Annotated in this window: 50 protein-coding genes and 1 tRNA gene (2 of these 51 only partly in view); 20 read left to right on the top strand and 31 right to left on the bottom strand. The window is 64.7% G+C overall.

The features are described 5' to 3' along the window. The 3 genes from IFT67_RS10375 to IFT67_RS10365 form a co-directional block, all read left to right on the top strand. On the top strand, positions 1 to 2,347 hold the 3' portion of the coding sequence (locus tag IFT67_RS10375; protein WP_446740813.1) for a M16 family metallopeptidase. 473 nt of this gene lie to the left of the window's left edge; only the last 2,347 of its 2,820 coding nucleotides appear in the window; its start codon lies beyond the left edge, outside the window; its stop codon occupies positions 2,345 to 2,347. Between the two features lie 16 nt (positions 2,348 to 2,363). Then, positions 2,364 to 2,663, top strand: coding sequence for a hypothetical protein (locus IFT67_RS10370; RefSeq protein ID WP_060525867.1), 300 nt, complete (start codon positions 2,364 to 2,366; stop codon positions 2,661 to 2,663). A 299-nt stretch (positions 2,664 to 2,962) separates the two neighbouring features. Further along, a complete protein-coding gene (locus IFT67_RS10365) occupies positions 2,963 to 5,473 on the top strand; it encodes a DegT/DnrJ/EryC1/StrS family aminotransferase (RefSeq protein ID WP_192238254.1) in 2,511 nt (836 codons plus the stop codon). A 26-nt stretch (positions 5,474 to 5,499) separates the two neighbouring features. On the opposite strand, the gene IFT67_RS10360 is transcribed toward IFT67_RS10365, so the two are convergent. Next, complete coding sequence (locus IFT67_RS10360; RefSeq protein ID WP_192238253.1) at positions 5,500 to 6,204, bottom strand: murein L,D-transpeptidase catalytic domain family protein; 705 nt, start codon at positions 6,202 to 6,204, stop codon at positions 5,500 to 5,502. A 226-nt stretch (positions 6,205 to 6,430) separates the two neighbouring features. Here IFT67_RS10360 and IFT67_RS10355 point away from each other — a divergent pair, with 226 nt between their 5' ends. Then, a complete protein-coding gene (locus tag IFT67_RS10355; RefSeq protein WP_192238252.1) occupies positions 6,431 to 7,024 on the top strand; it encodes a L,D-transpeptidase family protein in 594 nt (197 codons plus the stop codon). 107 nt (positions 7,025 to 7,131) lie between these two features. Here the strand turns inward: IFT67_RS10355 and IFT67_RS10350 are convergent, their stop codons facing one another. Further along, entirely contained in the window at positions 7,132 to 7,746 is a 615-nt protein-coding gene (locus tag IFT67_RS10350; protein ID WP_192238654.1) for an HAD-IA family hydrolase, read from the bottom strand. 4 nt (positions 7,747 to 7,750) lie between these two features. Then, positions 7,751 to 7,876: a type B 50S ribosomal protein L36 gene (ykgO, locus tag IFT67_RS10345; protein WP_003046794.1), complete on the bottom strand. Its 126-nt coding sequence runs from the start codon at positions 7,874 to 7,876 to the stop codon at positions 7,751 to 7,753. Positions 7,877 to 8,033: 157 nt separating this feature from the next. On the opposite strand from ykgO, the gene IFT67_RS10340 reads away from it, so the two are divergent. From IFT67_RS10340 to IFT67_RS10320, 5 genes are all read left to right on the top strand, one after another. Beyond that, positions 8,034 to 8,660 carry a DUF4136 domain-containing protein gene (locus tag IFT67_RS10340; RefSeq protein ID WP_192238251.1) on the top strand — a complete coding sequence of 209 codons (627 nt, stop codon included), beginning with the start codon at positions 8,034 to 8,036 and terminating at the stop codon, positions 8,658 to 8,660. A 29-nt stretch (positions 8,661 to 8,689) separates the two neighbouring features. Continuing rightward, positions 8,690 to 9,808, top strand: coding sequence for a M14 family metallopeptidase (locus IFT67_RS10335; RefSeq protein ID WP_192238250.1), 1,119 nt, complete (start codon positions 8,690 to 8,692; stop codon positions 9,806 to 9,808). 123 nt (positions 9,809 to 9,931) lie between these two features. Then, entirely contained in the window at positions 9,932 to 10,618 is a 687-nt protein-coding gene (gpmA, locus tag IFT67_RS10330) for a 2,3-diphosphoglycerate-dependent phosphoglycerate mutase (protein WP_192238249.1), read from the top strand. 185 nt (positions 10,619 to 10,803) lie between these two features. Continuing rightward, complete coding sequence (gene purE / locus IFT67_RS10325; protein WP_192238653.1) at positions 10,804 to 11,259, top strand: 5-(carboxyamino)imidazole ribonucleotide mutase; 456 nt, start codon at positions 10,804 to 10,806, stop codon at positions 11,257 to 11,259. Between the two features lie 25 nt (positions 11,260 to 11,284). Next, entirely contained in the window at positions 11,285 to 12,352 is a 1,068-nt protein-coding gene (locus IFT67_RS10320; protein ID WP_192238248.1) for a 5-(carboxyamino)imidazole ribonucleotide synthase, read from the top strand. Between the two features lie 214 nt (positions 12,353 to 12,566). On the opposite strand, the gene IFT67_RS10315 is transcribed toward IFT67_RS10320, so the two are convergent. The 5 genes from IFT67_RS10315 to IFT67_RS10295 all read right to left on the bottom strand — a co-directional run bounded on the left by IFT67_RS10315 (position 12,567) and on the right by IFT67_RS10295 (position 17,350). Then, positions 12,567 to 12,875, bottom strand: coding sequence for a hypothetical protein (locus tag IFT67_RS10315; RefSeq protein ID WP_342450602.1), 309 nt, complete (start codon positions 12,873 to 12,875; stop codon positions 12,567 to 12,569). A 986-nt stretch (positions 12,876 to 13,861) separates the two neighbouring features. Continuing rightward, entirely contained in the window at positions 13,862 to 14,491 is a 630-nt protein-coding gene (locus tag IFT67_RS10310) for a hypothetical protein (protein ID WP_192238247.1), read from the bottom strand. 1 nt (position 14,492) lies between these two features. Next, positions 14,493 to 15,293, bottom strand: a complete 801-nt coding sequence (locus IFT67_RS10305) for a hypothetical protein (RefSeq protein WP_192238246.1) — start codon at positions 15,291 to 15,293, stop codon at positions 14,493 to 14,495. 817 nt (positions 15,294 to 16,110) lie between these two features. After that, positions 16,111 to 16,266, bottom strand: a complete 156-nt coding sequence (locus tag IFT67_RS10300; protein ID WP_192238245.1) for a hypothetical protein — start codon at positions 16,264 to 16,266, stop codon at positions 16,111 to 16,113. Between the two features lie 484 nt (positions 16,267 to 16,750). Next, on the bottom strand, positions 16,751 to 17,350 hold the full coding sequence (locus tag IFT67_RS10295; RefSeq protein WP_192238244.1) for a hypothetical protein: 600 nt from the start codon (positions 17,348 to 17,350) through the stop codon (positions 16,751 to 16,753). A gap of 300 nt (positions 17,351 to 17,650) precedes the next feature. Here IFT67_RS10295 and IFT67_RS10290 point away from each other — a divergent pair, with 300 nt between their 5' ends. Next, positions 17,651 to 18,226: a recombinase family protein gene (locus IFT67_RS10290; protein ID WP_192238243.1), complete on the top strand. Its 576-nt coding sequence runs from the start codon at positions 17,651 to 17,653 to the stop codon at positions 18,224 to 18,226. 431 nt (positions 18,227 to 18,657) lie between these two features. Continuing rightward, entirely contained in the window at positions 18,658 to 20,250 is a 1,593-nt protein-coding gene (locus IFT67_RS10285) for a hypothetical protein (RefSeq protein WP_192238242.1), read from the top strand. A gap of 602 nt (positions 20,251 to 20,852) precedes the next feature. Here IFT67_RS10285 and IFT67_RS10280 read toward each other — a convergent pair. Further along, positions 20,853 to 21,824, bottom strand: a complete 972-nt coding sequence (locus IFT67_RS10280; RefSeq protein WP_192238241.1) for a hypothetical protein — start codon at positions 21,822 to 21,824, stop codon at positions 20,853 to 20,855. Between the two features lie 355 nt (positions 21,825 to 22,179). Between IFT67_RS10280 and IFT67_RS10275 the strand changes: the two genes are divergently transcribed. Next, on the top strand, positions 22,180 to 22,785 hold the full coding sequence (locus IFT67_RS10275) for a hypothetical protein (RefSeq protein ID WP_192238240.1): 606 nt from the start codon (positions 22,180 to 22,182) through the stop codon (positions 22,783 to 22,785). 694 nt (positions 22,786 to 23,479) lie between these two features. Here the strand turns inward: IFT67_RS10275 and IFT67_RS10270 are convergent. From IFT67_RS10270 to hisG, 13 genes are all read right to left on the bottom strand, one after another. Then, positions 23,480 to 24,055, bottom strand: a complete 576-nt coding sequence (locus tag IFT67_RS10270) for a hypothetical protein (protein WP_192238239.1) — start codon at positions 24,053 to 24,055, stop codon at positions 23,480 to 23,482. Between the two features lie 37 nt (positions 24,056 to 24,092). Beyond that, entirely contained in the window at positions 24,093 to 25,844 is a 1,752-nt protein-coding gene (locus IFT67_RS10265) for a site-specific integrase (protein WP_192238238.1), read from the bottom strand. Positions 25,845 to 25,949: 105 nt separating this feature from the next. After that, positions 25,950 to 26,025, bottom strand: a tRNA-Phe gene (locus IFT67_RS10260). A 53-nt stretch (positions 26,026 to 26,078) separates the two neighbouring features. Continuing rightward, on the bottom strand, positions 26,079 to 26,264 hold the full coding sequence (locus tag IFT67_RS10255; protein ID WP_060525858.1) for a DNA gyrase inhibitor YacG: 186 nt from the start codon (positions 26,262 to 26,264) through the stop codon (positions 26,079 to 26,081). Beyond that, positions 26,261 to 27,220 (bottom strand): ribonuclease, encoded by a 960-nt coding sequence (locus IFT67_RS10250; protein ID WP_192238237.1) that lies wholly within the window; start codon positions 27,218 to 27,220, stop codon positions 26,261 to 26,263. Before IFT67_RS10250 ends, IFT67_RS10255 begins: the two co-directional genes overlap by 4 nt. Continuing rightward, positions 27,213 to 27,791 (bottom strand): Maf family protein, encoded by a 579-nt coding sequence (locus IFT67_RS10245; protein WP_192238236.1) that lies wholly within the window; start codon positions 27,789 to 27,791, stop codon positions 27,213 to 27,215. Before IFT67_RS10245 ends, IFT67_RS10250 begins: the two co-directional genes overlap by 8 nt. Positions 27,792 to 27,837: 46 nt before the next feature. Continuing rightward, the gene (gene infA / locus IFT67_RS10240; protein WP_031441079.1) at positions 27,838 to 28,056 is read right to left on the bottom strand and encodes a translation initiation factor IF-1; all 219 of its coding nucleotides are present in this window, start codon (positions 28,054 to 28,056) and stop codon (positions 27,838 to 27,840) included. Positions 28,057 to 28,244: 188 nt separating this feature from the next. After that, positions 28,245 to 31,667: a class I SAM-dependent DNA methyltransferase gene (locus IFT67_RS10235; protein WP_192238235.1), complete on the bottom strand. Its 3,423-nt coding sequence runs from the start codon at positions 31,665 to 31,667 to the stop codon at positions 28,245 to 28,247. 214 nt (positions 31,668 to 31,881) lie between these two features. Further along, positions 31,882 to 34,035: a sodium-translocating pyrophosphatase gene (locus IFT67_RS10230; RefSeq protein ID WP_192238234.1), complete on the bottom strand. Its 2,154-nt coding sequence runs from the start codon at positions 34,033 to 34,035 to the stop codon at positions 31,882 to 31,884. 91 nt (positions 34,036 to 34,126) lie between these two features. Beyond that, positions 34,127 to 35,020 (bottom strand): thiamine-phosphate kinase, encoded by an 894-nt coding sequence (gene thiL / locus IFT67_RS10225; protein ID WP_192238233.1) that lies wholly within the window; start codon positions 35,018 to 35,020, stop codon positions 34,127 to 34,129. A gap of 112 nt (positions 35,021 to 35,132) precedes the next feature. Next, positions 35,133 to 35,588: a transcription antitermination factor NusB gene (nusB, locus tag IFT67_RS10220; protein WP_056488135.1), complete on the bottom strand. Its 456-nt coding sequence runs from the start codon at positions 35,586 to 35,588 to the stop codon at positions 35,133 to 35,135. A 220-nt stretch (positions 35,589 to 35,808) separates the two neighbouring features. Then, on the bottom strand, positions 35,809 to 37,104 hold the full coding sequence (gene hisD, locus IFT67_RS10215; RefSeq protein ID WP_192238232.1) for a histidinol dehydrogenase: 1,296 nt from the start codon (positions 37,102 to 37,104) through the stop codon (positions 35,809 to 35,811). A gap of 130 nt (positions 37,105 to 37,234) precedes the next feature. Next, the gene (gene hisG / locus IFT67_RS10210) at positions 37,235 to 37,912 is read right to left on the bottom strand and encodes an ATP phosphoribosyltransferase (protein ID WP_192238231.1); all 678 of its coding nucleotides are present in this window, start codon (positions 37,910 to 37,912) and stop codon (positions 37,235 to 37,237) included. A gap of 46 nt (positions 37,913 to 37,958) precedes the next feature. On the opposite strand from hisG, the gene IFT67_RS10205 reads away from it, so the two are divergent. Beyond that, positions 37,959 to 39,059, top strand: coding sequence for a DUF2332 domain-containing protein (locus IFT67_RS10205; protein WP_192238230.1), 1,101 nt, complete (start codon positions 37,959 to 37,961; stop codon positions 39,057 to 39,059). 60 nt (positions 39,060 to 39,119) lie between these two features. Here IFT67_RS10205 and IFT67_RS10200 read toward each other — a convergent pair whose 3' ends face one another. The 6 genes from IFT67_RS10200 to IFT67_RS10175 form a co-directional block, all read right to left on the bottom strand. Continuing rightward, positions 39,120 to 39,599 carry an RcnB family protein gene (locus IFT67_RS10200; protein WP_192238229.1) on the bottom strand — a complete coding sequence of 160 codons (480 nt, stop codon included), beginning with the start codon at positions 39,597 to 39,599 and terminating at the stop codon, positions 39,120 to 39,122. 170 nt (positions 39,600 to 39,769) lie between these two features. Further along, a complete protein-coding gene (locus IFT67_RS10195) occupies positions 39,770 to 40,645 on the bottom strand; it encodes an alpha/beta fold hydrolase (RefSeq protein WP_192238228.1) in 876 nt (291 codons plus the stop codon). A 230-nt stretch (positions 40,646 to 40,875) separates the two neighbouring features. Then, positions 40,876 to 41,775 (bottom strand): pirin family protein, encoded by a 900-nt coding sequence (locus IFT67_RS10190; RefSeq protein WP_192238227.1) that lies wholly within the window; start codon positions 41,773 to 41,775, stop codon positions 40,876 to 40,878. Positions 41,776 to 41,779: 4 nt separating this feature from the next. Then, entirely contained in the window at positions 41,780 to 42,229 is a 450-nt protein-coding gene (locus tag IFT67_RS10185; RefSeq protein WP_192238226.1) for an NUDIX hydrolase, read from the bottom strand. 138 nt (positions 42,230 to 42,367) lie between these two features. Next, the gene (locus IFT67_RS10180) at positions 42,368 to 43,075 is read right to left on the bottom strand and encodes a glutathione S-transferase (protein WP_192238225.1); all 708 of its coding nucleotides are present in this window, start codon (positions 43,073 to 43,075) and stop codon (positions 42,368 to 42,370) included. After that, positions 43,075 to 43,362 carry a BolA family protein gene (locus tag IFT67_RS10175; RefSeq protein WP_093398431.1) on the bottom strand — a complete coding sequence of 96 codons (288 nt, stop codon included), beginning with the start codon at positions 43,360 to 43,362 and terminating at the stop codon, positions 43,075 to 43,077. Before IFT67_RS10175 ends, IFT67_RS10180 begins: the two co-directional genes overlap by 1 nt. 137 nt (positions 43,363 to 43,499) lie before the next feature. Between IFT67_RS10175 and IFT67_RS10170 the strand changes: the two genes are divergently transcribed. After that, positions 43,500 to 44,024, top strand: coding sequence for a J domain-containing protein (locus IFT67_RS10170; RefSeq protein ID WP_120300698.1), 525 nt, complete (start codon positions 43,500 to 43,502; stop codon positions 44,022 to 44,024). Positions 44,025 to 44,080: 56 nt separating this feature from the next. Here IFT67_RS10170 and IFT67_RS10165 read toward each other — a convergent pair whose 3' ends face one another. Further along, positions 44,081 to 44,500, bottom strand: a complete 420-nt coding sequence (locus IFT67_RS10165; protein WP_197983048.1) for a VOC family protein — start codon at positions 44,498 to 44,500, stop codon at positions 44,081 to 44,083. A gap of 272 nt (positions 44,501 to 44,772) precedes the next feature. Here IFT67_RS10165 and cobS point away from each other — a divergent pair, with 272 nt between their 5' ends. The 6 genes from cobS to IFT67_RS10135 all read left to right on the top strand — a co-directional run bounded on the left by cobS (position 44,773) and on the right by IFT67_RS10135 (position 52,348). Next, positions 44,773 to 45,777 (top strand): cobaltochelatase subunit CobS, encoded by a 1,005-nt coding sequence (gene cobS / locus IFT67_RS10160; protein WP_056063837.1) that lies wholly within the window; start codon positions 44,773 to 44,775, stop codon positions 45,775 to 45,777. Between the two features lie 4 nt (positions 45,778 to 45,781). Further along, entirely contained in the window at positions 45,782 to 47,605 is a 1,824-nt protein-coding gene (gene cobT, locus IFT67_RS10155; protein ID WP_192238223.1) for a cobaltochelatase subunit CobT, read from the top strand. Between the two features lie 7 nt (positions 47,606 to 47,612). Beyond that, positions 47,613 to 47,870 carry a ribbon-helix-helix domain-containing protein gene (locus IFT67_RS10150; protein WP_192238222.1) on the top strand — a complete coding sequence of 86 codons (258 nt, stop codon included), beginning with the start codon at positions 47,613 to 47,615 and terminating at the stop codon, positions 47,868 to 47,870. 72 nt (positions 47,871 to 47,942) lie between these two features. Further along, entirely contained in the window at positions 47,943 to 50,426 is a 2,484-nt protein-coding gene (locus IFT67_RS10145) for a TonB-dependent receptor (RefSeq protein ID WP_192238221.1), read from the top strand. 58 nt (positions 50,427 to 50,484) lie between these two features. Beyond that, positions 50,485 to 51,168: a Fe2+-dependent dioxygenase gene (locus IFT67_RS10140; RefSeq protein ID WP_192146981.1), complete on the top strand. Its 684-nt coding sequence runs from the start codon at positions 50,485 to 50,487 to the stop codon at positions 51,166 to 51,168. Positions 51,169 to 51,232: 64 nt separating this feature from the next. Then, positions 51,233 to 52,348, top strand: a complete 1,116-nt coding sequence (locus IFT67_RS10135; RefSeq protein WP_192146979.1) for a PepSY-associated TM helix domain-containing protein — start codon at positions 51,233 to 51,235, stop codon at positions 52,346 to 52,348. Between the two features lie 158 nt (positions 52,349 to 52,506). On the opposite strand, the gene IFT67_RS10130 is transcribed toward IFT67_RS10135, so the two are convergent. Together IFT67_RS10130 and IFT67_RS10125 are read right to left on the bottom strand one after the other, a co-directional pair. Further along, on the bottom strand, positions 52,507 to 57,123 hold the full coding sequence (locus IFT67_RS10130; protein WP_192146977.1) for an NAD-glutamate dehydrogenase: 4,617 nt from the start codon (positions 57,121 to 57,123) through the stop codon (positions 52,507 to 52,509). A 76-nt stretch (positions 57,124 to 57,199) separates the two neighbouring features. After that, positions 57,200 to 57,671, bottom strand: partial view of a PAS domain-containing protein gene (locus IFT67_RS10125; RefSeq protein ID WP_192146975.1) — the end only. Its footprint extends 611 nt past the window's final position; the window shows 472 of its 1,083 coding nt (coding positions 612-1,083); its start codon lies off the right edge, out of view; it ends in the stop codon at positions 57,200 to 57,202.

The raw sequence follows: 57,671 nt of genomic DNA, 5'->3' as shown, positions 1-57,671 counted from the left end.
CGTGCTCGACGAGCAGCGCGGCGTCGTCCAGAACGAAAAGCGCCAGGGCGACAACCAGCCCTACGGCCTGACCGAATACAAGATCACCGAGGGGCTGTTCCCCGCCACGCACCCCTACGGCCACACCACGATCGGCTCGATGGCGGATCTCGATGCGGCGTCGCTGCAGACGGTGAAGGACTGGTTCAAGGATCATTACGGCCCGAACAACGCGGTGCTGGTGCTTGCCGGTGACGTCGATGCGGCGACCGCGAAGCGTCTCGCCGAGAAGTATTTCGGTGGCATTCCCAAGGGTGCCGAGAGCATCGTTCCCCCGGCACCGATCCCGACGCTGCCGGCGCCGGTGAGCGAGACGATCAAGGACCGTGTCGCCGCGGTGATGATCAGCCGCAACTGGGTGGTCCCCGGCCTCAACGACAAGGACGGCACCGCGCTCAGCGTCGCGGCGGGCGTGCTCGGCGGGCTCGCGAGCAGCCGGTTCGACACCGCGCTGGTCAAGAAGGAGAAGCTGGTCACGCGCATCTCCGCGTCGAACAACAGCTTCAGCCAGCTCGGCATGTTCCAGATCGAGGCGATCGTCCGCCAGGGCGTCGACCCTGCGCTGGTGTCGAAGCGGATCGACGAGATCCTCGCCGACTTCCTCAAGAACGGCCCGACTGCCGACGAGGTCAGCCGCGTCGCGACGACGACCGCGTCGCGCACGATGGAGGGGCTCGAGTCCGTCGGCGGGTTCGGCGGCAAGGCGGTGACGCTCGCCGAAGGCGCGCTCTATTCGAACGATCCCGGCTATTACAAGAAACAGCTGTTGCAGCTGGCCGCCGAGACGCCCGCGAGCGTGAAGGCCGCCGCGGCGAAGTGGCTGTCGCGTCCGGCCTATTCGCTGACCGTCGTACCGGGCGCGCGCGATGCGTACGCCAACGCGGTCGTGCCGCCCAAGGTCGACGTCGTGCCCGCACCCGAGGCGCCGCTCAAGGGGACGCGGGGGCCGTTGCCAGGCGTCGGCACGGTTGCCGGCCTGAGCTTCCCGAGCGTCGAGCGCACGCGCCTGTCGAACGGTATCGAGCTGGTCTACGCACAGCGCACCGCGGTGCCGGTGACGCAGGCGGTGCTGAGCTTCGATGCGGGCGTGGCGGCGGACGTTCCGACCAAGCTCGGTACGCAGAAGCTGACGCTGTCGATGATCGACCAAGGCACCGCGACACGCGATTCGGTCGCGCTGGCCGAAGCCAAGGAGCGGCTCGGCGCGGAGATCGGTTCGGGCGCGTCGAACGACCGGACGTTCCTGTCGTTGCAGGTGCCGAGCGCGAATCTCGCGCCCGCGGTCGACCTGTTCGCCGATATCGCGCAGAACCCGGCCTTCGCCGATGCCGAGGTCGCGCGCGTCAAGAACCAGCAGCTCGCGCAGATCGCGCAGGAACTGACCAGCCCGCAGGGATTGGCGACTCGCGTCCTGCCGAAGCTGCTCGGGCCGACCTCGCCCTATGCCAAGGCGCAGGGCAGCGGCGATCCGAAGGCGGTCGCAGGGCTGACCCGCGCCGATCTGGTCGCGTTCCAGCAGGCATGGCTGCGGCCGGACAAGGCGAAGATCTTCGTCGTCAGCGATCGTCCGCTTGCCGAAGTGAAGGCCGCGCTCGATACGCGGTTCGGGACGTGGCGGCCGACGGGGGCGCCGGGCGTCAAGGCGTTCCCGGCGACCGTCACGCCGTCCGCGCCGAAGATCGTGCTGATCGACCGGCCGGACAGCCCGCAGTCGCTGATCATCGCGGGCATCCCGACCGGATTGAAGGGCACGCAGGACCTGCTGCCGATCGCGACCGCGAACGATGCGCTCGGCGGCAGCTTCCTCGGTCGCGTCAACATGGACCTGCGCGAGAGCAAGCACTGGTCCTACGGCGTCTCGGGTCGCTTCCAGCAGTCCGAGAATGCCGCGCCGTACATCCTGTCGGCACCCGTGCAGGCGGACCAGACCGGTCCGTCGATCGCTGCACTGCGCAGCGATGTCGCTGCGTTCCTCGGCAAGGAGCCGATGACGCAGGCGGAGTTCGACCGCGCGATCAACGGCGCGATCCGCTCGCTTTCGGGTAATTTCGAGACGTCGGACGCGGTGCTCGGCGCGATGCAGCAGAACGACCTGCTCAAGCGGCCCGACAATTACTACGCGACGATCACGCAGCGATACCAGGGACTTAACCTGCCTCAACTCAACACCGCGATCCAGCAGGCGATCGATCCGAAGAAGACGATCTGGGTCGTGGTCGGCGATGCGAAGACGGTGCGACCGCAGCTTGACAGCATCGGCCTGCCGGTTGAGGTCGTGCCTGCGGCGGCGGTTGCCGGCGCCAAGTAGTTCAGGAGAGAGTGCAATGGCAAACGTCGATGGCAGCTGGGATTGCGTGGTCAAATCGCCGCTGGGCGATCAGAAGATGACGCTGACCGTCAACAGCGCTGGCAGCACCTTCACCGGTGCGGTATCGGGCGCGATGGGTGGCATGGACGTGACGGGTGACGTCGATGGCGACACGATCACCTGGAAGCAGAGCATGACCGTGCCGATGCCGATGACACTCGACTGCAAGGCGACCGTCGAGGACGACGTCCTCAAGGGCAGCGTCGCGGCCGGCGCTTTTGGCAGCTTCCCGCTGACCGGTACGCGTACGGCCTGACCGGAAGGCCAGTATCCGAGACCTGAAGGGCCCGTCTTTCCCAACAGGGAGAGGCGGGCCTTTTCATGGACATGGATACAATCCAGGATTTCGCGTCGGCGATAGAGTTGATCGTGAGTCGCGCCGCGATCCGATCGGCACCACCGGGCGATCGTTCCTAGATGAGCCTGCAGTCGATACGATCGAGATATCTGCCCGGATCGATGTCAAAACTGTACAAAACTCAAAAACACGGCGATGTAACTGGTTCTTAGGAGGCTGTACGCCAAGGTCTGCGCGAACAGCCGCCGGGACCGCCCATGAAACGTCTTCCCCTGATCGCCCCGAACCCGCCGCGCCTGAGCGAGCATCTCGATGCGCTGCGCCGCGTCGAGGAGTCGGGGGTGTTCAGCAACAATGGCCCGGAGGTGCGCGCGTTCGAGGCAGGCGTGACCGAGACGCTGTTCGGCGGCCACGGCGCCAGCCTCGCGGTCGGCAGCGCGACGCTCGGCCTGATGCTCGCGATCCGTCACGCATCGGGCATGCGGACGGGTAACCTCGATCCCAAGCCCGGCACGCTGGCGCTGATGCCCGCGATGACGTTCGCCGCGACCGCACAGGCGGCGGCATGGGCGGGTCTGACGCCGCTGATCTGCGATATCGATCCCGACGACTGGGGCGCATGCGCGCGCGACGAGGAGCGGCTGCTGCACCGCCACGGCGAGCGGATCGGCGTGGTCGTGCCCTATGCCACCTTCGGCAACGCGATCGACCTCGATCGGTACGCGCATTACCAGAAACGCTACGGCGTCGGCATCGTGATCGACGCGGCGTCTTCGCTCGGCACGCGCGACGATGCGGGCGAGGGGTTCGGCGCGCGCGCACCGTTCGCGGTGGTCCACTCGATGCACGCGACCAAGACGTTCGCGGTCGGGGAGGGCGGGCTGGTCCACAGCGGCGACGTCGACCTGATCGCGACGCTGCGCGCGATGGGCAATTTCGGGTTCGAAGGCAGCCGCAACGCGACCCTGCCCGGGATCAACGCCAAGCTGCCCGAGATCCTCGCGATCATGGCACAGGCCAAGCTCGCCGAGATCGACTCCGTCACCGCGCACCGCGCTCTCCTCGAAGCGACCTACCGCGAGACGCTCGCCACGTTCCAGCTCCAGACGGTCTCGGGCCAGCGCCGCGCGATGCAGTTCATGCCCGTGCTGTTGCCCGAGCGTCTCGCGCATCACCGCGACGCGATCGTCGAGGACATCGAGGCGCAGGGCATCGGCTGCGGCCGGTATTTCAGCCCGCATCTCGGCGAACAGCCCTGGTTCCAGGCGACCGCGGTGATCGAGGCGACACCCGTCGCGGACAGGATCGCCGGGCGCATGCTGTCGTTGCCGATCACCGATGCGATGACCGTCGCGGATGTCCAGCGCGCGGCCGGAGCAGTCGTGAATGCTTGCGCGGCGATCGTCCGGCCGCGCGATCGGCGTGCCTCGGTGCGCGGCGCTGCCGGCACGGTCGCGTCGGTGATCGTGATCGGCGGCGGTCCGGCGGGGACGGCGATGCTGACCTCCGCGACCAAGCGTGGCCTGCTGCCCGATCTCGCCGCGTCGGGGCTGATGGTGATCGAGCGTGGCGGCGCGATCGGCGGCGGGCAACTCGGGCGTTACGCGATCACCTCCGATTCGACCGCGGATACCTTCCTGAGCAGCGTGCGCGACAATATTCATCCCGAACTCGCGCGGCTGGTGGATCACCCCGCCGGGCGTGCGGTAGCCGCGCATCAGAACGCGCTCGGCGTGCCGCTGGCCGAGGTCGGCCCGTTGCTGCGCGCTACCGGCGACCGGCTGACCGATATCGTCCGCGAAAACGGAGGAACAGTGCTGGTCGGGCACGAGGCGCTCGGCGTGAAGCGGGTCGGCGACGCGCTGTGGAGCGTGCAGCTCCGACGCGTGGCCGATGGTCATGTCTTCGAACAGGTCGCATCCAGCGTCGTCGTCGCGACCGGCGGCCATCAGCCGCTCGATCGGCTCGCGACGCAGCGTGTCGCCGGCGCGCGCCTGATCGATCTCGCATCGGGCAAGTTGCTGCAATCGGACGATGTCCTGACGCTCGGTGGTTTCGACAAGGTCGTCGATCTGCTCGCCGGCAAGCGCAACCCTCGGATCGCGGTGATCGGTGGGTCGACCAGCGCGCTGACGACGATCGCACTCCTGTTGAAGAGCCAGCCCGCGTTGCCGCTCGGCGCCGGCGCCATCACCTTGCTGCACCGGCGGCCGCTACGCCCCTTCTACCATTCGGCGGAGGCCGCGCATGCCGAGGGGTTCACCGATTTCGGTCCCGACGACATCTGCCCGGTGTCGGGCTTCGTCTATCGCCTCGCCGGATTCCGCCTCGAGGCACGCGAACTCGTCGTCCGGATGCTCGGGATCGATGGCCGCGTACCCGATCCACGCGTCGCGCTTCACCGGATCGCAGGCGACGACGATGCAGCCGCCCGCGCGTACATCGAGCAAGCGGACATCGTCATCGCCGCGCTAGGCTACCGCCCGATCGCGATCCCGATCGCGGACCGTGACGGTAGTCCGATCGCCCTTGCCGCGCATGACGGCCGCCCCATGGTCGATCGGCACTGTCGGATCATGGATGCTGCCGGCATGCCGATCGCCGGGCTCTATGGCTTGGGACTCGCGGCCGGTTTCGTGCCTTGGGGCCCGCTCGGCGGCGAATGCAGCTTCACCGGGCAGGCCAACGGCCTGTGGCTCTGGCAGAACGCGGTCGGATCGATGATCGTCGACCAGGTGATGGAAGCGCAGGTTAAGGCCGCCGCCTGATCGGACGGCCCCCGTCAGACGTCGGGTTACACCTTTGCGGCGTAGATCATCCGGCCGGCACCGAGCCGTGCGAACACTTGGTCGAGATCGCGCTCGCCGACTGCGAAGCACCCCTGGCTGCGACCCAGCATGCCGTGGCTCTCGATCATGTCCTTGTTCGCATACCACGCCGAATGCACCACGATCGCACGATCGAGCGCATTGTTGTTGGTCGGGTCGAGCCCGATCAGACGCTGCGAGCGGCCATGCTTGCCGACATAATAATCGTCGGTGACGAACGCGCCCTCGGAAGAGGCGTTCGAGCCGAAGCGGTTCGAGAAGCGCTCGAGATAGCCGGTATGCGCCGGATCCGAACCGCTGCCGTGCGCGACCAGCAGCGATGTGCTGCGCCCGCTGGCGAGGTCGACGAAGTGGAACCGCGGCTTGCCCGACGGCGCCGCGAAATCGGCGATCGCGATGCGGTCGTGATGCTGGATGCGGCTGCCGTGACGGCTGAGCGACGCCATCGCCTGGCGCAGCAGGTCGGGACGGACCACCTTCGGCGACGTAACTGCGACCGTCGTCCGCGGCAGCGGTGGCTGCGTCATCGGCTTCAGATCACGTGCGGTCAGCGGACGTCCAAGACGCGTCGTCGCCGACACTGCCCCCGGCACCGCCAGAGCCCCCGCCAATACCAAACCATTCTTCAGAAGCGCGCGTCGTTCGCGCACAAGACCTTGCTCGTCGTGCATCGATTTTCCCGAAATTGCCCCGTTTCTTGGAGACCCGTATAACCGATTTTCCGTAAATATTCTGCAACCATTTCCACTGGTTGTGGGTCCGTTCCCTCGAACTACCCCGGCTTGGGGTCGGTTCGTCGACTCAATCCTCCGACGGCACGTTTTGATGAATCGCGCGTTGGGCGAAAATATCGGGGATTCGAGAACGGACGCGACGATGCGCATGATGGCGAGCAGGATGGTACGGTCGGTTACGACAATGGGGCTGGCCTTGTCGCTGTCGGCGGGCGCAACCCCCGCGTTCGCCGCGTCGACCGCGACGCTTGCCGCGATGCCGATCGAACAGGCCGCGACCGAACTGTCGCCGAACCAGTTCGTCTGGAAGGACAATGGCTCCAGCGAGCCCGTGAGCATCGTCATCAGCCTGCAGGAGCAGCGCGCGTTCGTCTATCGCGGGTCGACGATGATCGCCGCGACGACGATCTCCAGTGGCAAGGATGGCAAGGACACGCCGGTCGGCACCTATCCGATCCTGCAGAAGAACGCGGTCCATAAGTCGAGCCTGTACGACGATGCATCGATGCCGTTCATGCAGCGGCTGACCTGGGATGGGATCGCGATCCACGCGGGGCGCAACCCCGGCTTCCCCGCGTCACACGGCTGCATCCGCGTGCCGCTCGGTTTCGCGAAGCAGTTGTTCGGCGTGACGACGCTGGGGACGACCGTGACGGTGACGGACGATTTCGAGGGTGGGATGATCCCGGAAGCGCCGGTCCCGGATCAGGAGACGGCGGTGGCGAACCTGCGCCAATCGATCTCGCTCGAGCAGTGACCCGGCGATAGGCGAAGGCGGCGCCCACTTACTTGTTCTCCCGCGAAGGCGGGAGCCCAGTCTGGGTCCCCGCCTTCGCGGGGAAACAAACTTTGGCCAGGTAACGGCTAAGCCGCGAGTGGGAGCCCAAGCTCGACCAACCGCGCATGAAAATCCGCCGCATCGGTAAACAGCACCGATTCGATCCCCAACGCCCGCGCCGCCGCCACGTTCGCCGCATTGTCGTCGACGAACACCGCATCTTCCGCCGCCAGCCCGAATCGCTCCAGCGCCAGCCGATAGATCGCCGCATCCGGCTTCACCATCTTCTCCTCGCCCGACACGACCACGTCGCGGAACCGGTCGAACAGCTGTGCTTCACGCGCGCGAAAGGGTGGCCAGAACTCGTGGCTGAAGTTCGTGATCGCGAACAGCGGTACGCCGGCCGCGTCCAGCTCCTCGACGATCTCGTGCATGCCCGCGATTCGCGCACCGATGCTGTCGTTGAATCGCGGCCCCCAGGCGGCGATCAGGTCGGCATGCTGCGGATGCAACGCGGCAAGCTCCGCCGAGGTGTCGGCGAAGTCGCGGCCAGCGTCGTGCTGGAAGTGCCAATCGATCGTCACGACGTCGCGCAGGAACGCGTCGAGCGCCCGATCGTCGTCGATCAGGCGCTCGTACAGGATCCGGGGATCCCAGTCGTAAAGGACACGACCGACGTCGAAAATGACGGCGGTTATCAGGGCTTTAGCCCTGGCGTGCCTTGAAGCGACGGTTGGTCTTGTTGATGACGTAGGTACGGCCACGACGACGGATCACGCGGTTATCGCGGTGACGATCCTTGAGCGACTTCAGGGAATTGCGGATCTTCATGATCGATTCGCTTCTTTTCAAATCTAGGTGTGCGGAAAGACGGGATCGCCTAATGGCGGGGTGTGTCCAAGTCAAGCAACGGACACGCTCATACCATCCGGGAACCCACTCGGCTGGTCCGAGCGTTACTATAGCGCAACATTCTAAGGAAGTCCCGATGGCGGTTCGTTCGATCCTGGTCCTGGCGCTGGCAAGCGCATCCCTCACCGCGTGCGCGACCGGCCCGTCGCTGCCACCGACCGAGGTGCTGCGCTATCATCTCGGCGAGCCGATCGACCGCGGCACCATCGCCGTCCAGCCGCTGACCGCCGGCGGCCCGGCCAGCATCGAGTTCAAGACCTATGCCGCCGCCGTGCAGGGCCAGTTGCTCCAGGCCGGTTACAGCGTCCCCGCACCCGGCACGAAGCCGCTGCTGGTCGCGACCGTAGGCTTCACCCGCACCACGCAGGCAGGGCCACCCAAGCAGTCGCCGTTCAGCATCGGCATCGGTGGCGGCGGCTTCAGCGGTGGCGGTGGTCGTCGCGGCGGCGGTGGTGGCGTCGGGCTCGGCGGCGGGGTTGGCTTCCCGATCGGCGGCGGCGGCAGCACCGCGATCCTCGTCTCCGAACTGTCGGTGACGATCAAGCGCAGCGCCGACCAGTCGCCCGTCTGGGAAGGCCGCGCGCAGTCGTTCGCCGACGCCCGCAAGGCCGACGCGACGACCGATATCCAGGCCGGAAAGCTCGCACGCGCGCTCTTCGCAGGCTTCCCCGGCGAGTCCGGTCGCACTATCCAGGTGAAATGAACGCCCCAAGAGAAACGAACGCAAACGCCATGAGCCCGACCATCAACGCAGCCTTCGATGGCGGCAACATCCGTGTTGTCGCCATCGAGGGAGACCGAATCGACCTGGAGATCGTCACCGATTTCCAGTCCGATTTCTTCCAGTGGTTCTATTTCCGCGTGGCGGGCGCTGCCGGACGGACGCTGACCTACCGTATCCTGAATGCGGGCAAGTCGGCCTATCCGTTCGGTTGGCCGGGCTACAAGACGCGCGCCAGCACCGATCGCCAGGCGTGGCGGATGATCGAGACGCGCTATGACAATGGCGTGCTCGAATTCGACTTCACCGCCGATACCGATCTCGCCTGGTTCGCCTATTTCGCGCCGTACACGATGGAAATGCACGAGGCGCTGGTGGCGCGTACCGCGTTGCTGCCGGGCGTCGCGCACCGCGAGCTTGGCCAGTCGCTTGACGGTCAGGCGATCGATTGCTTCACGATAGGCTCGGGCCCCAAGCAGGTCTGGATCTACGGCCGCCAGCACCCCGGCGAATCGATGACCGAGTGGTGGATGGAAGGCGCGCTGGAGCGGCTGACCGATTCGGCCGACCCGATCACCGCGGACCTGTTGGCGAAGGCGACCTTCAACGTCGTCCCCAACATGAACCCGGACGGCACGCGCCGCGGTCATCTGCGCACCAATGCCGTGGGCGTGAACCTCAACCGCGAATGGCACACGCCGACGCCGGAGAAGAGCCCGGAAGTCCTGTGCGTCCGCAACGCGATGGACCTGACCGGCGTCGACGTCGCGATGGACATCCACGGCGACGAGGCAATCCCCGCGAACTTCATCGCAGGTTTCGAGGGCATCCCGTCCTGGACCGACGCGCACGGCGAGAAGTTCTACGATTACGGCCGGCGGCTCGCGGCGCACACGCCCGATTTCCAGACCGAGAAGGGCTATCCCAAGTCCGCACCGGGGTCGGCCAACCTGTCGATGTCGACCAACCAGCTCGCCGAGCGCTTCGGTGCGGTGTCGATGACGCTGGAGATGCCGTTCAAGGATCACGACGCCAACGCCGATCCTGAATTCGGCTGGTCGCCCGAGCGCTCGAAACAGCTCGCGCATGCGATGCTCGAGACACTTGCCGGCATGATCGACGAAATCTGACCTGATAACAATGGCTTGGTACGGTCTGGAGGCTTGGGTCCAAGCGCTGCGGACCGTGCCTAGGCCTAACCTTATCCTAACCTTTGAACCCTTCCGTTCAGTCCCGCCATCCCAGGAGCCCGAATGCCCACTCTCGTCCTGATCCGCCACGGCCAGTCCACCTGGAACCTCGAGAACCGCTTCACTGGCTGGTGGGACGTCGACATGACCGCCAAGGGTGAGGCCGAAGCCAAAGCCGCGGGCGAGCTGATGGCCGCCAAGGGTCTCGACTTCGACCAGACCTTCGTCAGCCTCCAAACGCGGGCTATCAAGACGCTCAATATCGCGCTCGAAGCGATGGGCCGGCTCTGGCTCCCGGTGGAGAAGGACTGGCGTCTCAACGAGCGTCACTATGGCGGCCTGACCGGGCTCGACAAGGCCGAGACCGCCGCCAAGCACGGAGACGCGCAGGTCCATATCTGGCGCCGCAGCTTCGACGTCCCGCCGCCCGTACTCGACGACGGTAGCGAGTTCGACCTGTCCAAGGACCGCCGCTACGCCGGCATCGCCATCCCCAAGACGGAAAGCCTCAAGGATACCATCGCCCGCGTCCTCCCCTATTGGGACGAGCGGATCGCGCCCGCGCTCAAGGACGGCCAGCGCATCCTGATCTCCGCCCACGGCAACTCCCTCCGCGCGCTGGTCAAGCACCTGTCCAACATCCCCGACGACGAGATCACCAGCCTCGAGATCCCGACCGGCCAGCCGATCGTCTACGAACTCGACGCCGACCTGAACGCCACCGACCGCTACTACCTGAGCGAACGCTGAGCTACGCGCGCCGTCATCCTGACGAAAGTCAGGATCCAGAGCCAAGGACGTCGAGGTTCGTGGCTCTGGATCCTGGGTCGAGCCCAGGATGACGGAGTCGGGCGACGGTTGCCCAATCTCCCCCACGTCGCTAGGCACGGCGCTCCTTGAATCAGGGGGCGATCGTGGCTCTAGTCGGCATCATCATGGGCAGCACCTCCGATTGGGAGACGATGCGCCACGCCGCCGAGACGCTCGACGCGCTCGACGTCGCCTACGAGACCAAGGTCGTCTCCGCGCACCGCACGCCCCAACGCCTCTACGACTACGCGACCACCGCCGGCGATCGCGGCCTCAAGGTGGTGATCGCCGGTGCCGGCGGCGCGGCGCACCTCCCCGGCATGGCCGCCTCGATGACGCACCTTCCGGTACTCGGCGTCCCCGTCGAATCGAAGGCGCTGAAGGGCATGGATAGCCTGCTCTCGATCGTCCAGATGCCCGGCGGCATCCCGGTCGGCACGCTCGCGATCGGCAAGCCCGGCGCGATCAACGCCGGCCTTCTGGCGGCCGCGATCCTCGCGACGTCCGACGACGCACTGGCCGAGCGCCTCAAAGCCTGGCGCGCCGCACAGACCGACGCCGTCGCCACCGACCCCATTTGAGCACGATAGCCTGAAAGACGCTGACATGACGCCGCTTCCCCCCGGATCGACCATCGGCATCCTCGGCGGAGGTCAGCTCGGCCGCATGCTCGCGACCGCCGCGGCCCAGCTCGGCTATCACACCCACGTCCTTGCGCCCGACCAGGAGAGCGTCGCCGCGCAGTCCGCCTCGACTATGACGCGCGCCGACTATCACAACCGCATCGTGCTCGCCGACTTCGCCGACGCCTGCGACGTCATCACCTACGAGTTCGAGAACATCGCGGTCGAGCCCGTGGAATGGCTCGCAGACCGCGTCCCCGTCCACCCAAGCCCCCGCGCACTCCGTGTCGCACAGGAACGGATCGGCGAAAAACGCTTCGTGGAGAGCGTCGGCGGCCGTCCGGCACCGTGGGCTGCAGTCGACAGCCTCGAAAGCCTGCAGGTGGGCCTGAAGGCGATCGGCACCCCCGCCATCCTCAAGACAGCGCGCTTCGGCTATGACGGCAAGGGACAGGTCAAGATCGACACGCCCGAAGGCGCGCAAGCCGCCTGGGACACGATCGGCGGTCCCGCAGTCCTCGAAGCCTTCGTACCGTTCGAGCACGAATTCTCGATCCTGATTGCCCGCGGCCTCGACGGCAGCATCGCGCGCTACGACCCGCCGCTCAACGTCCACCGCGATGCGATCCTCCGGCATTCCACGGTACCCGCACCCGCCGAGGTACTAGCCCAGGCCGACGAAGCCGCCGCGCTGGCGCAGCGGATCGCGGCTGAACTCGACTATGTCGGCGTGCTGGCGTGCGAGTTCTTCGTCGGCGCCGACGGCCCGGTGTTCAACGAGATGGCCCCCCGCGTGCACAATTCCGGCCACTGGACGATCGAGGGCGCCGAATGCTCGCAATTCGAAAACCACATCCGCGCGATCTGCGGCCTGCCGCTCGGCGCGACGACGCTGACCGGGCGCGAAGCGACCATGAAGAACCTGATCGGCGACGACGCGGACCGCTGGGCTGAGTTGCTCGCCGAGTCCGGCGCGCACCTGCACTTGTACGGCAAGGGCACCGTCCGGCCGGGGCGAAAGATGGGCCATGTAACACGTGTGACGCGCTAGGCGCGGGATCGGGTCGTTCGGTCGATGTGCAAAGCTGCGGTACGAAATCGCGGCGACTGAGGACAACTGCTGCGTAGTAACGGCTGGCGTGGCAACTCCGCGCATAGGGTCGCGTTACGGTATCCTCGGGTTCCTCAGCACCTGCAGGAGACGTCCGGCGCTATCAGCTTGTGGTGCATAGGCGATAGCCCCGTCATCGAGCGGGATAATCTCTTCAGAAAACGCCTACCGCGGCATCGGCCCAGATCAGCAGCCCGATGGCAAGCGTAGCGCAGATCGCCAGAATACGCAGGCCCGAGCCGTGAATGTGCCGGATGGCGAGTTCGATCGTCAGGCCGATGCCCGCCAAAAGCAATGCGGCGGCGAGAAAGTCGGCAGCGTCCCATTGCACCGCATCGGTGAAGATCGTCGCGATTGCCGGTGCAGCGAGCAGTCCCGCGGCGGCACTCCACAGGGCGATGCGTGTGAGCAGGACTCGCTGCGACGGTACCGGCAGTCCGGCCGTCTCGTTCGAAGCGTTCACGAGCATCTCCCCTCACAAAAGAAGCGAATTTTTCATAAACACGAACGTCACGCAAGATACCGAGCATGTCCCGCGCCCAGTAACAACTTTGAGGAAGTCAGGCCCACACGGTGGGTGAGCAGCGAGCAAGGAGACGAACGCAACCAGCGCTGCCTGCCGCGTCATCCGTCTAAAACTCAGGAAAGATGGTGCCCGGAGACGGGCTGGCAGCTTTGGCCTCAAATACCGCAGAAAACCGTCGTTTCGGTCGATGCTGAAGGGCCGCAATGTACCGTGCCGCTGTACCGTCTTCAAGCCCCACCACGTAGCATGCCTATGGCCGCTCGTGGCCTAAAACGGCGTCTACGAAATTTACTTGATGGGCCACAACCGGCGAGCATTGATGGAACATCCAGGATGGTACGAGGCTATCGGCTTACGTGAGGTTCGATGGAAATGCAGTTAAATCGGTCACTTGCCTTTGTGGAAGTCGATAGGGGTAGGGCGCGTATTCAGAGCTTTGCCGATCAGCAATATTCCACACCCGGTTAACTTCGCAGATTGCGTAGAAAATCGAGACTTATGAGCTATTTACTACCGTTGGTAGATCGTCAATTGAGAGCCCGTGCCCGATGATTGGGCGGGGGAATAGTGATGGCTACGATCAATTTGAACGATGGCGAAGCGCAGTGCATGGGCGAAGGGGCGTTCCTTATCATGCAGCGCGAGGGGGCCGATGGAGAGGTCCACTCTGTCTACATAACCGCTGAAGACGTCGCGGCCATGGTGGCCCATGCAGGGCGTGGGGCTCAAGGGGCGTAGAGGCCTCAGAGGCCCCGTAGAGGCTCCATAGAGTCGAGCGGGATGGAGCTACTGCGGTAGCCTAAACGTGCTCGGTGAGTCCCGTGACTCTTACAGGTGCCCTGCGGGGCTGCTGCGATTGGTGGGATGCCGGAGGAGATAAAAGAGCCCCACGTTCCCGGTTGATGGGGCGTGGGGCTTTTAGTTTACGGGGTTTCGGTCACGGTCCAGCCGCTCGGGCCCTTGCGGGTTGACGGAGGTGCCTTGCGGGGACGGGAGTCGTAGGCTGCGTCCGATCCTACCAAGGTCCCATTCTTCTGAAGGAAGATGTCCTTGAACTGGTGACGGTTGATGATCTCTTGGCTCTGGTGGCGAGCGGCCTGAGAGAAGCTCTTGTTGGTCGAGTAAGGCCGGTTGGGGCCACCCACCATGCCCTCAAACATCTTGCCCTCGTAGTTTGAGACAGAGCCCTTTTCCTGAGCCCCCTGCTGCCGAGCGAACCCTTTTGAGAGCTGGTCGATGCGCTCCAGGTCCGCGTTTCCGAAGAACTTCCGCACGGAGTTTGCAGTCGAGTTGATGAAGCCGCCCGTAGGGTGCAGCCTGTCATTGATTTGGTCGAACTCGTTCAAGGCGTTCAAGCCGCGATGAGCTGCATCTACAATCGGCTGTTCTTTCGACAAGGTAGCGGCGGCTTGTCGTTTCATCACTGCATCGCCCTTGGGGGCCGTAGCGGACGCGGTGGGGCCGGTCGCTACCCAGTGGCCGCCCTTCATGACAATGATGCTGCCATCTTTCTGGCGGGCCTTTTGGCCTTCAGCGTATTCTTGATTTGCCATCTTAGTTCACCAACACTGCGCCAGCGGGAAGGCGCTGCTGAGAGGGTGCCGCCTTGCGAGTGCTCGGGGGCGACTTGTATTTGCGTTCGGCGAGGGCCCCTGCCAGGACCTTGAGGCCGTAGCCGCGTTCGGCCCGATCGTCGCTTTTGACCCTGAGGCCGTAACTGCGATCGGCGTTGCCCTGGGCGGCTGTTCGTGCCGTGGTGGCCCGTTCGTCCCGCATGGTGTCGGCCGGGGTGATGGTCTGGTTTGCCATCGCTGTAGCTACCTGAGGGTCCCACTGGGGCGGAAGGCCTAAGTCGTAGCCGAGGCGTTCGCTGTCGGCCCGGAAGTCGGCATAGGCCTGCGCCTGGTTCTCGGGGGCGACCTTGAGGACCGCGCCCATGAGGTTACCGCGTTGGGTGATGGTTTCAGCGGCGGTCGGGGCCTTTGGGGCCTTGAGCGCTGCGGCCTTCTTTCCGAGGTAGTCGGTCATTGCGGGGATCGGCTTGAAGGTCTGTTCCCCGGTTTCCCGATCGGTCGTGATCTGGAATGCATTGTCGGGGCCGCCGATGGTCGACTTGTCCGGGCGCTGGAGGTCGTCGTAGGTGTCGCGGAGCTTGCCGACGTTCTCGCCTGCCGCGCCTATGCCTGCTGCGAAGCTCATCGGGTTTGCTAGAAGACCGGTTCCGATCGCTAGTAGCGTCTTGCTCCGGTTGTCTTTGTCGAATGGCTTGAACTTCTTCCGTGACAGGACTCCCTGCGGAGGCTCCTGGGCGACGAAACTGGAGGACATCGCTCCCTGCATCTGCGGGAGTGCCATAGCGGCTGACAAGACTCCCTGGGGTGGCTGCGAGGCCATTACGCCCACAGGCGGTGGGCTATCCATCTGAGGTGAGAGGGGTGATCCGTGCGGATAGCGTGGGTCGAACGTGCGGCCACCCGGATTAGGGGCGGGGGATGGGGTCATTGAATTGGCCTGCCAGGTGTTTGGAGGATGTGATTGGCGGGGCGATAGGTGCGTCCGCCCTCAGGATCGCACTGGATCGCTGGGGCGGCACGCGGGTCTCACCGAGGCCAATCGGTTGAACAGCGGCGGGTGAAATCCAGGCCGTTGCTCTGAAGCTGGCACTAATGGATTGACCGCGTTGTCCGTAAGTCAGCACTAATCGCCTTTGAGGGTGGCCCCGCTAAAGGCACTGGGACTTATTAGCGGTATGGGACCCGCGCTCTGCTGAAGGCTTGGGGGTCTTTTAGAGGGCCATTTCGGCGGTAGGCGATGGAACCTTACGGACCGATAGGGGACCCAGATTTAATCGGGAAATTTTCACAGAAGACGTCGGCGGGGTGAAGGTCCGAGCTGCGTCAATATTTGTCGAGCGAAGCCGCCAGTTTCGAGCGGGCCGAGTGTCGCAGGGCCGTAGTAACATGGCGTTGGCTAGAGGGGACCCGTTAACAAAGCATTCTCTTTCAATGTCATAGCAATCAGCGTCCGGGCTGCGGGACTGTCGGTGCCGTGAAGGCCCTGAGGGGACGCTAGGTGCCTGAGGGGGTGTGTGGTGCCTGGGGTGACATTGGCTTGCGGGGCTTCAGTCCCTCGCGCAACCCTCAGGGACATTAGGCAATCCCGCCGCCGTGTGTCAGCCTTCCGATCGGGCAAGAGGGGGATGATGCGTGAAGGTCTGGTTGGGCGCAACGATGATGATGCTGGCGGGCTGCGGTCCGTCACCGAACGACCGTATCTGTTCCACCCCAGAGGTGATGCCCGCTGTAGGCGACTGGAGGGCTGTGTGCACCGATGGTCGTATCGGCTGGCGAGAGCTGACGGCTCGCTGTCGCAGATTGCTGGCGCGGCTGTAGGGGGCTGTGAGGACGCCATAGAGGCGGCGGTGGAGGCCGGGGTTCCGAAAGGTAGCGAGGACCTGACATCAATCCTCGACGTGACGACACGGCGGAAGGCCTACGCCAGCGCCTTGTTCCATGCGGCCCAAGCGAGGGCGGGCCATTGTGCCGTGCCATGAATCCCCGATGTACTAACTAAGGCAAGCCCGCCGGGATGGATGTAGAACTGGCGGGCTTGGGTACTCAGTTTCCCGGCTTCGCTTTAGGTGCCGCAGGCGGTGCTGGGGCTGCAACGTTAGGCATAGGTACCTTTAATTCAGCAACGGGCAGCACTCTGCCGTCTTTGAAAAATACAGCCCGATCCGATTTGTCTTGGTCACTCATGGTCACTTCTCCTGCTATTTGTCGCTTTTGTCTTTGGGCTTCGGAGCCGCCACTTTAGGCATTAGCGGGCGCAATTCCGATGTTGGAAGAACCGAGCCGTTCACGACCCGCGTCGGCGTTATCATCACTCCCTTGTAGAGCGGGGGCTTCATGCTGGGTCTCCTGAATGTTGCCGGTCATATAGGTTTCTGCTTCCCTATTCGCAAATGCAAGGTGGCGCTTGCTCTCGGGTAAAGACAGCCCCTTACAGTGCTTGTTTTGAGCCTGCTGCGATTTTCTCTTCAATGTCATAGCAAGTGCGTAAGTGTCGTCCTCAGTTAACATGCCACGACTGACCTTAAACCAATCCGTTTCGGCGGTAAGTGCGAGGCTATCTAAGTCGGGGCCGAGACTGCTCAGTGCCTTTAACCGAGCTTTATAGGGCAGGAAAGGTTTGACAGCGACGAGGACCTGAGAGGCAGCAATGATTGCTCCCCAAACGAAGGAATATTGCGACCAGATGGCCCACCCTGCAATTGCCGTACTAGAAGTGATAGCCGAGAATATCGATATAGTTCGATCGATAGACTCAACGCTCGCGTGGCACCGGTTGATGTAGACCGCATCCCGCTTAATGGTTGAGAATACGTCCCAGTATCGGTTCTGCGTATTCATTATTACCCCCAGGGGTCTGTCCTGTAACCGTTTAAGACCTGTTTCACTATAGATACGCGAGAGGGTGATGCAGGCAAGAGTGGGCGCGTTGCAACGGCCACGCCAGGACGTGTCACGTTCGCCCCGCCCGATCACCCAGTCCGCCCCTTCCGGAAGGTCTACCTTGGGTGGCCTCGAAAGTTGTAGGTTCTGAGAGGGGCGGATTGATGGGGTTAGATGTATCTCAAAAGATATGTTGACGGGTTCTGAGGTAGATCTCATAAGGCGGGCATACCTTTTGAGACGTTAGGACCTTCGGCCATGAGCCGTGTTCTTTATGTGCGAGTGTCAACCGGCGACCAGAGTGTGGAGGCGCAGCGTCACGCCCTTGGGGGCACCTTCGACCGTGAGTTCCAGGACGTAGGCGTTAGCGGGGCGATCCGTGCTGAGGACCGTCCGGGCTTTAGTGAGTTGCTTCGATATATCCGTGAGGGGGACACCCTCGTGATTTATTCGATTGATCGCTTGGGGCGCGATGCCTTGGACGTACAGGCCATGGTGCGGCGGTTGCTCGACATGGGCGTGACGTTGGACGTGCGGGGCCTTGGGGCGATCGGTCGGGGCGTCGGGGAACTGATCGTTGCCGTGCTGGCCCAAATGGCTGACATGGAACGCCAGCGCATTGTGGAGCGGTGCGAGAGCGGGCGGGCCGTTGCGCGTGCGTCACTGGAGGCCACCGGGAAGACGCACCGTGGCAAGGCGAGCTTGGGGCGGCCTGTCAGCGCCGATGCCGCCGAGGTCGCAGCGTGGCGTAAGGCGAACGGTGCGAGCATCCGAGACACCGGGCTCCAGTTCGGTATCAGCAAGGCAACCGTTGCACGGTATTGCGCAGCATGAGCCCCCAAGGTCCCGAGAGGCGCGGGTCGTCTTATGGCTATGATGCTCGGGTCCTTTCGGGTCCTGCCGACATTCTCTTTCGGTACGCGGGTTCACTCGTGAAGGTCCATCAGGCCACCGCAGCGGGCCAAGCGTGGCTTGACGGCCTGAGGCGGCGTCGGCCTGGATTGTGGAATAGCTTTGTAGGGGATGCCCTCACCATGACCTTGGGGCGCTATCAAGAGCTTACGGGCCCGGTGCGGCGGGATGGTCTCACGATCGATCTGAAGGGCAACTGGGCCGATAGGAATCCAGTCAACTCACCGTCCGATGGGGCAATCTTGCACCTATAGCGCCTTGTGAGCCGCTAGTTGGCAACATGTTGCGGCCTCTTAACGCCGCTTTATCTTGCTTGCCATATTCCGGACCGCCGCTCGAATGGATGGTCCATCATGCCGTACGCATCAATCGCGACCACTCGTCTCGTTAAAGATCAGACAGGTAACTGGCGCAGTAATTACTGGCCTGAAATGCTCGCAGTAGCCGTGTCGTTGATTTTCGGTGTCTTCTACCTTGACGTAGTTCCCAGTCCAGATGTCGCATGGCAACTATGGATTGCGCATCAAGTTCGCATGGGGGCGCGTCTTTACGTCGACATCATAGAGACTAATCCACCGTTGTGGTTTTGGGAAGCTGTGCCTGTTGATTGGATCAGCGAACTCTTCAAGATTTCTTCTCACGTCACGTTGGTTACGGTCACGTGCATCGCGACGACACTAAGTGTCTGGGGTACTGGCAGACTCATAAGTCACATCCCTCCATTACGGCGAGCTGCACTACTTATCTACGCAACATTAGCACTACTTCTTATACCGTTGGTCGACATGGGCCAGCGCGAACAGATTGTGCTGATTGGAGCTTTGCCATATGCAGCGCTTGCTTCAGCGCGGCGCGAAGGGCGCAGAGTTCCCTATTCAGGTGCTATTGCAATTGCCGTGGGCGCTTCCCTTGGCTTAGCGCTGAAGCATTATTTCTTAATAGCCCCACTGTTGTTAGAGCTATGGTTATTGATTGGCCGTCGCCGCACTTATAATCCTTTTCGCCCCGAAACTATTGCACTCATAGTTCTGGCCATGATTTACATTGGCGTCATGGTCACGGTGACGCCTGCCTACTTCTCAACAATGCTTGAGATAAACAGGGTAGCGTATGCTACCATCGTTTCGGCCACGCTGTCCGACATGTTCCGTCCGATCCAGGCTTATTGGTTAATCGGGCTCCTTATAATAATTGTCGAGTTCGGTGCTTTGAGGCGGTCACCTCTTGCGGCGGCCATGGCTGTTATGACGCTGGGTTTTTGTATCGCTTGGTTGATCCAGTATCGGGGATTTCCTTACCACTCTATCCCGGTGTCTGGCTGCCTAGTGATGACACTTGCCTACCTTGCTGCCGACGGTGGCGGAAGGATGCGCATCCTGACTTTAGTAACGATGCCTACTGTGCTCCTAATACCACTTGCGTTTACAGCGTGGCATGGACCCTACAAGGATGAATTTGGATCGATTTCTGACTCCATGATCGCAGACGTTGGGCGACATGAGGTCGTCGCGTTCGTCAACTACGAGGCGGTATTTGCTTGGCCGCTATCCCTCTATCGGACCGCTCCTTACCCCAGTCGCCAATATGGCATGTGGATCTTACGGACAGTCGCGGATGACCATAGCCGGAACGCGGCACTCAGACGAATTGGTCAGAAGGTCGTCACCCAAACCACGCAAGACTATCGTTGCAGTCAACCGGTTCGTATTATATTTAGCCGGCGACTGTCTGGAGGGAGAGACGTAAAGAGTTGGTTTGACGAAAGCTCGGAATTTCATAGGCTAATGGCCCATTACCATTACGTCAGGACTAATCTGATTTTCGATATCTATCGGCTAAACGCGCCATTTCCAAAGCCGTCTTCGGCTGAATGTAGGCGATCGTTCTCAAACCCGGCCACTGCGAAGGCAAACTCACAGTCGGTGTCGGGCACCGTCGGGCCTTAGGGTCTTCTCGGGCGTCCTGGCGAAAGAGTACGGCGTGTCCCGTTCAGCGATCCAGCGGGCGGAGAAAAGGCTGGTCGAGGGGGGCCTAAATATTCGGGAGGCTCCATGTGACATTCCTCATTCTCGTTCAGGGACTTGGCTCGAATTTAGCCTGCCCACCCAAGCAATGCATGATACATTGTCGCATCGGCGTGATAGAGGTTGCGAGGGACCTAGTCAAACCCTCTAGACTTCAGTGGACCCTAGGAACGGGCGCACTAGCCATCCCCAAGCGCTCTACGAAGTAGCGGTGAAAGGCATCTGTGAGGACCGCCGCCGCAAGGGCCTGTCGGACCCGTGGGACGCAAAGCGCGTCATGGATCGGAAGGAACCCCACGCCCTGCCCCATAAGGTCCTGCATCGCCATCATCATGATTTCCGCTTCATGATACTGGAGGTCATACGTGCTGATCCCGTGAGTCCCGAGGTCCGCTAGAACCGGAAAACGCTCTAGGGCCGCACGGCGCACAGGGGCGTATCGTGGTCCGCCTCCATTGGGGCTAGATGCCCCTAATGCCATCATGATCCACCGCTTCACCTCCCCCCGATCGACTCCCGGTAGCTCATAGGTCGCCTGGGTGGCATCGAAAGGCAGGCCTAGCAGGCCGTGGAGGATCGTTAGGTGCGCGGGCGCTTAGGTCGACCTCTACCACGTCCTCCCCGTCGATCCGCAAGACGGCGGCGCGTGCCCTACCGCCTGCCCCATGGCCCCCACCGTCAGACATAAGGATGTAGTTGTCGCCACGGGGCATGGGGTAGAAACGTCCGCCCCATTGCCACGCAAACCCGGGCTTGTCCGCGTTGCTGTAGATGCGACGTAGGCCCGCAAAGGTGATGCCTCCAATCCTGCCATCCTCCATCAGGTAGGCGTTCAAGCGATCCATCTCCGTGGTGATCGCGCGAGCTGTAAGGTCCTCAGGGTCGATCGGTAGCGGTTCAGCCCTCGCGCCCTTGGTCGCCTTGCTGGAGCGGGCCTCTATGGTATCGCAGGGGGCTGGGGGCGGGGCTTTGCCTACCGTGAAGTGAGCGGCAAGGTTCGCTAAAGTGACGCCATGGGCTTCCGCCATCTGGATTAGCTTGGGGGTGGGCCGGAAGCTGGTCATGGCCGCGATCTGGTAGTCGGTGCCGAACCGCTCTTCGTCCCGAAAGAAGCCCGGTAGCTCCTCTAGGAGTCCGTCAGCTCCCATAGCGCCCCGCATGGCCTCAAAAGCGGTTGCCTTGCCGGGGTATGTCGCCATCTCGCCATTGTTCGTCCTGAGCTTGCTCCAGCGACCTGCCTTGAGCGAATAGAACAGGTCAGCAAGGAATGGACCCAAGGCCTCGCGGTACCGCAGGATCATAGAGGGGCGTAGTTGAACGGTGCCCTGTCGGGCGGGGACTATGATGGTATCAATGATGGTGGAGATAAGGGCTTTGGCCCCTGAGGAGCTTGGGGACCCTGCAAGCAACATGGCGCGGGCGTAGGTCCTGGCGTCCCGTCGATCGGAAAGGCCCTCAGGGAGCATCAAGGCCGCTAAGGCCGTGGAGGTATGCATGGGATGGACCTTGATGGGGATTGATGATGATCCCCGTGGGGCAGGCTTACGGAGCCTTATGGTAACGTAGGTAGCGAGGGGTGCCTTATAGCATAGTAGAGTAAAAACTATTGGCTATCGTTCCGGCTGGATCGTGCGGGGCCGGTTGGGTCCAGTCAGGCCCGAGAGACGCTATAGGCAATGCGGTTGACGGCCTCTACGCCCCTACCTGTCAGTGTGTACGTCAGGTGCCGAGCGGTGATAGTGTCCCATCGTTCCGCCACGAGCCCGAGGCCTGGGGAGCCGTTGTGGCGTTCAGCCTTGCCTCCAGTATCTTTCCGCGTCAGCATGCGGTTATTTACTGGTAGCCTAGGATATGATGGACGAAAACGCGAGGGCGACTTACCTCAATATTCTAGCTGAGATTAAGCATCGCATACGCACGGTTGACGATGTTCTCGACGGCAAGCTGGCAATGCCTGCTAAGATTGCTGAAGAGCTATGCCTACTTCAATTCCGAATGATCGCGGAGCTTATAGCGATTGGATGTCTCGAACTTCACCAGGACCTTGCCCTGTCGGGCGAAAATGTCATGGCGAAGGCGTGGAATGCCGGGCAAATATTTAAGAGATTGGCAAGGCTTCATAGTGATTTCTATCCCAATCCACTCGAGCCTGTCGATGTGGTCGGGGATAAATTCAAGTGGGTAGACCTAACTGATCCCTACATGACCAAAGAAGGGCTTATCAAAATATACGATCAAGAACTTGGCGCTGGCTTACACAGGGGAAGTTTTCGCCGCATATTTAGGCACGATCCGCCACTCGATTTCTCTAAACTTAAAGTCTGGCGTAATAAGGTCGTTAATCTTCTAAACCGGCACACGGTCGTATCTGTGGACGGAGAGAACGTTTGTCATTTCAACATGGCTCCAATAGGCGAGCATCCAACCTGTTCGCTTTTCAAACTAGTGGAAGGTTAGCGCTGCGTCATGGCTGTCGGCGCTGTCCAGGCTTTCAAGCCTGAAAGGTCCAGGTCGGCGTATGTGAACCGTTAGATCGCAAGGGCCAGGGGTATTCTTAGAGCCGTACTCCTTGCTGGCGCTGCCACCCCAAGCTGTATGCTCTTGGATGTGTTCGCGAGCTTCCCGGCCGATCCATGAGGTCCGTGCAGTCCTAAATGGCTTGGGGCTCCATAGCGTTGGCGATCCGGGACATAGCCTCCTCACCGTAAGGGGTGAGCGCGTACCTCAATTGTCGCCTGTCGATGCAGTCCCATCGTTCCGAAACGAGCCCGAGGCCTGGGGAGCCGTTACGCTTCTCGGTGCTTAAAGTCTTGAGGTCCCGACCGGCTGTATTCAACGGTATTCCCAACGCGTCGGCAAGTTCCGCCCGAGTGATGCCCGGATGGGAGGCTACCTCAATCAGGCTGCAAATCAGCCGACCGGGAGCGCCAGAGCCTAGGACCGCTTGGGCCACCTTCAGTGCCGAGGAGAGGCGCATTGCAGCGTCACGGGCCTTCGGGGTCGGCTGGGCGACACTAGGGCGTTGGGGCCTAAAGGTCGTCCGCGTGGTGTGATGCTGCATTGTGGCCATGTTGCCGTCTGACAGGCCCCGTGAGTCTGCGTCTAGTCGGTTTGCCAATCGGCAAGTAATTCGTCGAGCGGTACGGGTCCGCTATCGCACCTGATGTGGCGTAACGCTCTTTCCTGTGCAGGCCTTATAGAGAGTGCTGATTGCCAACTCTACATCTGCTAGCTCCTCACGAGCATACTCCGCCCATGGTTTAAGCCATTCCTGCCCTTCGGACACATGGTCTATCAAGCCCTCCCGGAGATGCGCGAGGGTCGCTAAGTGGGATACCACGTCTTCCATGCGGCCAAATAGTTTAGCATCTACGCTGGCGGCTTCAAATAAGTAACGATCAAGGGCAGCAGTTTTTACTGTCGGAATAGGAGCTGACGAAGTGCCCTTGGGTCCGATGATATTAAACCTGTCGTACCCCGTAGCGGTTTTATCTATTTGAATGACTTCGTTATCGACATCCGAGGTCTCAATGCGCTTAACCTTTTCCCGCATCCATTTAATTACCCACTGGTTCCGCTCACACTCGGCGGCAAGCAACAGGCGAAGGGCGTGACGTTTGCGTCGATTTGCTGAGAAGCGCCTAATCGCCTCTAGTATCTCCCGAGCGAGAAAAATTGCAATGGCCGCGACTACCGTTAAGGGCAGAATGTTCGGATGTTCGATCATTGTTCCACGGTAATGCGGGCTAGGGGAAACTCAACGTTCAGTTTCGCGTCACTGGGGCCATCCAGCACTTTACGCCCGAAAAGTCCAATCCGGGAAAGACCAAGCTATCGATCGTAAGCCCCAAAGGTGTTAGGTCGCCATACCCTTCATTAGCTGTCCCGTTAGCGGCGGAATGTCCCTGAAGATATTCTCGTGCGTCTCGGGGAATGCCAGATAGCCGGGCTGCTGTTGTCCAGGTGTGGCGGAACTCTCTGGCAGGCTGGCGGCCACCGCCTACCGGTACAGCGTCGTTTTCACGAAGGTACAGGCTCCACCATGGGCCAAAGCTGGGGAAGAGGAGCTTGCGGGCGCTTTTCAATGTGAGCTTGGGGAATAGGGCAGTGTCCCCATTGGCGCGAAGCCATTCTAGGTAGTCGAGGAGGCCCAGGGCGATCAGTGGTTGCGGCACGGGGAAGGAGCGCACGCCTGAGTCGCTCTTGGTCGTCTTTAGGCTCTGTGGACCCTTCACGGGGTGATGTCCTGTGTCGGTTATGGTCATCATCCACCGGCCCGTGTTGGCGTCAGGGGCGATGTCCGCTACGGTCATCTGGGCTATCTCTTCGGGACGAGCGCCCGACCACAAAAGTATGAGTGGAAGCCAATAGCTCGCCTCGCCTCTACCGCGTCTGGGGCGGTGGCCAGTCGTGAAGATTGGGAGGGCGAATATCCTCTGAAGCTCTGCTGCCGAGAAGCCCTTTGGCCCCTTGCGCTTCGGGCCTGTTGCCGCCTTTCGATCCTTAAACGGGTCCGAGATATATTCATCAATGGTGCCCGCTCGACGGGCCTTACGCCACAGCGCCGCGATCGTGCCGAGGTGACCGTCTAGTGTCTTAGGTGACAGGCGGGGAACGTCAGGACGGTCGGCGTACAGGGCCGCCAGCTCCTGCAATGACAGCGACTGTTGCGCACTGGGGACCCTACTAGGGCGTACCGCCATGAGGTCGAGCCACTCGCTGATTGCCTTCCTTGTGAGGCTGGCGGGTGTCGCGGGGCCTACCGCTTCCCTGAGGAACCTGAGGGCCGTTCGAGAGGCTTGCAGCGTGGTGGCACTGGCGGGCTCGCGGATGTTGGTTAGCTGGGCTTCAGCTATCGCCTCAAAACTTTCGGCGTCGTTGGTCGGAGGCGCGAGCTTGGCGGCCTGGGGAGGCACGGGAGGCATCGGCGGCGTGACGACTGATCGGCCGTCTAGTCGCTGTTCCGTGGCTTCCCATACTTCAATATTTACGTCGTTGAAGGCTCGACAGTAGAGGGCGAAAGCTGCGGTGGTCTGATCCAGTCGGATTTCGTGGCTGTCCGCGTAGTCACTCGCGCCAAGGGCCCATTGTTCAACGATCGCTGCAACGTCACCTAGGGCGCGTAAGGCCCTGCACTCTGCTAGCTCGCCTTCAATGATCTGGCGGGAGTTTAGCGCCGCACGGGTCTTTACCGCCAGTGGTCGATCCAGCCACCGCACCTCATCATCTAACGCGAGCTGTTCGGCCCGGTACGCTGCGATGAGAAACGTAGTCAGCTCTGGTGTGAGGGGATCATACATCCCCTGCGAGGCCTTACGGGCTATAGCGACCGTCGCGTCATACTGCGCCGCCGCGTTCCGAAACCTGTCGATTGCGCCGGGGGCCTCAAGGCGCGTGGCGGCAAGGGAGACTTTGAGCTCCGTACTAGGCGCGGGGATGAACGCTCGAAGGCCAAGAGGGTACAATCGCCTGTAGCTGAGGCGTCCCGTTTTCTTGTCCCTCGTCAAATAATCCAATGCGGCTCCCACGGCTGTTCTGTACCCTCGCAATGTACCGTATCGGCCTTGCGAAGTCACTGCGAAGTGGGGTTATTCTGCCTTCTCAACCGCTTAGGGAGAGGGTGGTGCCCGGAGACGGGGTCGAACCGCCGACACTGCGATTTTCAGTCGCATGCTCTACCAACTGAGCTATCCGGGCACGTCCGGTCTGGGACCGGAGAAGCGTCCGACCTTGCGATCGGAAGGGCGCGTTTAGTCGGGGTCTTCGGCGCTGTCCAGCCCCGTTTGCGCAATTGATCGGCCGGGAATGCGATAGCCTTCGCCGAGCCACTGCAGCAAGTCGCGGTCGCGGTGGCGGCTCGAGCAGAACGGCTTGTACTCGGCGACTGCGGGCTGGTCGCAGATCGGGCATTTGACGGTGGGGGCGGTGGGCGTCATCGGGCACTCTCCAGTTCGTGAACGACGCCCGTACGGCGCGTGAGTTCCGCGAGCCAATCCGGGCGCGTCATCAGACGTGCATGGACGGCGGCGGGCAGGGTATGACGGCGCGAGGCGGTCGGCGGCGTGCGTTCGAGCGTACGGAGTGTCGCGCGGGTCGCTGCGCCGACCGGATCGGCGCGGAGAATCTCGGGGATCGACGCTCGCGGACGCGAGCGTACGATCTGGAGGAAGCCGAAGCCGTTCATCGCGGTCCGTTCGAACGGCTGCGGCAACGTTTCGTCGATCGCGGCGGCAACTGCGTTGCGCTGCGCCTTGCCGGCGATCGTCGGAAAATCGATCCCGATCGAGCCGCCGATGCCGTGTCGGCGAATCGCGCGCACCACGGCATGCGCGGCGGCGACTGCGAGCGTATCCAGTGGCGGTGCGCCGTCGACATCGAACAGCGTCATGGCCGGCGTCGGCGACAGGCGGAGCGCGCCGAGCGGGAACACAATCTCGCCGCTTACAGCCTCGTCGAGGAGTTCGGACCAGCCCGCCGCTTCCAATGCGTCGGGTTCGTGCGCGAGCGGACTGCGGACGGGCAGGCCGGTCGCCGCAAGGCGCTCGTACAGCGTTGGCGCGGGGCAGGTCGGCAGGTCGCTGGGGACGGCCTTGGCGAGCTTCGCACGGCCCGCTTCGGGGAGGGCTTCGCGGACGATCTCGACGGTGAGGCTGGCGCCCTGCGTGATGCCGGGGGGGAGGTGGTTGATCAGCGCCTCGCCGCCGTCGAGCATGACGCGACCGCGACGGCCCGGGAGGAGTTCGACGAGCCGCGCGCGGGCGACGAGGCCGACCTTCAATGCCTCGGTATCGAGTTCGATCGCAGCTTCGATTATCTGGTCGTCGTCCACCAGCGCGGCCCGCGCTTCGCCGATGCCGGCTTCGTAGAGCCATGCAGGCCCCGAGTCAGGCAAGCGCGACGCCTGCGGTCTTCAACAGCGCGCGCGTTTCGAACAGCGGCAGGCCGACGACGCCCGAATGACTGCCCGACAGGAAGCGGACGAACGCCTCCGCGCGGCCTTGGATCGCGTAGCCGCCGGCCTTGCCGAGGCCTTCGCCGCACGCGAGATAGTCGTCGATCTCGGCGGGGGAGAGCGGCTTGAACGCGACGATCGTGTCGGCGATCCGCGTCCGCACCTTGCCGGTCGCGTCGATCACGCAGACCGCGGAGAGGCAGTGATGGCGCCGGCCCGACAGCTTGCCGAGCAGGTCGCGCTGGATTTCGAGCGTATCGGCAGGCGGCAGGATGCGGCTGCCAAGCGCGATCGTGGTGTCGCCAGCGAGAACGATCTCGCCCTCCGCACGCGCGACGGCGCTGGCCTTCTCGACGGCCAACCGCAGCGCATAGGCGCGCGGCGGCTCGGCCTTGCGCGGGCTTTCGTCGATGTCGGGCGATTCCACGCGCGACGGCACGACGCCGAGCCGTGCGAGCAGGTCGCGTCGACGGGGCGAGGAAGAGGCTAATACCAGTGCTGGGACCACCATTGGTGCCTCGTAACAGCAAGCGGCGGGCGCCGGAGCGCCCACGGGCTTATTTGAAGCGGTAGGTGATACGACCCTTGGTCAGATCGTACGGCGTGAGTTCGCACAGCACCTCGTCGCCGACCAGCACGCGGATGCGGTTCTTGCGCATCTTGCCGGCGGTGTGACCGAGAATCTCGTGGTCGTTTTCGAGCTGAACCCGGAACATCGCGTTGGGGAGGAGTTCCACCACGCGGCCGCGCATCTCGAGCAGTTCTTCCTTGGCCAAATATAATCTCTGAATTGGGGGAATTTCGGGACGAGCGCCCTTACCGCAGGTTCGCGAAAAAGGAAAGCTGGACGCGCAACGGATAACGCTCGCGGTTTTGCATCGCGGACGTCGTTCCATGCCTGCCAGCTAGATATGGGGTAAAAAATCCGATTCGACAATGGCCGCGCCGCTCGTCGCCAGCGCGCTCATGCGGCGCGGCGCAGCGTGTGACGATCGCCATCGGCGGCGACATGGCCGAGCCGGGTCAGTGCGGCGAGCGTTGCGGCGATGCGTGGGCGGACCTTCTGCCCTTGCGCGTAGCGGCGCGCGATCTCATCGCTGGTCAGTCCTGCGCCGCTCCGCAGATCAGCGAGGACGGCGGCGGTCTGACCGATCGCGTCGCGCGGGAACTGCGGTTTGCGCAAAGGCGCGGCGGGAAGGTCCGCCTCTATCTGTTCCGCGCGCGCGGGCACCGGCAACGCGGTCAGCCCGGCACACGCGATCTGGTAGTCGGGGCGTAGCCAGCGGACGCGACCGGCCTTCTCCTCGGCGTGACGCTCGCCGTTGAGTGCGACCAGGCGCGCGACGATCGCGGTGCCGTCGAGGTCGGCGAGCCAGCCATAGGCCGCGGCTACGGCGGCATCGATCCGGTCGTGGAGTTGGTCTAGGATATCGACCCGGCCGCGTTGGCGTTGATCCTGCGCGACGAGATCGAACGCGGCACCCGATCGAAGCCGGGCAAGCAGATTGTAGAGGCCGGTCATCGTCAGGTCGGGATGGTCGCCGAGCACGTCCTTGCGCGCGGCATCGAGTTCCTCCGCGAGCGCGCCGATCGCGTCGCGCTGGTCGGGCGTGGCTTCGGGAAACGGAAACCGATCGGCGATGCGCGACTTGGTGTAGCGATGGCCCTGCTCGAACCGCGCGACGCCGATCAGCCCGCAATTGGCGTAGGTCCATTGCAGGTGCGCGCGCGACGACAGCACGCCCAGCGAAAACCCGTCGTCGAGCGCGAAGCAGACGACCATGTGGTCGGGCGTCGTCGTCACAGGCAGGAATTGCATGATACGGTGCTTGGCGGTCTCGGTCGTACCGATGTAGCGCGACAGGTCGTGCAGCGCAGGACGGAACGTACGCCGCGGCTCGCCGAAGATCCACCAGCGATCCTTGAACGCCGTGCGACGGTTGGTGTCGCGTACCGGTTTCACCGTCATCAGCAGATGCTGGTAGATTGCCGGGAACGTCGTGCGCAGCGCGGTCTCGTCATAACCATAGGCGTCGATGACCCAGCGGTTTGTCGGATGGCGGACGAGATCCGCGCCGCCGACATACGGCTTGACGATGCTAGTCGCCGCCGGTGGCGAGATCGCGAGCAGGTGGTGCGCTTCTGCCGTGGTGAGCACGAAACCGCGGGCTGCCAGCATCATGCCGTTGTACGAAAGGCCGTCATTGGCGACGAGCGCGAACGCGGCTGCTGCGTTTGCACCGATCGAGAGATCCGCGTTGATGCGGCCCCTCGTCGAGGCAAAGCCGAGCATCGGGGCGTCGCTATCGAGCCCGTGTTCCGACACGATCCGGAGACGCTGGCCGATCGGCGTGCCGCGTTCGACCACAGTCATCGCGATCCGCACTGCTGCGGCGTCGGTGGTGGCCTTGGTCCACGGATGGTCGGGAATCGCAAGCACGATGCCGATGGGCGCAGGGGCTGCAAGCCGTTTGGTGATGACACGCCGGCTGAACTCCTGCGTGATGGAGTTCGTCGTGACGAAGCCGAACCGCTTCAGCCGCGTCCCGGTTTCAGTCAGGCGCTCGGCGGCACGATCCCACCAGTACATCACGAAATCGGCGGATCGGTTGATCTGTGGATGCGCCTTCCACAGTGCCGCGAGATAGCGTTCGCCCAGTGCATTACGCATTGCCGAGCCCTTGCCGATGAAGGGCGGATTGCCGACGATATAGTCCGCGTCCGGCCAATCGGCGCGGCGCGGGTTGGTACGCGTGCCATCCTCGGCGAACCCGTCATGCGTCAGAACCGCGTCCATCGTTGCAATATTGTCGAGCTTCTCCAGCACCGGGTCGGCGATCGTCCGGCGATTGCGCAACTGCCATTGGAGATAGCCGAGCCACAGCACGAGTTCGGCGATCGCTGCTGCACGCGGGTTCAGCTCGAGCCCGAGGAAGTGGCGTGGGTGGACGGTCGCGGTTTCCAGCGCGAGTGCTTCCTGGCCACCAAGATCAGCGAGGACTTCGAGCCCGTCGCCCTCCAGCCGCTTCATCAGTTCGAGTGCGACGTAGAGGAAATTGCCCGTCCCACACGCGGGATCGAGTACTGTCGTCGCGGCAAGGCGTTCGTGGAAATCATGCACCGCGCGGATCGCGACGGTGGGGCGCGACAGCCGCTCGCGCTCGACCGTGCCGAGTACCTGCGTCTCCCATTCGCGCTGGAGCGGCTCGATGATCGTCGCGATCACGAGCCGCTCGACATAGGCGCGCGGGGTGTAGTGCGCGCCGAGCCTGCGTCGCTCGGTCGGATCGAGCGCCTGTTCGAGCAGCGTGCCGAAGATCGCCGGTTCGACTTCGGTCCAATCGTGGCGCGAGGCCTCGAGCAGTTCGCCGATCTCCTCGCGGCGCAGCGGGATCGCGGTGCGCTCGGCGAACAGTCCGCCGTTGAAGCGGCGGACCTTGCACCGCATCGCGAGTGAATAGCCGCCGGTGTCCATCGCCTGCCACAAATCCTCCAGCATCGGTGCGAAGCTCGATGGATCGTCGCGCGCGCCTGTCAGCATCTGCGTGAAACTGCCGCGATTGAGCAGGTCGGCGCGCTGCGCGAACATCGTGAACAGGCAGCGCATCAGGAAATGCGCGACCGGTTCGGGGGCATGGCCGCGATCCTCGAGCCGCTTGCTGACGTCGGCGAGGCGGCGGGCAATGTCGCGGGTGACGATCGCCGCGTGACGCGCAGGATCGAGTGCGTGCGGGTCGAGCCAGATTTTTCGCAGACGATCGCGGATCGCGGGGTCGTGCAAATCGTCGAGATACAGGCGGAAGCCGGCGCGATCAGGGAATTGCCGGTACGCCTTGCCCTCCCCGGAGAAGTCGGCGAACAGCTCGATCGCGTGACCGACGTCGCAGACCAGGATGAACGGCGGCCAGCCGTGGTCGGTGGGGAGGGCGCGCGCATATTGCTCAGCCTGTTCGCGAGCGTTGCGCATGAGCACATCCCAGCTGCGATGCGCGCTCCGTCGGCCGCGGCGGTCGGTATCTTCCGGCAGCGGAATGCCCGGCAGCGACGCCTGATCGACATTCGCGACTTCCTTGGGGCCACCGCGCTCACGGCTCTGCTTGGCTTCGAGAACGAAGCAGCCGCGACGATAGAGGTCGATCCGGCCGTTGCGCTGCAGGCCGCCCAGATCCTCCAGCCTGACCGCGCGTTCGAAGACATAGTCGTTGCGATCGTGCGTCGCGTCGGCGGGATCGGGCACCGGGACGTCGATCAGCCGGCAGAGCTCGGTAAGGAACAGCGGAAAGTTGGCGCGTTCGGCGCCGCCTTCATTGGCACGCCAGCGGGCGATGAAGGCGTCTATATCCGACGAACGGGGAATGTCGGATGAGGCTGCGACCTGGTGGTTCATCCGGTCGCAGAGTAAGTGGGATCAGTCGACCGTCGTCCGGAGGTAGGTGCGAACCCGAGCAAATCCGCGAATGTTCCGCCGCGGTCTGCTCCGAAACGGATCAGTTGGCTTTGCCGTTGGTAGAGTGGCGCGAAGGGCGTCGCGGCAAAGCCGCGCCGTCGGTCGGGGGCGTCGGCGCCCCCGCCGGCCGGTCGCGCTTGCTGCGGCTTGCGCTTCAGCCTCCGCTGCCAGCGAGGGCTGCTAGCAGGAGCAGCGCGACGATATTGGTGATCTTGATCATCGGGTTCACCGCGGGGCCGGCGGTGTCCTTGTAGGGATCGCCGACGGTGTCGCCGGTGATCGCGGCCTTGTGCGCTTCGGAGCCCTTGCCGCCGTGATGGCCGTCCTCGATGTATTTCTTGGCGTTGTCCCAGGCGCCGCCGCCACTCGTCATCGAGATCGCGACGAACAGCCCCGAGACGATCACGCCCAGCAGCATCGCGCCGAGCGACGCGAAGCCGGCGGCCTGGCCCGCGACCGCGGTAATGATGAAATAGACGGCGAGCGGGCTCAGGACGGGGAGAAGCGAGGGCACGATCATCTCGCGGATTGCCGCCTTGGTCACGAGGTCGACCGTCCGTGCGTAATCGGGCCGGCTGGTGCCGAGCATGATGCCGGGGTTGTTGCGGAACTGCTCGCGGACTTCCTCGACGACCGCGCCGGCCGCGCGACCCACCGCTGTCATCCCGAATGCGCCGAACAGATACGGTAGCAGCGCACCCAGGAGCAGCCCGACGATGACGTACGGATTGGACAGGCTGAAATCGACCGTGACATCGGGGAAGTACGTCGCGAGATCGGTGGTGTACGCGCCGAACAGGACGAGCGCGGCGAGCCCGGCCGAGCCGATCGCGTAGCCCTTGGTGACCGCCTTGGTGGTGTTGCCGACCGCGTCGAGCGCGTCGGTCCGCTGGCGGACGTCGTCGGGCAGGCCGGCCATCTCGGCGATGCCGCCTGCGTTGTCGGTGACCGGTCCGTAGGCATCGAGCGCGACGACCATGCCGGCCTGGGCGAGCATCGCGGTCGCGGCAAAGGCGATGCCGATGATCCCGGCCAACTGGTACGCGACAATCACGGCTACGACGATCACCAGTGTCGGCAGCGCGGTGGATTCGAGGCTGATCGCCAGCCCCTGGATGACGTTGGTGCCGTGGCCGGTCTCGGACGCCTTCGCGATCGACTGGACCGGGCGGTGATTGGTGCCGGTGTAATATTCGGTGATCCACACGATCAATCCGGTGACGACGAGCCCGATCATCATCGACCAGAACAGGTCCATGCCGGTGAAGCTCTGCGTCAGCGACGGGGCGGCCTGCGTGGTGAGATCGTCGGTCGCGGGATCGAGAAAGCCCGCGCCGCCGATCACGCGGTGGAGGTCGCCGAGCACGTGCTGGGTGGCGAGATAGATCGCCGGGATCGACAGGATCGTCGAGGTGAAGAAGCCCTTGTAGAGCGCGCCCATGATGCTGCCGCCACCGAGCCGCACCATGTACGTGCCGATGATCGAGGTGACGATGCACACGCCGCCGACGAGCAGCGGGAGAGTCATCAGCCGCATCAGTTCGGCGCCGCTCGCCTGGATCAGCAGCGCGATCGAGATCATCGTGACGCCGAGCGTGACGACGTACGTCTCGAACAGATCGGCGGCCATGCCCGCGCAGTCGCCGACGTTATCACCGACATTGTCCGCGATGACGGCGGGGTTGCGGGGGTCGTCCTCGGGAATGCCGGCCTCGACCTTGCCGACCAGATCCGCGCCGACGTCCGCCGCCTTGGTGAAGATGCCGCCGCCGAGCCGTGCGAAGATCGAGATCAGCGAGGCGCCGAACGCGAGCGCGGTGAGCGCCTCGACGATGATACGGTCGTTGGGGGCGTGGCCTGCGGGGCCGGTGAGGTACCAGAAGAACGCGCTGATCGCGAGCAGGCCGAGACCCGCCACGAGCATGCCGGTGACCGCGCCCGATCGAAACGCCATCGTCAGTCCGGCCTGCAGCGACGTGCGCGCAGCCTCCGCGGTGCGGACGTTGGCGCGGACCGAGATGTTCATCCCGACATAGCCCGCGACGCCCGACAGCACCGCGCCGATGACGAAGCCGATCGTAGATATCATACCGAGCGCGAAGAGTAGGATCGCCGCGACGATGATTCCGACGATCGCAATCGTGGTGTATTGGCGCCCGAGATAGGCCTTCGCGCCTTCCTGGATGGCGGCGGCAATGTCCTGCATCTTTGCGTTGCCGGGGGAGGCGGCGAGCACCTGTCGACTGGTGACGAAACCATATAGGACGGCGATGACGCCGCAGATCATGGCCAAATAGACGGTCGTCATACGGCGCTATCCCTCTTGTCAGGTCCTCTCCGGTCCCGGCTTTGCCGAGTCCCGATGTAAGGAACCTACCAGTGCAGGGGCATTGCGCAAGTTATCCTCGGGGTTTGTGCTCGTAGCCTAGACTTGGTGGGAGCGGGACGGGTTTGCCGGAATCGTGAAGGGTAAGCCCCGCGCCGGCTGAAAACGCGCCGATCAGAGTGGCGTCGGTCACGAAATCTTGCGGTGCAGCAAAAAGGAGTTGGTAGTCGTCTCCCGCAGTGGTCGCGGCGATCCAGTCGCCGGAGAAGGTGCGATAGGCGTCGGAGAGGGGGATGCGCGCGAGGTCGATGCTGACGGCGAGGCCACTGGCGAGCGCCATGCGGGACGAGTCGATGAGCAGCCCGTCGGAGACGTCCATCATCGCATGGACCTGGGGACCGAGGATGCGGCCGTCGCCGAGCCGTGGCTGCGGGCGCCGGTATGCGGCGAGCAGTTCCGCTGGGCCTCGTGTACCGAGTGCGATGGCTAGCCCCGCACCGGCATCGCCGATTGTGCCGGTGACGTAGAGCGCGTCGCCTACCCGTGCGCCGTTGCGGGCAGGGGCGGCGGCGTCGCTGCCGAACGCGGTGACCGTCAGGACCCGCGGCGCATTCGGTGGAAGCGTCACGGTGTCGCCGCCGATGATGCGCGTGTCGAAGGCCGTCAGGACTTCCGCGAGCCCTTCGAGAAAAGCGTGATCCCAAGCATCGTCGCCAAGCGGGTAGTTGAGGAGGATGCCTTCGGGCCTGGCGCCCTTGGCGGCCAGATCGGAGAGGTTGGTCGCGACCAGCTTCCACGCGACGTCCTGCGCGGGGTCGGTCGGGAGGAAGTGCACGCCTTCGACGAGCGTGTCAGTGGTTACGACGAGCGGGCCTGCGTCGAGCAGCGCGGTATCGTCGTTGAGGCCACGCGCCGCCGGGTGCAGCGGGAGCCGGCGGAGAGCGGCAATAAACTCGGCTTCGTTCACTCTCTGCTCCCTCTCCCTCCGGGGAGAGGGCTGGGGTGAGGGGCTGCCACACAGCGCATCGCCCGGTACAGCCCCTCACCCGACCCTCTCCCCGGAGGGGAGAGGGAGTTCGTCAGGCCCGCACTTCTTTCGCAATGCCGTCGAGCAGCCCGTTCACGAACCCAGATTCCCGCTTGTCGTAGAACGCATGCGCCACATCGACATACTCGCTGATCACCGCGGCGACCGGCACGTCCTTGCGCGCCAACAATTCGTACGTGCCGACGCGGATGATCGCCTTCATCGGCTTGTCGAGCCGCGCGAGCGTCCAGCCCTTGGCGAGCTTGCCCTCGATCAGCACGTCGATCTCTCCGGCGCGCGCGTTGGCGCCGGTCACGAGGTCGTCGAAGAAATCGACGTCGGCCTCGGCATATTCGACGTCTTCGATCGTCGCGCCGAGCCGGTGCTGGTGGAATTCATTGAGCAGGACGGGCATCGCGGTGCCCTCCATCTCGTGCTGGTAAGTCGCCTGGACGGCGGCGAGGCGAGCGGCGGCACGCGCTTTGGTGCGGGGGGCGGTTCGAGTCATAAGCGGTTGCCTGTAGGCGCGGGGGGGCTGTGTGTCAGCCCTTTGCGTTTCGGTGCGGGGAGTCGAAGAAGATTTGTTCACGCGGAGACGCAGAGCCGCGGAGGTGTCGACCTTGCCGCGCAGCGGCCCTGCAATAACCGGCCAAGGAGGCGATCGAAGCGGCTGCGCCGCCCGCAACACCTCCGCGTCTCCGCGTCTCCGCGCCTCCGCGTGAACAAAACTAGCTGTTGAGCCGTAACCGCAAAGCCACCGATGTTGCGTGCGCCGGGAGCCCTTCGGCGTTGGCCAGAGCGACGGTCGCGGGTCCGAGTTCGCGCAACGCCGCTTCGTCCAACGCCAGGAAGCTGGTGCGCTTCATGAAGTCGAGCACGGACAGCCCCGACGCAAATCGCGCACGGCGGCCGGTGGGGAGGACGTGGTTCGGGCCGGCGACGTAATCGCCGATCGCCTCGGGGGTGTAGCGGCCGAGGAACACCGAACCGGCGTGGCGGATGCGATCGAAGAAGCCTTGCGGGTCGGGGATCGCCAGCTGGAGGTGCTCGGCAGCGAGGCGGTCGACCAGCGGGATCGCGTCCGCCAGCGTCTCCACGACAACGATCGCGCCGTTGGTGTCCCAAGCGACGCGCGCGACGGCTTCGGTGGCGAGGTCGCGCAACTGGCGGTCCACGGCGTCCGTCACCTTGTCGGCGAACGCTGCGTCGTCAGTGAACAGGATCGACTGCGTGGTCGTGTCATGCTCAGCCTGGCTGAGCAGGTCGGCGGCGGTCCATTCGGGGTCGTTGAGCGCGTCCGCGACGACGACGATCTCGGAAGGGCCCGCGACCATGTCGATGCCGACGACGCCGTAGACCTGGCGCTTGGCTTCGGCGACCCAGGCGTTGCCGGGGCCGGTGATCACGTCGACCGGCTTGATCCGGCCTGCGCCGTACGCGAGCGCTGCGACAGCCTGCGCGCCACCGACCCGCCAGACTTCATCGACGCCCGCGAGATGTGCGGCGGCGAGGACCAGCGGGTTGATCTGACCGTCCGGGGTCGGCGTGACCATCGCGAGACGGCCGACGCCCGCAACCTTGGCGGGGATCGCATTCATCAGCAGCGACGAGGGGTAGGCGGCGCGTCCACCGGGGACGTAGATGCCGGCGGCGTCGACCGGCAACCAGCGCGCGCCGAGCCTCACGCCCGCCGAGTCGACCGAGTCGCTGTCGAGCGGACGCTGTTTCTCGTGATATGCGCGGATCCGGGTCGCGGCGAGTTCGAGCGCGGTGCGGAGGTCGGGATCGAGTGCCTCGAACGCGGCTTTGCAGTCGGCGGCGTCGATTTGCCAGCCCGTGGCTTCGAGGTCGTGGCGGTCGTGCTTCTCCGTGAGGTCGCGGAGCGCGGTCTCACCGTCGCGGCGGACGGCCGCGATGATCGCGGCGACGTCCTGCGTGACGCCCGCGTCGGACTCGCGACGGTCCTCGACCAGCGCGGTGAAGCGAGCGGCGAAATCTACATCCGAGGTAGAGAGGCGGATCACTTGCCCCCCTCCCGCATGCGGGAGGGGCTGGGGGTGGGGACGCGTTCACCGCGAGCGTTTTGGTCGAGGATAGCGAGAGCCCAACCCCCGGCCCCTTCCCGCTTGCGGGAAGGGGGGCAGAAGAGCGCCGTCATGCTGCGATCTCCTGCTCGACCGCACGACGGAACGCCTCGACCAACGGCACGACCCGCGCGCGCGTCTTCATCGCAGCGCGGTTGACCACCAGGCGGCTGGTCACCTCCATGATCGTCTCGACCTCGACCAAGCCGTTCTCCAGCAACGTCCGCCCCGATGACACGAGATCGACGATGCGTGGCGCGAGGCCCAGCGTCGGCGCCAACTCCATGGCACCGTTGAGCTTTACGCACTCCGCCTGCACGCCCCGCGAGGCGAAATGCGCGGCGGTCACATGCGGATATTTGGTCGCGACGCGGACATGGCTCCAGCCGCGCGGATCATCCTGCGCCGCCATCTCGGCGGGTTCGGCGACCGACAGCCGGCAATGCCCGATGCCGAGGTCGACCGGCGCGTAGAGTTCCGAATAGCCGAACTCGGCGATCACGTCCGACCCGACGATCCCCAACTGAGCCGCCCCGTGCGCGACGAACGTGGCGACGTCGAACGCGCGTACCCGGATCAGCGAGATCGCCGGATCGTTGGTCGCAAAGCGCAACGCACGCGAGTTTTCGTCCGAGAACGACGCTTCGGGATGAACCCCGGCGCGCGCGAGCAACGGCAAGGCCTCGGCAAGGATGCGTCCCTTGGGGACGGCGATGATGATCTGGGAGGGGGGCTGAGTATCTGGCACGCGCCGGGCTTTACGGGGGGGGCATGGCGGGTGCAACAACGTGCGTATGGCAAATGTAATGGCAAGTTGCTCAGCGTTCGGAATTCAGACGGGGTATTGCGCCGCGATGGATGCGCCGATCACGGCGCGGGTTTGCAGCGCGCTGGCGGAGTCGCTCGATCGGGACAGCGAGACGGGGCGGCGGGTGCTCGACTGGGCGGGCGAGCCGGTCGCGGTTGCCTTGGCGTTACGGCTGGTGGGTGGACTGCACGCACTGCATCGCGCGGGCGTCGATCCGGAGCTTTCTGCCGTATTCGCCGGCGTAGAAACCGACCCGGCGCGGATCGTCGCGATACTAAAGGCAACGCTCGTCGCACAGGATGCGGCGTTGCTGCCGTGGCTCGAGGGACCGCCGCAGACCAACGAGGCGGCGCGGTCGGCGGGCATGATGACCGGCATCCTGCACTTGGCCGAGCGATACGGGCCGCGGTTCGAGGTGCTGGAGATCGGGTCTAGCGCCGGGCTGAACCTCCTGATCGATCGCTATCGGTTCGATCTTGGCGGTGTGAATGTCGGGCCATCGGCGTCGCCTGTGACTATCCACCCCGAATGGCGGGGCGCGCCGCCGCCAGGCCCTCCGGTGGAGATCGAGTCGACACGCGGCGTCGATATCCACCCGGTGGACGTCGCCGATCCGGCCGCAGCGGCGCGGCTCGAGGCGTATGTCTGGGTCGACGCGGTCGAGCGACAGGCGCGGCTGGCTGCGGCGATCGCGATGGTGCGCAAGGGCGGCGTCGATCTGGTCGAAGGCGATGCCGCCGACTGGGTCGAGGCGCGGTTGGCCGAGCCGCAGCCGGACGGCGTTACGCGCGCGCTGATGCATTCGGTGGTGTGGCAGTATCTGCCGGCGACCTCCCGCGAGCGGATCCGGGTCGCGATGGACGCGGCGGGGGCGCGGGCGACGGTGGAGCGACCGCTCGGGTGGGTCATGATGGAGCCGAACCGCGACCTGCACCGCCACGAGGTCCGCGTGCGCGGATGGCCGGGCGAGCGGGCGATGGAACTGGTCGCGCTGACCCATGCGCATGGCGCCTGGGTCGAGGGGCTCTCCGCGCCGTACGAGACGCGTGACTACGTCATGCGACGTGGCGCCTACGAGAAAGACTGAGGCGCCAGATACGAGAGCGGCCGGGATCGCTCCCGGGCCGCCCGAACTTCGTAAAAGGTCTTAGTAGAAGAAGCCGTTGTTCACCTGCACGACGCGGCCCGAGCGCGTGTCGACCAGTACGACGTCGCGGCCATAGCGGACCCAGCGCTGATACCCGTAGGCCGGGCGCGACAGGCGATAGGTCTGATAGTCGTTGATCCAGTATTGGCGGCCGTAATAGTTCGGCGCGAAGCGGTAGCCGACGGTTACCGGGCGATAGCGATAGCCGCGCGGGCCGACATAGGCGGGGCGGCGATAGATATCACCATGCGTGCGACGATAATCGCGCCAGTCCTCGCGGGCCTCGCGGCGGTCTTCGCGCAGTTCCTGGCGGGCTTCGCGGACGTCTCGGCGATCGCCATAGCGACGCGCGTCGTTCAGGTCGCGCCGGCTTTCAAGGATTTCACGCTGGCTGCGGCGCGCTTCACCGTAGCTCTGCGCGGTTGCGATGGTGGGGACGAGGGTAGCGGCGGCAACGGCCGCGAGGATGATCTTACGCATGACTGCTCTCCTATATCGACGCCGAATCAACGGCATAAACAGGGTTTTGCTCCCCGCCCGCTGAACGCTTTCCGAATGCGGTGGTCAGGATTTAGACAGGTGCGCGCAATATTCCCGCACCGTGGTCAGGATGACGGAACGTCGAGAGTGCCGTAACATCCTTCGCTAGCTCAGATCCCCCAGCGGCGCATGGCGGCGATCACTGCGTCGGGCTTTTGCCACGGCACAAAATGCCCCGCGTCGATCTTCTCGATCGTGAGGTCGGGAACATAGGCGGCGAGGTCGAGCTGGCTCGGCAGCAATGCGCTGTCCTTCATTCCCCAGATCACCAGCACTGGCATCGCGGTCGGCGGAAACGGTGCATCGAGAAAGGCCGGGCGGGGCGGCGTCTCGTCCATTTCGGGAACGACGATCGCGCTCGCGCGGTACCAGTTGAGCATGCCGGTGATCGCGCCGGGCTGGCCCCATTCGTCGAGATAGGCGGCCTTGTCCTCGGCCATCGCGGCGAGATCGGCGTGTTTCGAGAAACTGGTGTCGAAGAAGGTTTCGAGGCCGATCGACTCGATGTGCTTTTCGAGATCGGGGTTGCGGAAGGCGCGGATATACTGGCTGGCGGCGCGCTGTTCGAGGTCGTCGAACATGGTCCGCTGGAAGACGAGCGGGTGGGGGGCGTTGATGATGACGAGCTTCGCGATGCGCTCGGGGTGGCGAAACGCGGCCATCCAGGCGACCGCGCCGCCCCAGTCGTGGCCGACCAGCGTGAAGCGGTCGATCTTGAGATGGTCGGCGAGCGCGATCAGGTCGGCGACGATCTTGTCGGGGGTGTAGCTGTCGACGCCCTCTGGTTTGGAGGAGCGTGCGAAGCCGCGTTGGTCGGGCGCGATCACGTAATGGTCGCGGGCAAGGTCGGGGGCGATGTCGCGCCAGGTGCGGTGCGATTCGGGGAAGCCGTGGAGCAGGATGATTGGCGGGGACGCGGGGTCGCCGCTGATCGCGATGTCGAGATCGACTCCGGTGGATAACGCGATGCGTTGCAGGTCCGACATGATTCCCCTCCCGTTGGCGGGAGGGGTTAGGGGAGGGCCTACCCGTCGCGCTGCACTTAGAACATGCCCTCCCCCGACCCCTCCCGCAAGCGGGAGGGGAGCAGAAGGCGTATCTCCCCTCCCGTTTACGGGAGGGGCTGGGGGTGGGCTCGCGGCCAGTTTCAAACGAAGCGGGTGGCGATAGCGTGTGCCCACCCCCTACCCCCTCCCGCTTGCGGGAGGGGGAGAGATCACGGATAGCTGACCGTCTTCGGGATCGCCGGGATCTCGATCCATTCCTTCTCGTCGCCGGGTACTTTCGGGAAGTTGCCCGCGTTCCAGTCGCGTTTCGCCTGCTCGATACGATCGCGGTTCGAGCTGACGAAGTTCCACCAGACGTGGCGTGGCGTCGTGAACGCATCGCCGCCGCACAACATCGCGCGGCCACCATGCGCGGACCGAAGCGTCGCCGAGATTCCGGGGCGGAGCACATACAGCACCTGCGGCTCCAGCTTCACGCCTTCCAGCGTCGCCTCGCCCATCGCGAGGTAGATCGCGCGCTCCTCGGCCGCCGCGTCGATCGGCACGCTCGCGCCCGGATCGAGCGCGACGTCGGCGTAGATCGTCCCCGAATAGGTCGTGGTCGGCGCGGTCTGGCCCCACAAGCTCCCCATGATGATCCGCGAGCGAGCGCCGTGCGCCTCGATCGTCGGCAGCTGCGCCTTGGTGACGTGCTCGAACGCGGGATCGATCTCCTCGACCGCCTCGGGCATCGCCAGCCAGGTCTGGATACCCGACAGGTTCGGCCCCTCGGCACGCTCGTCACCGGGCGAGCGCTCTGAATGGACGATGCCGTGGCCCGCGGTCATCAGGTTCACCGCGCCCGGCTCGATCCGCGCCTGCGTACCGAGCGAATCGCGGTGGTCGATCGCGCCGTCGAACAGATACGTCACGGTCGACAGGTTGATATGCGGATGCGGGCGCACGTCGATGCCTTGCCCGATTTCGAGATGCGCGGGGCCCATCTGGTCGAAGAACAGGAACGGGCCGACCATCGTCCGCGCCTTGTTCGGCAGCGTGCGGTGGACCTTGAAGCCGCCGAGATCGTGCGTCGACGGCAGGATGGTCTGGAGGACGAAATCATCGAGCATGGCGTTATCCCTTGGCAGGTTCCGTGGCGTCGAGGAGTTCGACCAGGTCTGCTGGATAGAGCGTTTCGTCATGCGCGACGATGTCGTTTCGGGAAAACCAGCGGTGACCGACGAGCAGTTGCTTCTCCTGTTCAGTGAGATTGCCGGCTTTTACGTCGCAGCTGTCGACGTCGATCCGGAAATAGCGTTCGTCGGCGGTGACCTCTACGCCCTCGAAGGTGCGGAAGTCGACGACGCGGCGAGCGACTTCGGGGCCGCAGTCGATGTCGAGGCCGACTTCTTCCCACAGTTCGCGGCGAGCGGCGGCGGCGTAGCTCTCGCCCGGATCGACTGCGCCGCCCGGCGTGCACCAGAGCGGCGGGCGATCGGCCGGCGTGAAGCGGAACATCAACACGCGGTTTTGGCCGTCGACGAGAAGTATCCTAGCTGCCGGGCGCGGGGTCCGCTCGCTCATTTATCCTCCCCCGCCAGGGGGAGGTGGCAGGCATAGCCTGACGGAGGGGGAGGACACGGAACAGCGATCATCGTCTACCGCCCCCTCCGTCTCGCTGCGCGATCCACCTCCCCCTGGCGGGGGAGGATCGATAATGGCTCATTCGGCATCCAGCTCCGGATAGGCACGGAAGATGCCGTCGGTGTTGAAGGCGAGGCGGCGGTCGCCTTTCAAATACGCCTTGATGCTCGGCAGCGCCGCGACCTGATCATGGATACGGACCAAATTCGGATAGTCAGGTTCGAGCGTCTTCATCCGCTGCGGAAACATGTACCGCAGCCCCTCGATCACCTGAAACAGCGACGTGTCGGCGTAGCTCCATTTGTGGTCGATCAGCCAGTCGCCCGCATTGGCCTGCGCGGCATCCTCGAAATGGCCGAGATACTTCGGCATCCGCGCTTCGCGGAACTGCTTGGCAGCCCGCGCGGCCTCGGGCTTCTGGTCGTCGTAATAGTCCATCATCGCGACCGGATGATGGACGTTGTGGACCTCCGCGACGAGGTCGGCGATCGTGAGCTGGAGCTGGTTGAGCCACAGCCGGTCCGCCATGTTCGACGGCGCGAGGCCGTGGCGCTCGCCGAGATACATCAGGATATTGGCGACCTGCGCGATCACTAGGCCATCAAGCTCCAGATACGGCGGCGCGAACGGCGTCCGTCCGGTGCGGTCGTTGAGATCGGCCAGCAAACCCTCTTCGCCTACGCCACGCGCGCAATCCTCATACGCGATCTCGGCGCCTTCGAGCGCGAGGCGGACGAACTCGCCGCGTCCTTGGAGGGAGGGCCAGTACCAGAGCTTGTACGCCATCAAATCTCCCCAGGCGCGCGCGCCTTGATGGCGAGCGCGTGAATCTTCGTGCTCAACAGTTCGGCGAGCGCCTGGTTCACGAGCCGCTGGCGCGCGACACGATTAAGGCCTTCGAACTGCGGCGTTTCCACCTCGACGCGAAAATGCGTCTCGCCGGTGCCGTCGTCGCCCATGTGGCCGGCGTGAAGCCCGCTCTCGTTGACGACGGTCAGCTGCGTCGGGGCGAGTGTCGCGGTAAGGCGGGCGGTGATCTGGTCCTGTACGGAGCCGGTGGCGAGGTCTGTCATGCTCCTTATATAGCCCGTTTTGGAAGCGCGGGGAGCCGGTGGCGGACGACGGATACACAAACGATGGGCGAAAAGAGCGGAAAGAACGCCCCAGCCCACGGTTTCACGGCCGCGTGGAAGGGACGGGGCGCGTCTGCATGTGGCGCGACTGCCAGGAGCCCGGCGAATTCCGCGCGCCCCCGCTCGAAGGACCGAGCGACGGCGGCCCGCCGCAGTTCCGCTGGTTCTGCCTCGAGCATGTCCGCGCGTTCAATTCGGGGTATAATTTCTTCGACGGCATGACCGCGGACGAGATCCACTATGCGCAGCGCCCGTTGGCGGGCTGGGAACGCGAGACGCGGGCATTCGCGCACGGCGGCGGCGACACCCCGCCGAAATGGGCGGACTTCGCCGACCCGATCGATGCGATCGGTGCAAGGTTCGGCGAGCGGATGGCGGCGGCGCGCAAGGACGGCCGCGTGCTGTCCGACGGCGAGCGGCGCTCGTTGCGCGTGCTCGGGCTCGGCACGGACACTGACCGGACGGCGCTGCGCAAACGCTACAGCGAACTCGTCCGCCGCTATCATCCCGATCGTAACGGCGGCGACCGTGCGCACGAGGCGGAATTGCAAAAGGTGATCGCGGCGTACCAGCACCTGAAGGGCGCAACCGCGTTCGCCTGAGATACCAGGCGCTATGCGAGGGGCAGGTTTCGATCCGTACTGCCGCGTAGAACGGATCAGTCGGGACCGGTCTGGCCCATCGTCGCGGCTGCGGCTGCCATGTCCATGAAGAACGGGCCCCAGCCATGGCCGTCGAGATCCTCGAAGGCGCGGCTGTACATGAAGCCCAGGTCCTCGGGGTCGTGCAATTCACGCCCCCCTGCCGCCACGGCTGCGTCGGTAATCGCATCGACCTCCGCCCGGTCGTCGAAGGACAAGGCCAGCAGCATGCCGCTGGTCGTCTTCGCATCGATGATTCGCTTGGTCGTGAAGGTCGAATAGAAGCCGTGGTCGAGCAGCATGACGGAGATCGTGTCGGACCACGCCATCGCCGAAGCCTGCTCGGTCGAGAACATCGCGTTTTTCTCGAACCCGATCGCCGTGTAGAACGTGGTCGCGCTGGCGACGTCGGCGACAGGCAGATTCACGAAGATCATCTTGCTCACGGCAACGCTCCTGGTTCGCCTCGGGGCCTCCTGGTTCGACTCGGAGTTCGTATCGGATGCCGTCGATGGTGATCTAAATTACCATGAAGTCCCGTGATCGTGCAAAATCTCGTCCGAACGGCGGTTGGCGGTGGACCTGTGGCGATCCCAAGGGAACCGAGCGCCTGCCGAGCGGTTCGTCACACTCTTCACGCTGCTCGCAAAGGTGGCGGTTGAGTAACGCCCCGTGCTTGCACTAGAGCTACCGGGAACACGAGGCCAACATGACCGATATCCCGAATACCCAGCCCGATAGCCGCGAGACCACGATCCTCGACGCACCCGACCGCATGGTGAAGGTGCGCGAGATGTTCGGGATCGATTCCGACATGGAAGTGCCGGCCTTCTCCGAAGCCGACGAGCGCGTGCCCGATCTCGATCCGGCGTACGTCTTCGATGCCGACACCACGCTCGCCGTCCTCGCCGGGTTTGCGCATAACCGTCGCGTGATGGTCCAGGGCTATCACGGCACCGGCAAGTCGACGCATATCGAGCAGGTCGCGGCGCGGCTGAAATGGCCGTGCATCCGCATCAACCTCGACGCGCATATCAGCCGCATCGACCTGATCGGCCGCGATGCGATCGTCCTGAAGGACGGCCAGCAGATCACCGAGTTCCGCGAAGGCCTGCTGCCCTGGGCATTACAGACGCCAACCGCGCTTGTGTTCGACGAATATGATGCCGGCCGCCCGGACGTGATGTTCGTGATCCAGCGCGTGCTGGAGACCGAAGGCAAGCTGACTCTGCTCGACCAGAACCGCGTGATCCGCCCGAACCCTTGGTTCCGCCTGTTCGCGACCGCCAACACGGTCGGCCTCGGCGATACAAGCGGGCTGTATCACGGCACGCAGCAGATCAACCAGGGCCAGATGGACCGCTGGAACATCGTCGTCACGCTCAACTATCTGCCCGCCAAGGTCGAGGCGCAGATCGTGCTCGCCAAGTCCGGCGAATATGACAAGCCCGAGGGCAAGAAGACCGTCGAGAACATGGTCCGCGTCGCCGACATGACGCGCAAGGGCTTCGTCAACGGCGACATCTCGACCGTGATGAGCCCGCGCACGGTGATCACTTGGGCGCAGAACGCGCTGATTTTCGGTGACGTCGGCTTCGCGTTCCGGTTGAGCTTCCTCAACAAGTGCGACGAGGCGGAGCGGTCGCTGGTCGCCGAATATTACCAGCGCGTGTTCGGCAAGGACCTCCCCGAGAGCGTGGTGGGCAAGGCCTAAACCTTTGGCCAACGAAACCCCTCTCGATCGCTTTAAGGCGGTTCTTGCCGGCACCGCGCGTGCGATCTCGGAGGAACCGGAGGTTGAACTCGCCTTCACCGCGGACGCGCCGACACAGTCGGGCAAGCACATCAAGGTGCCGATGCCCGCGCGTGCCCTGCCGCTGGAGCAGGTCGCGGAGGCGCGTGGGTTTGCCGACGGATTCGCGCTGCGATTGAAGCATCACGACATCGCGCTGCATAATCGTGCGGCGCCGATCGAGGCGGTGGCGCGTGCGGTGTTCGATTCCGTCGAGACCGCGCGCGTCGAGGCGCTCGGCTCGCGTGGCTATGCGGGCATCACCGAGAACCTCGACCGCGCGCTCGATGTACGTCTGCGCGCCGACCCGATCACACGCGCGCGCAATCGCGACGAAGTGCCGCTGTCGACCGCGCTTGGCCTGATGGTGCGCGAGCGGCTGACCGGACTGGAATCCCCCGCGATCGCCGCGCCCGGCCTCGCGCTCGTCCGCGAGTGGATCGAGAGCAAGACCGATCTCGACGCGCTGGCCTATGCGCTCGACGACCAGAAGGCGTTCCAGGGTCTTGCGCGGAAGATGCTGCAGGAGCTCGAACTGGTCGAAGGCGATCAGGTCCCCGAGGAGAGCGACGAAGGCGGCTCCGAGGACGAGGGCACCGACGAGCAGCAGCAGGACGAGGGGGACGAAGGCGACGACCAGGGCGAGGACGGCCAGGGCGAAGTCGAGGCACGCGGCGAACAATCCGAGCAGCAGAACGAGGAAAGCGACGGCCAGGAGCAGAGCGACGAGTCGATGGACGACATCGACGGCGAGCCGGGCGACGACGGCGAGGAAGGCATGCAGCCGGTCCGCCCGAACCGTCCCTTCGCGGACATGGGTGGCGCGTTCGACTACAAGCCGTGGACGACGCAGTTCGATGAGGTGATCGCCGCCACCGAGCTATGCGACGCCGACGAACTGGCACGCCTGCGCGGTTATCTCGACCAGCAGCTCGTGCACCTGCAATCGACCGTGTCGAAGCTTGCCAACCGGCTGCAGCGGCGGCTGATGGCGCAGCAGTCGCGGTCGTGGGATTTCGACCAGGAGGAGGGTATCCTCGACGCAGCGCGCCTCGCACGCGTGATCGTCAACCCGACGCTGTCGCTCAGCTACAAGGCCGAACGGGAGACCGACTTCCGTGACACCGTCGTGACGCTGCTAATCGATAATTCGGGATCGATGCGCGGGCGCCCGATCTCGATCGCGGCGATCAGCGCGGACATCCTCGCGCGCACGCTGGAACGCTGCGGCGTGAAGACCGAGATCCTTGGCTTCACCACACGCGCCTGGAAGGGCGGGCAGAGCCGTGAGACGTGGCTGGCCGCTGGCCGTCCGCCGCAGCCAGGTCGGCTCAACGACATTCGCCACATTGTCTACAAGCGTGCCGACGAGCCGTGGCGGCGCGCGCGGAATTCACTCGGCCTGATGATGCGCGAGGGGTTGCTGAAGGAGAATATCGACGGCGAAGCGCTGATGTGGGCGCATGCGCGTCTGGTCGCACGGCCCGAGGAACGTCGCATCCTGATGGTGATCAGCGACGGCGCGCCGGTCGACGATTCGACGCTCAGCGTGAACTCGGGTTCGTATCTCGAACGCCATCTGCGCCAGGTGATCGGCTGGATCGAGAGCAAGTCGCCGGTCGAACTGGTCGCGATCGGCATCGGTCACGACGTCACCCGTTATTACGCGCGCGCCGTGACGATCATGGACGTCGAGCAGCTCGGCGGCACGATCATCGAACAGCTGGCCTCGCTGTTCGACACCGAGTGATCACGGCTTGAGCGAGGGGCCGGGGATCGTCGCGCCATCGGACGGGTTTCACGGCCCGGTAAAACGATCGATCACGATTGCCGGCCACCAGACCTCGATCAGCCTAGAGCCCGTATTCTGGCAGGCGCTGGAAGCCGACGCGGTGCGCCACGGGCTGCCGCTATCCGCGCTCGTTGCCGAGATCGACGCGATCCGCATTGTCGCGCACGATCCCCCCAACCTCGCTAGCGCGTTGAGAACATGGCTCTTCAGTAACAATATGTGATAACCAGTCGCAATAGCGTTGACAGTGCGAACGACTCTCAATAGCGAGCCCCCAACTATCAAGGGGTTTCGCATGTCCGGTTTCTCGTCGCGCTCATCCGCCGCGCCTGCATTTCTGGCGCTTTCGTGCGTTGGATTCATCGCCAGCGCGCCGGCCCATGCCGCCGATCGCCCTGCCGAAGCAGCCAAGGTTCACGCGACGGACGATCAGGACAAGCAGCTCGAGCGCGACGAGATTGTCGTCAACGGCAAAAACGCGCCCGCGACCACGCTGGAGAGCCCGAAGGCAACGCGCAGCCTGCTAGACACCACGCAGACCGTGACGATTATTGGCGACCAGACGATCCGCAAGCAGAACCTGCTGACCCTGCGCGACGTGTTGCAGACGATCCCCGGCATCACCTTCGGCGCGGGCGAAGGCGGCGGCGGCTACGGCGACAGCATCAACTTGCGCGGCTATTCGGCCAACAACGACATCACGATCGACGGCGTCCGCGACAGCGCACAGTATAGCCGCAGCGAGACCTTCAACCTGCAACAGGTCGAGGTCTATAACGGCGCGAACAGCGTGTTCGGCGGCGGCGGATCGGTCGGCGGCACGATCAACCTCGTGACCAAGCGCCCGCAGGCGGAGACGCTGACGGTGGTATCCGGCGGCGTTGGCAGCGACGATTATTACCGCACGACAATCGATTCGAACGTCCGGGTCAGCGATCTGGTCGCGGTCCGCCTCAACGCAGTCGCGCACAAGAACGACATTCCGGGCCGCGACGTCGAGTATAACAAGCGCTGGGCGGTCGCGCCGTCGCTGATCGTCGGCGTCGAAGGGCCGACCAGCTTGACGTTGCAATATCTGCATCAGGAGGACGAGAACGTTCCGGTCTACGGCGTGCCGTATTTCCGTAACGCGGTGAACAACGGGCCGCTGCCGGGTGCCGACAATTCTGGCTATTACGGCATCCGGAACCTCGACGCGCAGGACATCACCGTCGACCAGGCGACCGCCACGGTCAGCCACAGCTTCTCCGACAAGGTCTCGATCCGCAATCTGAGCCGGTGGCAGCGCGTTCAGCAGGACTCGTTGACCAGCGCGCCGCAGGGTGTGTTCTGTCTGTCGACCGGGTTCCAGCCATTGCCGCTGACGAACGTCGCGACCACGCCTCTCACGTGCGCGGCGACGAGCGCTACCGGACCGCAGAACATTCCAGGCACCTATTATCCCAGTGGCCCGCGCGGTTTCGTGCGGAACCAGGAAAACCAAATTCTCTACAACCAGACCGATCTCCGCTCGGTCTTTGATACCGCCGGGCTCGAGCACACGCTGGTCCTCGGCGCGTCCTTCGCGCAGGAGGATTACACCATCGTCACGGGCAACACGCTGCGTACCGCGACCGGTGCGACGGTCGCCCAGCCACCGATCAACCTCGCCAACCCGAACACCGACTACAGCGGCGCATTTAACTTGATCCAGGCCGGCCGGTCGCAGGGCACCACCAGCAATGCGGCCGTCTACGCCTTCGACACGATCAAGGTGATCCCGCAGATCGAGGTCAATTTCGGCCTGCGCTACGAACATGCCAAGGGAACGTTCCGCGCCGACACCTTCTCGGTCGTGCCCGACGCGACGCTCGGCACCTATACGCGCGGCCTGAACCAGACGAGCGACGAAACCCTGTTCTCGTACCGCGGCGGCATCAACTTCAAGCCGATCGAGACGGTCAGCCTGTATGCATCGTACGGCAATGCGACCACGCCGACGTCTGCGACCGTCCGGCTCGGTTGCGGAACGCTGATCAATGCGCCCGCGGGTCAGTTGGACCCATGCGACGTAAAGCCGGAAAAGGCGGTGAACTACGAACTTGGCGCGAAGGCGGACCTGTTCTCGCGCAAGCTGCAACTTACCGCGGCCGTGTTCCGTAACGAGCGAACCAACTACCGCGTCGCCACGAACGACCCGATCGTCACGACTCTCGGCGTCAACGACGGCCGTTCGCGCGTCGACGGGATCGCGCTGGGCGCTAGCGGCAGCATTTCGCACGCCTTCTCGATCTTCGCCAACTACACGTATCTGAAGGCGAAGATCATCCAGAGCGTTTCGAACTTCTGTCTCGCCAATCCAGGGCCTGTCCGTACGACCGTCGGTACGGTCACGACGACGACCAACGCGTGCGGCAACTCGGCCGCGATCCTCGATACGCAGGCAGGGCAGGCGCTCGCGAATACGCCGAAGCATTCGGGCAGCCTGTTCGCGACCTACACGCTGCCGTTCGGTCTACAGCTTGGGTACGGTCTGACATATCAGGGTGCGTTCCCGTTGAACCAGAGTGCGTTGGCCACCCCGCTCGCGCCGACGACGGTCGTGACGCCGGTCTTCGACTCGGCGGATTACCTGACGCATCGCGCCTTCCTGTCCTACACCGTCGGCAACGGCCTGACCGCGCAGCTCAACGTGCAGAACTTCACCAACGAGAAATATTACACCGGCATCCGCAACAATGGTTGGGCGACGCCTGGCGAGGCGCGCTCGGTGCGGCTGACGCTGTTCTACAGCATGTGAGGCTCGGCGGCGGTACAGGGCGTTTGCCGGTATCGCCGCCGCATTCTAGAGTGATGGCATGTTGATCGCGATCCCCGATGTCCTCGATGCGGCCGGTGTCGCGCATGTCCGCACGCTGATCGATCAGGCCGAGTGGATCGACGGCAATGCCACGTCGGGGCCGCAAAGCGCGCTCGCCAAGCGCAACGAACAATTGCCCGAGGACTCGGCGGCCGCGCGCGAGGCGGGTGGGATCGTGCTCGACGCGCTCGGGCGATCGGCCTTGTTCGTCGCGGCGGCGCTCCCGCTGAAAGTGTTTCCGCCGCTGTTCAACCGCTACGCCGGCGGCCAGGATTTCGGGCTGCACGTCGACAACGCGATCCGGATGAAGCGCGGCACTGATTTCCGCATCCGCAGCGACCTGTCCGCAACGCTCTTCCTCGACGATCCCGCGACGTACGACGGCGGCGAATTGGTGATCGAGGATCAGTTCGGTCCACAGTCGGTCAAGCTGCCCGCCGGGCACATGGTCCTCTACCCCGCGTCCAGCCTGCACCGGGTGACGCCGGTCACGCGCGGGGTACGCACTGCATCGTTCTTCTGGCTCCAGTCGATGGTCCGCGACGACGGCGCCCGGCGGATCCTGTTCGATCTCGACCAGGGCGTGCAGGCGGTCGCGGCCGCACAAGGCCAAGGCGATCCGGCGACCGTGCGGCTGACCGGCGTGTACCACAACCTGCTGCGCCGCTGGGCGGACGCCTGACCCGCGATTGACGCGCGGCGATCCGCCTGCGACGCCGGCGCGAACAGGGCGGAGTGATGGGCGAATGAGCAAGCTGGCGATGCGGCGCGCGTGGTTCCAGGTCCACAAGTGGATCGGGCTGGTGCTGGCGATCCTGATCATCCCGCTGTCGCTCAGCGGCGCGGCGCTGGTGTGGCACGACGCGCTCGACCGGATCGTCGATCCGGCGCGCTATGCGGTCTCGGGGAGGACCGTGGTCGGGCCTGACAGCTATGTCGCGGCGGCGCGCGCGGCGCTGAAGCATGGCGAGCGGATTGCGAATTTGACGATGCCCGATGACGGCGGTCCGGTGGTCGTCGCGGCCAGTTCGGCCAGCGCATCGACTCGGCCCAGCCCGCCGCAGCGGACTATGGTGTATCTCGATCCACCGACCGCGCGTGTGCTCGAGGTTTCGCCGTCGAACGGCGGGCTCGTGCGGTTCCTCCACGTCCTGCACGGGAGCCTGCAACTGCCTGGCGTCGGGCGCTCGATCGTCGGCTGGATCGGCGTCGCGATGATGGTGTCGTGCTTTACCGGGCTGTGGCTGTGGTGGCCGACGGTGGGCAAGTGGACGCGCGGGTTGCGGTTCCGACGGCACCGAGATGTCGAGACGAACCTTCACCATCTGTTCGGCTTCTGGATCGCGCTGCCGTTGTTCGTGCTGTCGCTGACCGGTGCATGGATCTCGTTCCCGCAGTTTTTCGGGAAGCTCACCGGCGAGACGTCGCGGCCGAGAGCCGGTCCCGATCGCGGCGCGATGATGCGCGCAAAACCGCTGGCGTCGCCTGCGCAGCCACTCGCGGTGGCGATCGGCAAGGCGCGCGGTATAGTCGACAATGGGCCGTTGCGGAGCGTCACCTGGCCGACCGACCTTAGCGCGGACTGGACGGTGACGTTTCAGGCTAGAGGCTACGGTAGCGGCGCGCTGATCGGCGTAAAGGTGGCGGACGACACCGGCGGCGCGACCGCGGCACCCGCGCGGCCTCAGGGCGGCGTGGCGCGGTGGATGCGGCGGATCCACGATGGCACCGACATGGGGGCGCTGTGGCAGATCGTGATTTTTCTGGGCGGGATATTGCCGGCCGTGCTGGCGGTGACCGGCGTGATCATGTGGGTGCGCGCACGGAAGTGGAAGGCGGAGTTGGCCGCGCGGCGGACGTAACTCGTCCCTCGCCCCTTCGGGGAGAGGGAAGGAGGAGCCTCTTGGCGACGGGAGGGTGAGGGGTGTTGGGATCTGCGTCCCGAGCCCCATTCCCCTCACCTCCCACGCGCAAGAGCACGCGGGCCCCTCCCTCTCCCCGCAGGGGAGAGGGGTAGCAGTTACCGCCCCAGCAGCACCCGCGCCTGACCGGCGATCTGCGCCAGCATCGCCGCGTTCGGCACCGCCGCATGGCGCGCACGGTCGATCACCGCCTTGAACTGCGCGACCCGCGTGGCGTTCGTCAGCAGCCATTTCTCGACCGCACCCTGCGGATCCTGCGCCCCGCACCGCGCCAGGAACTCCAGCCGCAATTGCTGGAAGTCGCGTGCCAGCCCGGCGACCAGCAATCGCTCCCAGGGATCGGTCGGACTGATCCGCGCCGCATTCGCCTGCGCCCAGTCGAGCCCGAGTGCCTGCCCAAGATGCGTGAACGCCCGCGTCACCACCGCCTCGTCGAGCGCCATCCGCTCGCCGAGATCCGCCAGCCCGACTGCGCCGTCCATCTCGAACAGGCGAACGACCTTGCGCACCAGATCGCCCGGCGCACCGACCGCTTCGAGCTGCCCCGCGATACGGCTGCTCTGCGCGCTCGCCTCTTCGAGCAGCAACGCCGCGGTCTGGCTGTCGAGCTGAGTGATCCCTTTCGCCAACCGCGCGAGGACTTCGCCCGGCACGGCGCCCGGCGCCGACACGCGCAACAGGTCGGCGATCTGCGAGCGAGTCGCGACCGCCACCTCGTCGAACAATGCAATCCGCGCAGCCTCGGGCATTACGGCCGTCTCGATCTCCGCCCACAACGCAGGCAGGTCGAACAGGCGCTCGGCGACGACGAACATCGCCGCGATATCGCCCATCGCCGCGCCTTCCTCTTCGGCCAACTCGAACGGGTAGAGGATGCCCAGTCGGTTGACGATCCGGTTGGCAAGCTTGGTTGCGACGATCTCGGGCCGCAGCCGGTGCTCGTCGATCGCCGTCCCGAACCGCGCGCGCATCGCGGCGGGGAATGCGGCGTGCAGATCGGGCTTGAGCGCGTCGTCCTTGGCGATGTCGCTATGCTCGATCGCATCCTGCAACCCGAGCTTGGCCGTCGCCAGCAACACGGCCAGCTCAGGCCGCGTGAGGCCGAGACCATCCTGACCGCGACGCAGTAGGATGTCGTTCGATGCCAGCCCCTCGACCGCCCGATCGAGCCTGCCGCCGCCCTCGAAGATCTCGATCACGCGCACATAGCTCGGCACCGCGACCGCGCCGTCCGCCTCGGCGATCGACAGCGCCAGCGTCTGGAGGCGGTTGTCCTCCAGCACCAGATGCGCGACGTCGTCAGTCATGCTGGCGAGCAGCGTGTTGCGATCCTCATAGTCGAGGCGCCCCTCGATCATCTCGCGGTTGAGCGCGATCTTGATGTTGACCTCGTTATCCGAGCAGTCGACGCCGGCCGAATTGTCGATGAAGTCGGTGTTGATCCGCCCGCCGCGCGTCGAGAACGCGATACGCGCCGCCTGCGTGACGCCCAGGTTCGCGCCCTCACCGATCGCGATCACGCGCAGGTCCTCGGCATTGACGCGCAGGCGGTCGTTGGCCGGATCGCCGACCGCGACGTTCGCCTCGGACGCGGCCTTCACATAGGTGCCGATGCCGCCGAACCAGAGCAGGTCGGCCGGCGCCTTGAGGATCGCCGAGATCAGCGCGCCCGGCTCCATCTCGCTCGCCGTCAAGCCGAGCGCAGCCTGCACCTCAGGCGACAGCTTCACGACCTTGGCGGTGCGCGCGAACACGCCGCCGCCCTTCGAGATGAGGCTAGCGTCGTAGTCCGCCCAGCTCGACCGCGGCAGCGCGAACATCCGGTTGCGCTCCTCCCAGCTCGCCGCCGGATCGGGATCGGGATCGAGGAAGATGTGGCGATGATCGAACGCCGCGATGACCTTCAGCGTCTTCGACAACAGCATGCCGTTGCCGAACACGTCGCCCGACATGTCGCCGCAGCCGACCACGGTGATGCTCTCGCTCTGCACGTCGAGCCCGCGTTCGGCGAAGTGCCGCTGGACGCTTAGCCAAGCACCCTTCGCGGTGATCCCCATCGCCTTGTGATCGTACCCGACCGAGCCACCGGAGGCGAACGCGTCGCCGAGCCAGTAGCCGCGTTCGAGCGCAAGCGCGTTCGCCACGTCGCTGAACGTCGCGGTGCCCTTGTCGGCGGCGACGACGAAATACGGGTCCTCGCCGTCGAGGATCGTCACGCCGTCGGGATGGACGACCTTGCCCTCGACGATGTTGTCCGTGATCGACAGCAAGGTGCGGATGAAGATCCGGTAGCTCTCCGTCCCTTCGGCCAGCCACGCGTCGCGGTTCGACGGGGCGGGGAGTTGCTTTGGATAAAAGCCACCCTTCGCGCCTGTCGGCACGATGACGGCGTTCTTGACGCGCTGGGCCTTCATCAACCCAAGGATTTCGGTACGGAAATCGTCGCGACGGTCGGACCAGCGCAGGCCGCCACGTGCGACCGGACCGGCGCGGAGGTGGATGCCCTCGACGCGGGGCGAATAGACCCAGACTTCGCGCCACGGCACGGGCGCGGGCAGGCCGGGGATCAGATGGCTGTCGAGCTTGAACGCGAGCGCCTCCGACGATGCCGACGTGAACGCATTGGTCCGCAGGGTCGCTGCGATCAGGTTGCGATAGGCGCGCAGGATACGGTCGTCGTCGATCGCGGTGATCGCGTCGAGCCCGGCTTCGATCGCCTGATCCGCCTCGATCGCGTTACCCGGGTGCTCCGGATGATGGACGGCGGTGAAGCGCGCGATCAGAGCCGCCGCAACCTTCGGCGCACGCCGCAACGCATCGACCACGGTGGTCAGACCGTACGGAAGCCCCGCCTGGCGGAGATACCGGAACCACGCGCGGAACAGCACGATCGCCTCGGGACGCATCCCGAGTTCGACGATCAGCCGGTTGAACGCATCGTTCTCGGCCGCGCCTTCCAGCACCGCCGCGATCGCGCCTTCGAGCACGGGCGCGTCGCTCTGCTGCGCGGCGTCGTTCGCCTCCAGTACGAAATCATGCACGAACGGCACGCTGTCGTCGCGCAACCGCGTCGGCAGCTCCCCGATCACGCGGAAGCCGAAATTCTCCAGCACCGGTACGGCGTCCGACAGGGGGAGGGCGCCACCCAGCTTGTAAATCTTCAGCTGCGGATCGGCACCGGCCTCACCCGGGACGAGGCGCACGCCACGCGCGTCCGTATCGGCCAGCGCGGCGATCCGCTGGATATCCTCGGCAGCCTCCGCAGGGGTGCTGAGGTTGCGATAATTCTGCGGGAACGCAGCCGCCCATTTCAGCGCCAGACGCGCAGCGCGTGGCGGCGGCAAGGTCTCGACCAGCGCGGCCTCGACGTCCGAAACCCAGCCGCGCACCATCCGCTGCAGCCGCAGTGCAAGCGGCGCGACGTCGGGCATCCGTCCATCGCCGCGCAGATCGAGCGTGTAGCGGATCATCGCGACCTCGCCGTCCTCCAACGCGATCGACCAGTTGAGCACGGTCGCGTTCGCCGCCTCCGCCAGCATGTCGCCGATCGCGACCCGGCGGCTGGTGGTGACGTCGTCGCGCGGCAACCAGACGAACCCGAACAGGTGCCGCCCGAGCGCGGACTCGACCAGCACCAGCGCCGGCCGCGGCCGATCCGCAATGCTCATCGCAGTCAGCGCCAGATCCTCCAGCGCATCGGGTGCGAACGCGATCACCAGATCGTGCGGAAGCGCGGTAAAGGCATGCGTCAGCGCCTTGCCGGCATGCCCGCGCGGATCGAATCCGAACTTCGCCTTCATCGCGGCAAGGCGCGTACGCAACACCGGCACGTCGCGCGGCATCGCCGCCAGCGCTGCGCTGGTCCACAGCCCGCTATAGATCGACAGCCCGGCAACCGTCGCGCCTTCCATCACCGGCACCACGACCAGGTCGAGCGGCACGGCACGGTGTACGGTCGAGATCAGGTTCGACTTGAGCAACAGCGGCGCATCGTTGCCTGCCTCGAACCACTGGATCGCGAGCGCGCGCGAGGCTTCGGCGAGGATCGGCACGCGGTGTTCGTTTCGCGCGATGCCGAGCGCGGCACGGCCGCTCCCGTCGCGGTGCCAGATCTGGTGCCCGAGCAACGTCAGATGCCCGTTCAGGAACCACTGCAACAGCGCGGCACCTTCGCCCTCGGGCAGCATTGCGATATCGTCGTCGAGCGCCGCCTGCATTGCGCGCCAGTCGCCTACCGCGGCACGAACGTCGGCCAGCACGGCGGTCAGATCCTCGATCAGCCCGCGACGGTCGCGCGCATCGGCACGCTCCATTTCGAGATAGATCATCGATTCGGGGCGGCCTGCACCCTGGCCATCGGCGTCGATAGCATGCAGCGTGCCGTCGGGCGCGCGTGTCGTGCGGACGACGGGGTGGATGATCCGGTCTACCGCGATGTCCTGCGCACCGATCGCCGCGGCGATCGAATCGACCAGGAACGGCATGTCGTCGTTGACGATCGCGAGGCGCATCCGCCGCCGCGTGTCGTCCGCGCTGATCGGCTCGATCGCGATCGCCGGCGCACCGTCGTCGCGGTGCGCGGCGGTCGCGGCGACGAACGCCGCGGCCTGCGCGACCTCGCTCGCCCCGAAGTCCCTCAGTTCGCCCGGAAGGGCCCGTTCGGTCAGCCGGCCCGCGAGGGTTTCGGTGAGCGTCTTCAACGATTGGTTCGCCATAGGTCAGGGCCTATGCGCCTGCCTTCCGGCTAGCTCAACCCTTGTGGCAGGTGCGAAGGGATATGCTGCAACGCACCTAGATCGCGCCGTGCTCGGCCTCGGCGATCATGGTCAGGTCACCACCGAACCCGTCGAGAAAGCTTGGCAGTCCTCCGGTTGGCACATGGTGGCGCCGCGCGTGCCGCAGGACCGTGGCGAACTGCGCCAGTCGTGCCGCGCCGAACGCGGGACCGAACACGAGCATGACGATCCGTGTCGTCGTTTCCGTTTCGCCGGTAAGGCCCGGCGCGGACCACAGCGCCGCACCGTCGTTGCCGTCATATTCGGCTGACACGGCGAGGTCGTGCGCCTGTCCGAGCGCGCGGTGGAGTGCCGCGCGGCTTCGCGTCTCGGCGTCACGGACTTGCGCGGCGCTCTCGCGAGCCATCGTCAGTTGATCGCCGAGCGGTCCGGCGATGACGTCCGCGGGCAGCGGATCGTCGTCCGACAGGATTGCCTGTGCCTGGGTGTATGGGATCGACGGTTCGGCATCGAACCCGCCGCTTGGA

Source organism: Sphingomonas sp. CFBP 13728 (assembly GCF_014841895.1).
Lineage (GTDB): Bacteria > Pseudomonadota > Alphaproteobacteria > Sphingomonadales > Sphingomonadaceae > Sphingomonas.
Note: the sequence above shows the minus strand (reverse complement) of the source record. Positions and strands in the feature narration are given on the sequence as shown.

What these genes read in the sequence shown, in the direction of transcription:
- IFT67_RS10270 (WP_192238239.1), bottom strand. Translation starts at nt 24,055, where the DNA reads ATGATCGAACATCCGAACATTCTGCCCTTAACGGTAGTCGCGGCCATT.
- IFT67_RS10195 (WP_192238228.1), bottom strand. Translation starts at nt 40,645, where the DNA reads ATGTCGGACCTGCAACGCATCGCGTTATCCACCGGAGTCGATCTCGAC.
- IFT67_RS10235 (WP_192238235.1), bottom strand. Translation starts at nt 31,667, where the DNA reads ATGAACCACCAGGTCGCAGCCTCATCCGACATTCCCCGTTCGTCGGAT.
- IFT67_RS10135 (WP_192146979.1), top strand. Translation starts at nt 51,233, where the DNA reads ATGAGCAAGCTGGCGATGCGGCGCGCGTGGTTCCAGGTCCACAAGTGG.
- IFT67_RS10230 (WP_192238234.1), bottom strand. Translation starts at nt 34,035, where the DNA reads ATGACGACCGTCTATTTGGCCATGATCTGCGGCGTCATCGCCGTCCTA.
- IFT67_RS10200 (WP_192238229.1), bottom strand. Translation starts at nt 39,599, where the DNA reads ATGCGTAAGATCATCCTCGCGGCCGTTGCCGCCGCTACCCTCGTCCCC.
- IFT67_RS10205 (WP_192238230.1), top strand. Translation starts at nt 37,959, where the DNA reads ATGGCAAATGTAATGGCAAGTTGCTCAGCGTTCGGAATTCAGACGGGG.
- nusB (WP_056488135.1), bottom strand. Translation starts at nt 35,588, where the DNA reads ATGACTCGAACCGCCCCCCGCACCAAAGCGCGTGCCGCCGCTCGCCTC.
- IFT67_RS10275 (WP_192238240.1), top strand. Translation starts at nt 22,180, where the DNA reads ATGATGGACGAAAACGCGAGGGCGACTTACCTCAATATTCTAGCTGAG.
- IFT67_RS10280 (WP_192238241.1), bottom strand. Translation starts at nt 21,824, where the DNA reads ATGCATACCTCCACGGCCTTAGCGGCCTTGATGCTCCCTGAGGGCCTT.
- IFT67_RS10335 (WP_192238250.1), top strand. Translation starts at nt 8,690, where the DNA reads ATGAGCCCGACCATCAACGCAGCCTTCGATGGCGGCAACATCCGTGTT.
- IFT67_RS10305 (WP_192238246.1), bottom strand. Translation starts at nt 15,293, where the DNA reads ATGGCACTCCCGCAGATGCAGGGAGCGATGTCCTCCAGTTTCGTCGCC.
- gpmA (WP_192238249.1), top strand. Translation starts at nt 9,932, where the DNA reads ATGCCCACTCTCGTCCTGATCCGCCACGGCCAGTCCACCTGGAACCTC.
- IFT67_RS10140 (WP_192146981.1), top strand. Translation starts at nt 50,485, where the DNA reads ATGTTGATCGCGATCCCCGATGTCCTCGATGCGGCCGGTGTCGCGCAT.
- IFT67_RS10355 (WP_192238252.1), top strand. Translation starts at nt 6,431, where the DNA reads ATGGTACGGTCGGTTACGACAATGGGGCTGGCCTTGTCGCTGTCGGCG.
- IFT67_RS10295 (WP_192238244.1), bottom strand. Translation starts at nt 17,350, where the DNA reads ATGAATACGCAGAACCGATACTGGGACGTATTCTCAACCATTAAGCGG.
- purE (WP_192238653.1), top strand. Translation starts at nt 10,804, where the DNA reads ATGGGCAGCACCTCCGATTGGGAGACGATGCGCCACGCCGCCGAGACG.
- IFT67_RS10340 (WP_192238251.1), top strand. Translation starts at nt 8,034, where the DNA reads ATGGCGGTTCGTTCGATCCTGGTCCTGGCGCTGGCAAGCGCATCCCTC.
- IFT67_RS10290 (WP_192238243.1), top strand. Translation starts at nt 17,651, where the DNA reads ATGAGCCGTGTTCTTTATGTGCGAGTGTCAACCGGCGACCAGAGTGTG.
- IFT67_RS10190 (WP_192238227.1), bottom strand. Translation starts at nt 41,775, where the DNA reads ATGCTCGATGATTTCGTCCTCCAGACCATCCTGCCGTCGACGCACGAT.
- IFT67_RS10130 (WP_192146977.1), bottom strand. Translation starts at nt 57,123, where the DNA reads ATGGCGAACCAATCGTTGAAGACGCTCACCGAAACCCTCGCGGGCCGG.
- IFT67_RS10360 (WP_192238253.1), bottom strand. Translation starts at nt 6,204, where the DNA reads ATGCACGACGAGCAAGGTCTTGTGCGCGAACGACGCGCGCTTCTGAAG.
- IFT67_RS10185 (WP_192238226.1), bottom strand. Translation starts at nt 42,229, where the DNA reads ATGAGCGAGCGGACCCCGCGCCCGGCAGCTAGGATACTTCTCGTCGAC.
- IFT67_RS10245 (WP_192238236.1), bottom strand. Translation starts at nt 27,791, where the DNA reads ATGGTGGTCCCAGCACTGGTATTAGCCTCTTCCTCGCCCCGTCGACGC.
- IFT67_RS10320 (WP_192238248.1), top strand. Translation starts at nt 11,285, where the DNA reads ATGACGCCGCTTCCCCCCGGATCGACCATCGGCATCCTCGGCGGAGGT.
- cobS (WP_056063837.1), top strand. Translation starts at nt 44,773, where the DNA reads ATGACCGATATCCCGAATACCCAGCCCGATAGCCGCGAGACCACGATC.
- IFT67_RS10165 (WP_197983048.1), bottom strand. Translation starts at nt 44,500, where the DNA reads ATGATCTTCGTGAATCTGCCTGTCGCCGACGTCGCCAGCGCGACCACG.
- IFT67_RS10145 (WP_192238221.1), top strand. Translation starts at nt 47,943, where the DNA reads ATGTCCGGTTTCTCGTCGCGCTCATCCGCCGCGCCTGCATTTCTGGCG.
- ykgO (WP_003046794.1), bottom strand. Translation starts at nt 7,876, where the DNA reads ATGAAGATCCGCAATTCCCTGAAGTCGCTCAAGGATCGTCACCGCGAT.
- IFT67_RS10180 (WP_192238225.1), bottom strand. Translation starts at nt 43,075, where the DNA reads ATGGCGTACAAGCTCTGGTACTGGCCCTCCCTCCAAGGACGCGGCGAG.
- IFT67_RS10170 (WP_120300698.1), top strand. Translation starts at nt 43,500, where the DNA reads ATGTGGCGCGACTGCCAGGAGCCCGGCGAATTCCGCGCGCCCCCGCTC.
- IFT67_RS10255 (WP_060525858.1), bottom strand. Translation starts at nt 26,264, where the DNA reads ATGACGCCCACCGCCCCCACCGTCAAATGCCCGATCTGCGACCAGCCC.
- IFT67_RS10370 (WP_060525867.1), top strand. Translation starts at nt 2,364, where the DNA reads ATGGCAAACGTCGATGGCAGCTGGGATTGCGTGGTCAAATCGCCGCTG.
- IFT67_RS10365 (WP_192238254.1), top strand. Translation starts at nt 2,963, where the DNA reads ATGAAACGTCTTCCCCTGATCGCCCCGAACCCGCCGCGCCTGAGCGAG.
- IFT67_RS10175 (WP_093398431.1), bottom strand. Translation starts at nt 43,362, where the DNA reads ATGACAGACCTCGCCACCGGCTCCGTACAGGACCAGATCACCGCCCGC.
- IFT67_RS10285 (WP_192238242.1), top strand. Translation starts at nt 18,658, where the DNA reads ATGCCGTACGCATCAATCGCGACCACTCGTCTCGTTAAAGATCAGACA.
- IFT67_RS10310 (WP_192238247.1), bottom strand. Translation starts at nt 14,491, where the DNA reads ATGGCAAATCAAGAATACGCTGAAGGCCAAAAGGCCCGCCAGAAAGAT.